The sequence below is a fragment of the Rhodovastum atsumiense genome (assembly GCF_937425535.1).
In the GTDB taxonomy this organism is placed as follows: Bacteria; Pseudomonadota; Alphaproteobacteria; order Acetobacterales; family Acetobacteraceae; genus Rhodovastum; species Rhodovastum atsumiense.
Genome location: NZ_OW485601.1, coordinates 3,156,483 through 3,209,974, shown reverse-complemented (window position 1 = coordinate 3,209,974; position 53,492 = coordinate 3,156,483). Strand labels below are relative to the sequence as shown.

61 protein-coding genes (2 of these 61 cut by a window edge) are annotated in these 53,492 nt (G+C 69.0%); 12 read left to right on the top strand and 49 right to left on the bottom strand.

Features of this window, described 5'->3' with window-relative positions; all coding sequences use genetic code 11:
* A protein-coding gene (locus tag NBY65_RS14630; protein ID WP_150044024.1) for an ABC transporter substrate-binding protein crosses the window boundary here: on the bottom strand, window positions 1–662 show its 5' portion. 379 nt of this gene lie to the left of the window's left edge; 662 of the gene's 1,041 nt are visible here — the first part of the coding sequence; it begins with the start codon at window positions 660–662; its stop codon lies off the left edge, out of view.
* Window positions 663–872: 210 nt separating this feature from the next.
* On the opposite strand from NBY65_RS14630, the gene NBY65_RS14625 reads away from it, so the two are divergent.
* Complete coding sequence (locus NBY65_RS14625) at window positions 873–1,613, top strand: glutathione S-transferase family protein (protein ID WP_239003057.1); 741 nt, start codon at window positions 873–875, stop codon at window positions 1,611–1,613.
* A gap of 40 nt (window positions 1,614–1,653) precedes the next feature.
* On the opposite strand, the gene murA is transcribed toward NBY65_RS14625, so the two are convergent.
* Window positions 1,654–2,988, bottom strand: a complete 1,335-nt coding sequence (gene murA, locus NBY65_RS14620; protein WP_150044022.1) for a UDP-N-acetylglucosamine 1-carboxyvinyltransferase — start codon at window positions 2,986–2,988, stop codon at window positions 1,654–1,656.
* Between the two features lie 198 nt (window positions 2,989–3,186).
* On the opposite strand from murA, the gene NBY65_RS14615 reads away from it, so the two are divergent.
* Window positions 3,187–3,966: a TOBE domain-containing protein gene (locus NBY65_RS14615; RefSeq protein WP_162530808.1), complete on the top strand. Its 780-nt coding sequence runs from the start codon at window positions 3,187–3,189 to the stop codon at window positions 3,964–3,966.
* A 13-nt stretch (window positions 3,967–3,979) separates the two neighbouring features.
* Here the strand turns inward: NBY65_RS14615 and NBY65_RS14610 are convergent, their stop codons facing one another.
* The gene (locus NBY65_RS14610) at window positions 3,980–4,444 is read right to left on the bottom strand and encodes a MarR family winged helix-turn-helix transcriptional regulator (RefSeq protein WP_150044018.1); all 465 of its coding nucleotides are present in this window, start codon (window positions 4,442–4,444) and stop codon (window positions 3,980–3,982) included.
* Window positions 4,445–4,494: 50 nt separating this feature from the next.
* On the opposite strand from NBY65_RS14610, the gene NBY65_RS14605 reads away from it, so the two are divergent.
* The gene (locus NBY65_RS14605; protein ID WP_162530807.1) at window positions 4,495–5,616 is read left to right on the top strand and encodes an FUSC family protein; all 1,122 of its coding nucleotides are present in this window, start codon (window positions 4,495–4,497) and stop codon (window positions 5,614–5,616) included.
* Between the two features lie 96 nt (window positions 5,617–5,712).
* Window positions 5,713–6,192 (top strand): hypothetical protein, encoded by a 480-nt coding sequence (locus NBY65_RS14600; protein ID WP_150044014.1) that lies wholly within the window; start codon window positions 5,713–5,715, stop codon window positions 6,190–6,192.
* Window positions 6,193–6,279: 87 nt separating this feature from the next.
* Here the strand turns inward: NBY65_RS14600 and NBY65_RS14595 are convergent, their stop codons facing one another.
* Window positions 6,280–6,435: a hypothetical protein gene (locus NBY65_RS14595; RefSeq protein ID WP_162530806.1), complete on the bottom strand. Its 156-nt coding sequence runs from the start codon at window positions 6,433–6,435 to the stop codon at window positions 6,280–6,282.
* 760 nt (window positions 6,436–7,195) lie between these two features.
* Here NBY65_RS14595 and NBY65_RS14590 point away from each other — a divergent pair.
* Window positions 7,196–7,618: a CopG family transcriptional regulator gene (locus NBY65_RS14590; RefSeq protein WP_150044012.1), complete on the top strand. Its 423-nt coding sequence runs from the start codon at window positions 7,196–7,198 to the stop codon at window positions 7,616–7,618.
* A gap of 94 nt (window positions 7,619–7,712) precedes the next feature.
* Window positions 7,713–8,963: an extracellular catalytic domain type 1 short-chain-length polyhydroxyalkanoate depolymerase gene (locus NBY65_RS14585; RefSeq protein ID WP_150044010.1), complete on the top strand. Its 1,251-nt coding sequence runs from the start codon at window positions 7,713–7,715 to the stop codon at window positions 8,961–8,963.
* 21 nt (window positions 8,964–8,984) lie between these two features.
* Here the strand turns inward: NBY65_RS14585 and NBY65_RS14580 are convergent, their stop codons facing one another.
* From NBY65_RS14580 to NBY65_RS14565, 4 genes are all read right to left on the bottom strand, one after another.
* Window positions 8,985–9,692, bottom strand: a complete 708-nt coding sequence (locus NBY65_RS14580) for an amino acid ABC transporter permease (RefSeq protein WP_150044009.1) — start codon at window positions 9,690–9,692, stop codon at window positions 8,985–8,987.
* 21 nt (window positions 9,693–9,713) lie between these two features.
* On the bottom strand, window positions 9,714–10,541 hold the full coding sequence (locus NBY65_RS14575) for an ABC transporter substrate-binding protein (protein WP_150044007.1): 828 nt from the start codon (window positions 10,539–10,541) through the stop codon (window positions 9,714–9,716).
* Between the two features lie 73 nt (window positions 10,542–10,614).
* Complete coding sequence (locus NBY65_RS14570) at window positions 10,615–10,920, bottom strand: hypothetical protein (RefSeq protein WP_150044005.1); 306 nt, start codon at window positions 10,918–10,920, stop codon at window positions 10,615–10,617.
* 217 nt (window positions 10,921–11,137) lie between these two features.
* Complete coding sequence (locus tag NBY65_RS14565; RefSeq protein ID WP_150044003.1) at window positions 11,138–12,532, bottom strand: amidase; 1,395 nt, start codon at window positions 12,530–12,532, stop codon at window positions 11,138–11,140.
* Window positions 12,533–12,675: 143 nt separating this feature from the next.
* Between NBY65_RS14565 and NBY65_RS14560 the strand changes: the two genes are divergently transcribed.
* Window positions 12,676–12,924, top strand: a complete 249-nt coding sequence (locus NBY65_RS14560) for a hypothetical protein (RefSeq protein ID WP_150044001.1) — start codon at window positions 12,676–12,678, stop codon at window positions 12,922–12,924.
* A gap of 23 nt (window positions 12,925–12,947) precedes the next feature.
* Here NBY65_RS14560 and NBY65_RS14555 read toward each other — a convergent pair whose 3' ends face one another.
* Window positions 12,948–13,706, bottom strand: coding sequence for a response regulator transcription factor (locus NBY65_RS14555; protein WP_162530805.1), 759 nt, complete (start codon window positions 13,704–13,706; stop codon window positions 12,948–12,950).
* Between the two features lie 525 nt (window positions 13,707–14,231).
* Between NBY65_RS14555 and NBY65_RS14550 the strand changes: the two genes are divergently transcribed.
* Window positions 14,232–17,912, top strand: coding sequence for a PAS domain S-box protein (locus tag NBY65_RS14550; RefSeq protein WP_150043998.1), 3,681 nt, complete (start codon window positions 14,232–14,234; stop codon window positions 17,910–17,912).
* A gap of 370 nt (window positions 17,913–18,282) precedes the next feature.
* Here NBY65_RS14550 and NBY65_RS14545 read toward each other — a convergent pair whose 3' ends face one another.
* Window positions 18,283–18,498 carry a hypothetical protein gene (locus NBY65_RS14545; protein WP_150043996.1) on the bottom strand — a complete coding sequence of 72 codons (216 nt, stop codon included), beginning with the start codon at window positions 18,496–18,498 and terminating at the stop codon, window positions 18,283–18,285.
* A 206-nt stretch (window positions 18,499–18,704) separates the two neighbouring features.
* Between NBY65_RS14545 and NBY65_RS14540 the strand changes: the two genes are divergently transcribed.
* Window positions 18,705–20,063, top strand: a complete 1,359-nt coding sequence (locus NBY65_RS14540; RefSeq protein ID WP_150043994.1) for a replication protein RepA — start codon at window positions 18,705–18,707, stop codon at window positions 20,061–20,063.
* On the opposite strand, the gene NBY65_RS14535 is transcribed toward NBY65_RS14540, so the two are convergent.
* Entirely contained in the window at window positions 20,060–20,407 is a 348-nt protein-coding gene (locus tag NBY65_RS14535) for a rhodanese-like domain-containing protein (RefSeq protein ID WP_150043992.1), read from the bottom strand. The two genes, NBY65_RS14540 and NBY65_RS14535, sit on opposite strands and share 4 nt — an antisense overlap.
* Window positions 20,408–20,515: 108 nt before the next feature.
* Between NBY65_RS14535 and NBY65_RS14530 the strand changes: the two genes are divergently transcribed.
* Window positions 20,516–21,118, top strand: coding sequence for a Tll0287-like domain-containing protein (locus NBY65_RS14530; protein ID WP_150043990.1), 603 nt, complete (start codon window positions 20,516–20,518; stop codon window positions 21,116–21,118).
* A gap of 19 nt (window positions 21,119–21,137) precedes the next feature.
* Here the strand turns inward: NBY65_RS14530 and NBY65_RS14525 are convergent, their stop codons facing one another.
* Complete coding sequence (locus NBY65_RS14525) at window positions 21,138–21,749, bottom strand: PadR family transcriptional regulator (RefSeq protein WP_203330664.1); 612 nt, start codon at window positions 21,747–21,749, stop codon at window positions 21,138–21,140.
* 343 nt (window positions 21,750–22,092) lie between these two features.
* On the opposite strand from NBY65_RS14525, the gene NBY65_RS14520 reads away from it, so the two are divergent.
* Complete coding sequence (locus tag NBY65_RS14520) at window positions 22,093–22,488, top strand: rhodanese-like domain-containing protein (RefSeq protein ID WP_162530804.1); 396 nt, start codon at window positions 22,093–22,095, stop codon at window positions 22,486–22,488.
* Window positions 22,489–22,507: 19 nt separating this feature from the next.
* Here the strand turns inward: NBY65_RS14520 and NBY65_RS14515 are convergent, their stop codons facing one another.
* Complete coding sequence (locus tag NBY65_RS14515) at window positions 22,508–23,404, bottom strand: LysR family transcriptional regulator (RefSeq protein ID WP_239003055.1); 897 nt, start codon at window positions 23,402–23,404, stop codon at window positions 22,508–22,510.
* A gap of 96 nt (window positions 23,405–23,500) precedes the next feature.
* Here NBY65_RS14515 and NBY65_RS14510 point away from each other — a divergent pair, with 96 nt between their 5' ends.
* Complete coding sequence (locus tag NBY65_RS14510; RefSeq protein WP_150043984.1) at window positions 23,501–24,529, top strand: aldo/keto reductase; 1,029 nt, start codon at window positions 23,501–23,503, stop codon at window positions 24,527–24,529.
* A gap of 81 nt (window positions 24,530–24,610) precedes the next feature.
* Here the strand turns inward: NBY65_RS14510 and NBY65_RS14505 are convergent, their stop codons facing one another.
* From NBY65_RS14505 to rplL, 36 genes are all read right to left on the bottom strand, one after another.
* Window positions 24,611–25,399, bottom strand: coding sequence for an RNA methyltransferase (locus NBY65_RS14505; RefSeq protein ID WP_150040723.1), 789 nt, complete (start codon window positions 25,397–25,399; stop codon window positions 24,611–24,613).
* 23 nt (window positions 25,400–25,422) lie between these two features.
* Entirely contained in the window at window positions 25,423–25,833 is a 411-nt protein-coding gene (gene copM, locus NBY65_RS14500) for a CopM family metallochaperone (protein WP_150040722.1), read from the bottom strand.
* Between the two features lie 17 nt (window positions 25,834–25,850).
* The gene (cysS, locus tag NBY65_RS14495; protein ID WP_150040721.1) at window positions 25,851–27,194 is read right to left on the bottom strand and encodes a cysteine--tRNA ligase; all 1,344 of its coding nucleotides are present in this window, start codon (window positions 27,192–27,194) and stop codon (window positions 25,851–25,853) included.
* Between the two features lie 387 nt (window positions 27,195–27,581).
* Window positions 27,582–28,013, bottom strand: a complete 432-nt coding sequence (gene rplQ, locus NBY65_RS14490) for a 50S ribosomal protein L17 (RefSeq protein ID WP_150040720.1) — start codon at window positions 28,011–28,013, stop codon at window positions 27,582–27,584.
* 22 nt (window positions 28,014–28,035) lie between these two features.
* Window positions 28,036–29,055, bottom strand: coding sequence for a DNA-directed RNA polymerase subunit alpha (locus NBY65_RS14485; RefSeq protein ID WP_150040719.1), 1,020 nt, complete (start codon window positions 29,053–29,055; stop codon window positions 28,036–28,038).
* A 79-nt stretch (window positions 29,056–29,134) separates the two neighbouring features.
* Window positions 29,135–29,533, bottom strand: a complete 399-nt coding sequence (gene rpsK, locus NBY65_RS14480; RefSeq protein ID WP_150040718.1) for a 30S ribosomal protein S11 — start codon at window positions 29,531–29,533, stop codon at window positions 29,135–29,137.
* 105 nt (window positions 29,534–29,638) lie between these two features.
* Window positions 29,639–30,016, bottom strand: a complete 378-nt coding sequence (gene rpsM, locus NBY65_RS14475) for a 30S ribosomal protein S13 (protein ID WP_150040717.1) — start codon at window positions 30,014–30,016, stop codon at window positions 29,639–29,641.
* Window positions 30,017–30,249: 233 nt separating this feature from the next.
* The gene (locus tag NBY65_RS14470; RefSeq protein WP_150040716.1) at window positions 30,250–30,903 is read right to left on the bottom strand and encodes an adenylate kinase; all 654 of its coding nucleotides are present in this window, start codon (window positions 30,901–30,903) and stop codon (window positions 30,250–30,252) included.
* Window positions 30,900–32,246, bottom strand: coding sequence for a preprotein translocase subunit SecY (secY, locus tag NBY65_RS14465; protein ID WP_150040715.1), 1,347 nt, complete (start codon window positions 32,244–32,246; stop codon window positions 30,900–30,902). Before secY ends, NBY65_RS14470 begins: the two co-directional genes overlap by 4 nt.
* Window positions 32,247–32,345: 99 nt before the next feature.
* Window positions 32,346–32,834 carry a 50S ribosomal protein L15 gene (rplO, locus tag NBY65_RS14460; RefSeq protein WP_150040714.1) on the bottom strand — a complete coding sequence of 163 codons (489 nt, stop codon included), beginning with the start codon at window positions 32,832–32,834 and terminating at the stop codon, window positions 32,346–32,348.
* Window positions 32,835–32,868: 34 nt separating this feature from the next.
* Window positions 32,869–33,063, bottom strand: coding sequence for a 50S ribosomal protein L30 (gene rpmD / locus NBY65_RS14455; protein WP_150040713.1), 195 nt, complete (start codon window positions 33,061–33,063; stop codon window positions 32,869–32,871).
* Window positions 33,056–33,667 (bottom strand): 30S ribosomal protein S5, encoded by a 612-nt coding sequence (gene rpsE / locus NBY65_RS14450; protein WP_150040712.1) that lies wholly within the window; start codon window positions 33,665–33,667, stop codon window positions 33,056–33,058. Before rpsE ends, rpmD begins: the two co-directional genes overlap by 8 nt.
* An 11-nt stretch (window positions 33,668–33,678) precedes the next feature.
* Window positions 33,679–34,041, bottom strand: a complete 363-nt coding sequence (rplR, locus tag NBY65_RS14445) for a 50S ribosomal protein L18 (RefSeq protein WP_150040711.1) — start codon at window positions 34,039–34,041, stop codon at window positions 33,679–33,681.
* Between the two features lies 1 nt (window position 34,042).
* Window positions 34,043–34,576, bottom strand: coding sequence for a 50S ribosomal protein L6 (rplF, locus tag NBY65_RS14440; RefSeq protein ID WP_150040710.1), 534 nt, complete (start codon window positions 34,574–34,576; stop codon window positions 34,043–34,045).
* 10 nt (window positions 34,577–34,586) lie between these two features.
* The gene (gene rpsH / locus NBY65_RS14435) at window positions 34,587–34,985 is read right to left on the bottom strand and encodes a 30S ribosomal protein S8 (RefSeq protein ID WP_150040709.1); all 399 of its coding nucleotides are present in this window, start codon (window positions 34,983–34,985) and stop codon (window positions 34,587–34,589) included.
* Window positions 34,986–35,000: 15 nt separating this feature from the next.
* Entirely contained in the window at window positions 35,001–35,306 is a 306-nt protein-coding gene (rpsN, locus tag NBY65_RS14430; RefSeq protein WP_150040708.1) for a 30S ribosomal protein S14, read from the bottom strand.
* Between the two features lie 70 nt (window positions 35,307–35,376).
* Window positions 35,377–35,916, bottom strand: a complete 540-nt coding sequence (rplE, locus tag NBY65_RS14425) for a 50S ribosomal protein L5 (protein WP_150040729.1) — start codon at window positions 35,914–35,916, stop codon at window positions 35,377–35,379.
* 181 nt (window positions 35,917–36,097) lie between these two features.
* Complete coding sequence (rplX, locus tag NBY65_RS14420) at window positions 36,098–36,418, bottom strand: 50S ribosomal protein L24 (RefSeq protein WP_150040707.1); 321 nt, start codon at window positions 36,416–36,418, stop codon at window positions 36,098–36,100.
* Window positions 36,418–36,786 carry a 50S ribosomal protein L14 gene (gene rplN, locus NBY65_RS14415; protein WP_150040706.1) on the bottom strand — a complete coding sequence of 123 codons (369 nt, stop codon included), beginning with the start codon at window positions 36,784–36,786 and terminating at the stop codon, window positions 36,418–36,420. The genes rplX and rplN overlap by 1 nt, the downstream gene beginning before the upstream one ends.
* Window positions 36,787–36,797: 11 nt before the next feature.
* On the bottom strand, window positions 36,798–37,073 hold the full coding sequence (rpsQ, locus tag NBY65_RS14410; protein ID WP_150040705.1) for a 30S ribosomal protein S17: 276 nt from the start codon (window positions 37,071–37,073) through the stop codon (window positions 36,798–36,800).
* 10 nt (window positions 37,074–37,083) lie between these two features.
* Window positions 37,084–37,299: a 50S ribosomal protein L29 gene (gene rpmC, locus NBY65_RS14405; RefSeq protein ID WP_150040704.1), complete on the bottom strand. Its 216-nt coding sequence runs from the start codon at window positions 37,297–37,299 to the stop codon at window positions 37,084–37,086.
* 4 nt (window positions 37,300–37,303) lie between these two features.
* A complete protein-coding gene (rplP, locus tag NBY65_RS14400; protein ID WP_150040703.1) occupies window positions 37,304–37,720 on the bottom strand; it encodes a 50S ribosomal protein L16 in 417 nt (138 codons plus the stop codon).
* 12 nt (window positions 37,721–37,732) lie between these two features.
* Complete coding sequence (gene rpsC / locus NBY65_RS14395; RefSeq protein WP_150040702.1) at window positions 37,733–38,410, bottom strand: 30S ribosomal protein S3; 678 nt, start codon at window positions 38,408–38,410, stop codon at window positions 37,733–37,735.
* Window positions 38,410–38,820, bottom strand: coding sequence for a 50S ribosomal protein L22 (rplV, locus tag NBY65_RS14390; protein ID WP_150040701.1), 411 nt, complete (start codon window positions 38,818–38,820; stop codon window positions 38,410–38,412). Before rplV ends, rpsC begins: the two co-directional genes overlap by 1 nt.
* Window position 38,821: 1 nt before the next feature.
* Window positions 38,822–39,100, bottom strand: coding sequence for a 30S ribosomal protein S19 (gene rpsS, locus NBY65_RS14385; RefSeq protein ID WP_150040700.1), 279 nt, complete (start codon window positions 39,098–39,100; stop codon window positions 38,822–38,824).
* A gap of 3 nt (window positions 39,101–39,103) precedes the next feature.
* A complete protein-coding gene (rplB, locus tag NBY65_RS14380) occupies window positions 39,104–39,937 on the bottom strand; it encodes a 50S ribosomal protein L2 (protein ID WP_150040699.1) in 834 nt (277 codons plus the stop codon).
* A 14-nt stretch (window positions 39,938–39,951) separates the two neighbouring features.
* Window positions 39,952–40,248: a 50S ribosomal protein L23 gene (locus NBY65_RS14375; RefSeq protein WP_150040728.1), complete on the bottom strand. Its 297-nt coding sequence runs from the start codon at window positions 40,246–40,248 to the stop codon at window positions 39,952–39,954.
* 32 nt (window positions 40,249–40,280) lie between these two features.
* Window positions 40,281–40,928, bottom strand: a complete 648-nt coding sequence (gene rplD, locus NBY65_RS14370) for a 50S ribosomal protein L4 (protein ID WP_150040698.1) — start codon at window positions 40,926–40,928, stop codon at window positions 40,281–40,283.
* An 11-nt stretch (window positions 40,929–40,939) separates the two neighbouring features.
* Window positions 40,940–41,623, bottom strand: coding sequence for a 50S ribosomal protein L3 (gene rplC, locus NBY65_RS14365; RefSeq protein ID WP_150040697.1), 684 nt, complete (start codon window positions 41,621–41,623; stop codon window positions 40,940–40,942).
* A gap of 58 nt (window positions 41,624–41,681) precedes the next feature.
* A complete protein-coding gene (gene rpsJ, locus NBY65_RS14360) occupies window positions 41,682–41,990 on the bottom strand; it encodes a 30S ribosomal protein S10 (RefSeq protein WP_048860021.1) in 309 nt (102 codons plus the stop codon).
* Window positions 41,991–42,026: 36 nt separating this feature from the next.
* Complete coding sequence (tuf, locus tag NBY65_RS14355) at window positions 42,027–43,214, bottom strand: elongation factor Tu (protein WP_150040696.1); 1,188 nt, start codon at window positions 43,212–43,214, stop codon at window positions 42,027–42,029.
* Between the two features lie 63 nt (window positions 43,215–43,277).
* Complete coding sequence (gene rpsG / locus NBY65_RS14350; protein ID WP_150040695.1) at window positions 43,278–43,754, bottom strand: 30S ribosomal protein S7; 477 nt, start codon at window positions 43,752–43,754, stop codon at window positions 43,278–43,280.
* Between the two features lie 54 nt (window positions 43,755–43,808).
* On the bottom strand, window positions 43,809–44,180 hold the full coding sequence (gene rpsL, locus NBY65_RS14345; RefSeq protein WP_150040694.1) for a 30S ribosomal protein S12: 372 nt from the start codon (window positions 44,178–44,180) through the stop codon (window positions 43,809–43,811).
* A 463-nt stretch (window positions 44,181–44,643) separates the two neighbouring features.
* Window positions 44,644–48,825, bottom strand: a complete 4,182-nt coding sequence (rpoC, locus tag NBY65_RS14340; RefSeq protein WP_150040693.1) for a DNA-directed RNA polymerase subunit beta' — start codon at window positions 48,823–48,825, stop codon at window positions 44,644–44,646.
* A gap of 73 nt (window positions 48,826–48,898) precedes the next feature.
* Window positions 48,899–53,074 (bottom strand): DNA-directed RNA polymerase subunit beta, encoded by a 4,176-nt coding sequence (rpoB, locus tag NBY65_RS14335; protein ID WP_150040692.1) that lies wholly within the window; start codon window positions 53,072–53,074, stop codon window positions 48,899–48,901.
* Between the two features lie 266 nt (window positions 53,075–53,340).
* On the bottom strand, window positions 53,341–53,492 hold the final stretch of the coding sequence (gene rplL, locus NBY65_RS14330; RefSeq protein WP_150040691.1) for a 50S ribosomal protein L7/L12. The gene runs 232 nt beyond the window's last position; 152 of the gene's 384 nt are visible here — the last part of the coding sequence; its start codon lies off the right edge, out of view; its stop codon occupies window positions 53,341–53,343.

Sequence of the window (53,492 nt, the reverse complement as noted above, 5' to 3'; positions counted from 1 at the left end):
AGCTCGAACAGCCTGCCGTTGCTGCGCTTCAGCGCGTAGTACGAGTTGGGATGGACATCGACGAAGGCCTCGATCTCGCCCTTCTCGACGGCGATCGGGAAGACGTCGGCCGGGTAGACCCGCCAGGTAACGTCGGTGTCGGGATTGATGCCGTTCTTCTGCAGATAGATCGCGTAGTTGAACTTGCTCGGGCCGGTCAGGTCGGACACGCCGATGCGCTTGCCCCGCAGGTCCTGCAGGGTCCTGATGCCGGCCTCGCGCGAGGCGATCAGGTAGGAGCAGCCGGCATGCACGCCGGCGGTGAGCCGGACGTCGAAGCCGGCTTCCAGCGGCTTCATCAGGCGCATCAGGAAGGTCGAGGTGGCATCGGCCTTGCCGATCGACAGCGCCTCGAGGATGGCGGCGGTGTCGGTGCCCACGAACAGGGTCTCCACATCCAGGCCATGTTTGGTGAAGATCCCCTGGTCCTTCGCCACGCCGACGACGATGTTGCACAATGCCGCCGGATTCCAGATGAACCGCACCTTGCTCAGCGGCTTCGCCGCCGGGACCGGCTCGGCGGGGGCCGCCGCCGCCACGCCGCCGGGCGGCGCGGCCAGCATCGCCGCGCCGCCGGCCCGCAACAGCGCCCGGCGATGCAGCAAGCGGGGAGAGAGCAACATGGCGGAAGCTCCTTCGGGAAACGGTGGCTGGCCACCCCGGCACACGCCCCGGATCGGGCGGCATGGTGGAAATATTAAAATACGAAAGAAACCAGTGGTCAATTAGAATAAACTGTAACAATACGTTGAATTTCATTTCCCAGGGCATCGCCCTCCCGGCCGCATGGGGGCCCATGCCGGAATGACGACCGGCAACATCCGCAAGGCTGCATGGCCTGGACAGCGGTGGCCGAGTTCCCCGGCGGCTGGCAGCGTCATTGCGTCGCGCAGGGTGCGCCCCCCCCTCCCACCCGCGTCCTGGGCGGGACGGAACGACATGCGGGAAAGGAACAGGCGTTGCGACTGATCGGCATGCTGGATTCGCCTTATGTCCGTCGCGTCGGGATTTCCCTGGCGATGATGGAAATTCCCTTCACCCACGAACCACTTTCGGTATTCGCGGATTACGCGGCCTTTGGCGAGATCAACCCCGTGGTCAAGGCGCCGACCTTCGTCACCGACGACGGCACGGTGCTGATGGATTCGACGCTCATCCTCGATCACCTGGAACGGCTGGTGCCGCCGCTGCGCCGGCTGACGCCCGAGGATCCGAAGGCGCATGCGCGCTGCCAGCGCCTGGTGGGCCTGGCCCTGGCCGCCTGCGAGAAGACCGTCCAGATCGTCTACGAGCACAAGCTGCGCCCGGCGGAAAAACGCCACCAGCCCTGGATCGACCGCATCGAGGCGCAGCTTGCCGCCGCCTACGCCCAACTGGAGGCCGAAACCGCGGCGGATGCGCCCTGGCTGATCGGGGAGCGGCCGGGCCAGGCGGACATCTCGGTCGCCGTCGCCTGGACCTTCACCCGCAGCATGACCGCCGAGCTGCTGTCCCCGGAGCAGCATCCCCGCCTGGCAGCGCTGGCCGCGCGCGCGGAAGCCCTGCCGGCCTTCATCGCCTGTCCGCGAAGCTGAACGGCGGCGGGGGCCATTCGCCCGGCTCCCGGCCGTGCCGTCAGGCCGTCTCCGCCGCGCGCACGATGTCGGCGCCGCAGCCGACCAGCTTTTCCGCCATGCCGTCATGGCCGCGGTCGAGATGATCGAGCCCGTCGAGGCAGGTTTCACCCCGGGCCGCCAGCCCGGCCAGGACCAGCGCCGCCGCCGCGCGCACATCGGTGCCGGTCACCCGCGCCCCGGCCAGCCGCGGCACGCCGCGGATCCAGGCGGTGCGGCCATGCACCGCGATGCTCGCCCCCATCTTCCGCAGTTCGCCGACATGGTGGAAGCGTTGCTCGAAGATGGTCTCGGTGATGGCGCTCGCGCCGCGCGCCAGCGTCAGCATCGCCATCACCGGCGCCTGCAGGTCGGTGGCGAAGCCCGGAAAGGGACCGGTCTGCAGGTCGATCCCCTGCAGCCCCGCAGCCGCACGACGGGCAAGCAGCCCGGCCGGGACCTCTCGCAACTCCACCCCGGTGGCGGCGAGCGCCGGTGCCGCCGCGCCCAGCAGGTCGGCCCGCGCATGCTCCAGCAGGATCTCGCCGTCGGTGAGGGCGGCGGCACAGGCGATGGTGCCGGTCTCGATGCGGTCGGGCATCACCGCGTGGATGGCCCCCCCCAGCGGATGGCCGCCCTCGATGGCGAGCACGTCGCCGCCCGCCCCGCTGATCCGGGCCCCCATGGCCCCGAGGCATTGCGCCAGATCGACGATCTCGGGCTCGCGCGCGGCATTGCGGATCAGGGTGCGGCCGCTGGCCAGCACCGCCGCGAGCATCAGGTTCTCGGTAGCACCGACCGAGGGCTGTGGCAGGTCGATCTCGGCCCCCCGCAAGCCGCCCCGCGCCTCGGCATGGACCATGCCACCGGCAAGCTCGATCCCGGCCCCCATCGCGCGCAGCCCGGCGAGGTGGAAATCGATCCCGCGCAGGCCGATGGCATCGCCGCCCGGCAAGGGCAGGCTGACCTCGCCGCAGCGCGCCAGCAGCGCGCCCAGCAGCAGCACCGAGGCCCGCATCCGCCCGACCAGCTCCCGATCGATCCGGGTCGGCCGCACCTGGTCGGCGCAGCAGGTCAACGACAGGCCCGCCCGCGTCCGCGACCAGCCGATCGCCACCCCCAGGCGGTGCAGCAGGTTGGACAGCACCGCGACGTCCAGGCTCGCCGGCACGTTGTGCAGGGTGACGAGGTGCGGGGTCAGCAGCGTCGCGGCCATCAGCGGCAGCACCGCATTCTTGGCGCCGCTGATCGGGTAGGTCCCCTGCAACCGGCGGCCTCCCTGGATGCGCAGCGTCGCTCCGGGATGCGGGCGCCACCAGGGCGAGGCGGACAACAAGGGATCGGCGGCGGGACTCATCAGGCGCGGGACTCCGGAATTCCACCGGGGGTTTAGCAAAGCGAAAGCACCCTGGCACCCGGCGCGCGGCCGGTCTGGCCTGGTGTTTTCTGGCCCGGGGTTTGCTGTGTCGGTCCGCAGACCAGGGCGAACACCGACAATGGCGCTATTCCCGACCAAACATGTCGCATGCAAAGACCATCCGCCAGGAGGGATGTCATGAACCCGACACAGCCGACAGATGACGGATCCGGGATGGGCCTGTGCGGTCTCGACCTGATGGCGGACCAGCACCGGCTGGCCTGGCTGTTCCGCGCGGTCTCGGCCGGCGAATTCCTGGCGGTGACGGCGGCCGACGCCCCCGCGGCCCGGCGCTCGGTCCTGGAGAGCAACAACCTGGCGCACGAGACCCTGGCGGAGTGGATCGAGCAGGGGGATCGCCGCGGCATCCGCCTGACCCCGCGCGGCCGCCGCCTCTGCGTCGCCCTGGTGGCGCTGCGGGCCGAGCACGCGCGCCTGCTGTCGCATCTGGGCGTGGCCTTCGCCGAGGATGTGCGCCTGCTCGACCGCGTCGCGGTGCGCACCAGCGCGCGCAATGAATTCGTCGCCCGCGTCGCCTCCACCATGAAAGGCACGCTGCGCGAGGACGTGCTGCTGGAAGTCGCCGGACGGCGCTTCATCAAGGCGGCGATCACCCAGGCGAGCGTGGCCGCGCTGGGCCTCCGGCCGGGCATCGAGGTCTTCGCCCTGATCAAGGCATCCTCGGTGTTCCTGCTGCCCACCGGCGAGGAGGAAGCCCATGCCAGCCACAACACGCTGGCCGGCACGGTCAGCCACATCCAGCGGGACGGCGACACCACGGAGGTGACGGTCGACCTCGGCAGCGGCCTGACCGCGGTGGCCACGGGCAAGGCGGCGCTGGCCGCGCATCTCTCCGTCGGCGAACCCTGCGTGGCGGCGTTCCGCCCCAGCGCGGTCATCCTCGGCCGCGTCGCGTAGGCTGCCGCGCAGGCTATGGCGGCCCCAGGGGATCGGTGTCCCCGGCCGCCTGATGGCGTGCCAGCCGGAGCATCGCCGCCGCCGCCTGCAACAGCGTCTCCCGCTCGGCCCCGGTCAGCGCCTCGGCCATCGCCCGTTCCAGCCAGCGCTGCCGCCCGCGCATGTCCTCGGCCAGCACCTCGCGGCCGCGCGGCGTGAGCATGACCACGATCTCGCGCCGGTCGGTCTCGCTGCGCCGGCGCTCGATGCATCCCATCCGCTCCAGCCCGGAGATCAGGCGCGTCAGCGACTGCGCCTGCAGCCCCTCCTGTTTGGCCAGGCGCGCGGCCGGCATCGGCCCCTGGGCATGCAGGGTGCTGAGCAGGCCGATCCCGGACAGCGACACCCCTCCGCGCGGCCGTTCGGCGCGCAGGCGCCGTCCCAGCGACAACACCCCGCGCAGCAGCACGGCGGCATCGTCATTGTCACGCGCGGACATATGATACGTACTGCGTAGGAGTTGGCCGGGCCATATGCTACGCATAGCGTATGGATTCGCCATCGACCAGGGAGGGCGGCGACGGCGCGATGCGCCGGGCGCCGCTCGCGGGGGCGTTCGCCTGGACGCCCCGGGACGGGGTGGACGGACCGGCCATCCTGGCCGCCGGCTTCGGCATGGGCGTGCCCGTGTTGCTGGCCACCCTGCTGGGGCAGACGGCGCTCGGACTAGCCGCCGCGGTGGGCGGCCTGTTGGTGGCCGGCGCTGCGACCGGGCACGGCTTCGGCGAACAGGTCCGCCAGCTCGCCGGCACGCTCGCCGCGGCGGGCGGGGCGTCCGTCCTGGCCGTGCTGGTGGCCGGCCAGGGTCCGTGGACGGATGCGGCGCTGGCCGTCCTGGCCGGCATGGCGGCGCTGGTCGGCGGCTATAGCCGTCCGCTGGCCCTGGGCACCGGACGTGGCATCGTCTTCCTGGCGATCCTGCTGGGCATCGGCGATCTTTCCCGCGATCCGGCGAGGGTGCTGGCGCTCATGGCCGCCGGCGCGCTCTGGACCGCCTGTCTTGCCCTGGCGTTCGGCAGCCTGTTCCGGGCGCTGGCCGGCCGCCCCGCCGCAGCCACGCCGGCCACTCCGACCGCCTCGGCGCTGCAGAAATTCCGGCGCTGGCGGCGGATGCTGCGCCAGCCCGAGGGCTGGCAATACACGCTGCGGCTGACCGGCTGCCTCGCCGTTGCCGCCCTGCTGCGCACGACCTGGCCGGACCACCATTTCGGCTGGATCGCCGTGACCGTCGCGATCCTGTGCCAACGCCAGCCGGAGGCCCTGCCCCTGCGGGTGACGCAACGAGCGGTCGGGGCCGCGCTGGGCGTCGGCCTGGCCGGGCTGGTCGCCCTGCCTACCCTGCCCGGCTGGCTGCCGGCCGGCCTGATCGCCCTGCTCGGGGGACTTGGACCATGGCTGCGGGGCCGCAACTACCTTGCCTACACCGCGAGCATGACGCCGCTGATCATCCTGCTGTTCAGTGGCGGCCGGCCGGCCGGAACCGGCCCGCTGGTCGATCGCCTGCTGGCGACGGCCATCGGCGCGGCGCTGGTGGTGGGCGCCAATGCCCTGCTGCTGCGGGCGGCTCCGGTCCCCCCGCCCAACAACTTGGCGTCACGGCGGCAGGGATAACGCGAATTCGAGAAGCCCCGGGGCCACCGGCATGGATCTGCTGCGGGCCGCGCCGCCATCCCGTGCAGCGGCTTCCGCCCGCCAAGGAGAAGACCCATGAAAGTGACATGCGCGCTCGCCATGCTGGGCCTGTCGTGTGGCATGGCCCTGGCCGACGAGGATGCGGCCTTCGTCTCCGGCACCTGGACCGGGACCGGGGTCCTGCAGATGGAAGACAGGATCGACGCCTGCAGCGAGGTGCAGATGCGCTTCGCCGGCACCGCGACGAGCTACCGCTTCCTGGGCGCGTCACTCACCTGCGGAGGCAAGCATCAGGACATCCCGGACGCGGGCAGCTACGAGATCCGGCCAGGCGGGCAGATCCATTTCCGCGACGTGAAGGTCGGTCTCGTGGGAAACGGCCGCATCCACATCGACAATCCCGTGGCGGTCGCCAATGGGATGAGCGATGACTATACCGTCATCCGCCGGGGAGACGTGCTGATCTTCGCCGAAACCATGGCCCGGCCTGCCACAACCCCCTGGTTCAGCTTCGTGAGCATCATGAAGAAGGATCCGGGACCGGCGGGCCGCTGATCCAGATCCGGTGTTCCGGTGCGGGTGCCACCGTCGCCCGCACCGGAACACCCCGGTAAGCCCTCGCGCCGCGGCGCGACGATGCCCTCAGCTGGCGAGCCGGGCCGCCATGCGCTCGGCCATGGAGATGGCGGCGCGGGCGTCGCTCGCGCTCGCCGATGCCAGCACCTCGTCGGGATGCAGGTCATTGGGGCTCCGGGTCACCACCACCCGGAAACTCGCGCCCACGGGTTCCACCAGCATCCGGACCAATCCGATCTTGGAGGTAAGACAACCACTCGGTTCGGTTTTCCAAAGCTGGTTCAGAGCCACTGTAAAGATCCTTCCATTGCTTGCCGCTCAGGTTTGGCGGCGCCACAGAAACGATATGCCCGCCATCAATCCATCCCCAGAAGGATATTGCGGGAAATGGCATCTCTCTCGCGATGATGCGATCCAATTTTATCGTTACGCAGCGCGTTCAACTGCGGACCATCCCGGCCAATATGCTGCAGCCCGCGCCACGATCCGATTTCGAGCCATCCCCGCGACGGCGTGGACCGGAAAATCTCACAGAAATTCCCTTGGGATCATCAAAAAATCTTTGGTTTCACGTGATCGTAAGCCGGCAATGCATTACCACACTTCACACCAATCCTGAACAATCCAGGAATCCGAGCGTAATTCGACAGTTGCAGATTGACCCGGAAGACCCGGATTAAGAAGCACCATGAAGTCGAAAACGAAGTCATGTCCCGAAAATATTTATACACGACCATGTTCACGAGAGAATTGCGCCCGCTGACACCGGATCAGATTGTCCCGCCTCCGGGCGCCATCGCGGCGACAAAGCAGGCGCATACCGCAATGCAACAAAGAAATTCGAACTTATTGCATGCGCGTCCGGGTCATTCCCGCAGCCCATTCACAGAAACGAGAACCACTGCCGTTTGGTTATTACTTGAATCAACCTGCTGCCGGGCCAAGATAACCATCCACCGGGATGGTGCATGGATGGCAGCCCATGACGAACAACGTGCATGAAATCCGCCCCAGGGGCGGTGGCGACACCGAGAAGATCACCATCAACCTTGGCTATGTCGATCTCGGTCATATCGACCTGTTGGTTCATGACGGTTTCTATTCTAACAGAAGCGATTTCATCCGCACCGCGATCCGCAACCAGATCGAGCGCCACGCCGAGGCCACGCGGCAATCCGTCACCCGCAAAAGCCTGGATCTCGGCTTGCGGCACTTCAGCCGCGCGGACCTGGAAGCGGTGCGCGCGGCCGGGCAACGCCTCGACATCCGGGTGCTGGGCCTGGCCAGCATCGCCGATGACGTCTCCCCCGAGCTCGCCCGCGCCACCATCGCCTCGATCTCGGTGCTCGGGGCGTTGCAGGCCAGCCCGGCGGTGAAGGCCGCCCTGGCCGACCGCACCGGCTGACCCGGATCACGCCCCTCCCCGCCTGCCGTCAGGCGATGCGTCCTCTCACCCGGAGGAAGCACGCCTCCGTCCGCTTTCCTGAAAGAGTCCCGACATGAAACTGCGCCTGCATCCCGACATCATCGAGGCCACCCGCCTGACGCGCGAAGGGCGGATCGCCGAAGCCACGGCGCTGCTGCAGCGCGTGGCCGGCAGCCACGCCCCGGCGGAGACCACCCCCACACCGCCGCATGATGCCGCCCACGCACCATCCGGACGCGCGTCGCGCCTCTTCGACGTGGCGCCCGACACCGGCCAGGCGACGCCGCGCGAGCCCCCCAGGTCGACCGGCGGGACCGGCGGGACGGACAGGTTCGCCCGGCGGGGTGGCGGCACGCCCCCTCCCGGCGCGCGGGTCTCCCTGCACGATCTCGTCGCACGGCTCAGGGAACTCCACGGGCAACGGCACGCACCGGTGCGGGACGACCAAGCGCTGCCGGATGGCGCACGCTTCCTGACCGGATCCTTCAGCGGCGAAGCCGGGCGGCGCGCCTACAGGCTCTACATCCCGGGCAGCCATCGCGGCGGCCCGGCGCCGCTGCTGGTCATGCTGCATGGCTGCACCCAGTCCCCCGAGGACTTCGCCGCCGGCACCCGCATGAACAGTCTTGCCGAGGAACATGGCTGGCTGGTCGCCTATCCGGCGCAGCCGCACTCGGCCAATCCGCAGAAATGCTGGAACTGGTTCAACCCGGAGGACCAGCTTCGCGACCGTGGCGAGCCGTCGCTGGTCGCCGGCATCACGCGCCAGGTCATGCGCGAGCAGGACGTCGATCCCCGGCGTGTCTATGTCGCCGGCCTCTCCGCCGGCGGGGCCGCCGCTGCCATCATGGCGGCGACCCATCCCGACCTCTATGCCGCGGCCGGCGTGCATTCCGGCATGCCCTGCGGGGCGGCGAAGGACCTGCCCTCCGCCCTCACCGCCATGCGCCAGGGGGCTGCCTTGCCGCCCCGCCCGAACCAGCCGATGGTCCCAACCATCGTGTTCCATGGCGACGAGGATCGCATGGTGCATCCTCGCAATGGCGAGGCCGTCATCGCCCAATCGGCGGCGCGCGCCGGCGCGGACCTGCGCACCGAGCGGCTGCGGGGCCAGGTGCCCGGTGGTCACACCTTCAGCCGCGTCCTGCACAGCAAGGGCGACGGACAGACGATGCTCGAGCACTGGGTCGTGCATGGCGGCGGCCATGCCTGGTTCGGCGGCAGCGACGCCGGCTCCTACACCGACCCGCGCGGCCCCGATGCCTCGGGGGAGATGCTCCGCTTCTTCCGCCAACACGTCGGCGCCCCGGGCCAGCCGTCATAGGGGGGCGCCGGCCGGGGCGGGTCAGTGCGCCTTCGCCTGCCCGCCCGGCCGCGGCTCGCCCACCGCGAGGCGCCGCTCCAGCCGTGCCTGCCCCAGCGTCAGCAGCGAGACGATGGCCAGGTAGTACACCAGCGCCACCGCATAGAACTCGGTGTAGCGGAAGGAAGCGCTGGTCGCCCGCGTCGTCGTCGCCAGCAATTCCTGCAGCGAGATCACCGAAGCCAGCGAGGTGGTCTTCAGCAGCGTGATGAATTCGTTCACCGTCGGCGGCACCGCCACGCGCAGGCATTGCGGCAGCACCACCAGCAGGAAGGCCTGCAGCCGCGTCAGCCCCAGCGCCGCCGCCGCGGCGCGCTGCCCGTCATCCACCGCCAGCAGGGCCGCCCGGTTGATCTCGCTCTGATAGGCCGTCTCGTTCAGGCTCAGCGCCAGCCAGGCCGCGAGGAAGGGCGTGAACCAGTCCTCGCGGAACGCCGGCACGACCTGCGGCAGCGCGTTCCACACGAACAGCAGCAGCAACAGCACCGGCGTGCCGCGGAAGAACCACACATAGGCGGCGGCCAGCCCGCGCACCGGCCGCCGCGGAGAGGTGCCCATCAGCGCCACGCCCAGCCCCAGCACGATCCCCACGCCATGCGAGGCGAGGCTGAGCGCCACCGTCAGCAGCGCGCCGTGCAGGAAGGGCCAGGACAGCAGCGCGTCCAGGAACAACCCGGTATCGAAATCCATCGAAGGGAACGTCCGCGCCGGCTATTCCGGCCAGTGCAGGGGGGCCGCCGCGTCGCTTTCCGGCAGATGCCAGGTCGCGGCCAGCCGCGCGATCGTCCCGTCCGCCCGCAGCGCCTCGATATCGGCCTTGATCCGCGCGTAATCCGCCGGGTTCTTTGAGAAAAAGATGCCGAACTCGTCGGTGGCAGGCCAGGAATACGCCACCGCGAACTGTCCCTTCTGCGCCACCGCCCGGTACGCCGCCTCGGTATCCTGGGTGATCGTCGCCGCGGCCCGCCCGGTGGTGAGCTGCTGCACCGCATCCGATCCGCCCGGATAGGCCTGGATGGTGATGCCCGGCCGGCCCGCCGCCCGGAACGCCTCGTCCAGCGCGTGCAGCCGCTTCTCGTACACCGTGCCCGCCTGCACGCTGACCACCTTGCCGGCCAGGTCATCGGGGGCGGCGACGCCGCTGCTGCCCGCGCGCACCAGGATCACCTGCGCCGAGGCGATGTAGGGCACCCCGTTGAAGCGCGACAGCCGTTCGGGCGTGACGAAGGTGCCGCTCATGACGAAGTCGCATCGCTTGGCGTCGAGCCCCGGCAGCAGGCCGGTGAAATCCATCGTCAGGATGCGCAGGCTGACGCCCCAGCGCTGCGCCAGCGCCCGCGCGAGGTCGATGTCGAAGCCGACCGGCTGGCGTTCGCCCGGCCGTTCGAAGAACTCCATCGGCGCATAGGTCGGATCGGTGCACAGCGTGACGGCCCCGCCGCGCACGAAGGACGGCGCCGCGGCGTGTGCCGCCCCCGCGTCCCAGGCCAGCACGGCCGCGGCAAAGGCCAGGGCGGGAACAAGACGGCGTCGGCGCATCGGGCATCTCCTGCTGGGCACGAAGTCACCAGCATGGCCGAAGCCGGACAGACGCGGAAGAGGTCGATGGGGGTTATTCGCCGATCAGGTCACCCACCGGGGCCGGCCGCTTGGACAGGCGGATATATCGCTCCCAGACCTGGCACTGGGGCAGTTCGCCGCGCCGCCCGGCCACGGCCAGGTCCTTCTTCATCTGTTCCTGGACACCGGCATAGGCATCCGGATTGTTCGTGCGCCAGCCGATCATGGCCTGGTTGTAGCGGGCCCGCGTGGTGGTGCGCGCATCCGGCGTGTCGCAGGCGGCCCATGCCCCCGCGGCCGGCACCGCCATCGCCGCCGCCATCGCCAGCACCAGCAGCCCCCGCCCGTGATCACTCATTGCGTGTTCCTCAACCGATCCGGACTGCCGGAATAAGGCGGAACACCATTACGGGCGCATCACAAGCCTGCGCGCCAGTCAAAATGAAATATTGAATTGATGGAATAACAAAAGCCGCGCAACGCTGTAGGGCGGACGCAGTCCACCATCGCAAGCCAGCCACCTCGTGGCGCGTTGCGATGGCGGATTGCGCTGCGCTGATCCGCCCTACCTGCGCTCAGCCGAGCTCAGGCATGGCAAAAGGCTGCGCGACCTCCAGCGTGCGCGCCGCCCGCAGCACCAGGTCGTCGCGGTACTGTGCCGCCGCCAGTTGCACCGACCGTGGCAGGCCGTTACCCGACAATCCCATCGGCACCGTGATCGCAGGCTGGCGCGTCAGGCTGAACGGGAAGGTCCAGGGCGCCCAGGCGTTCCAGACCGCCTCCATCGGGTCGCCCAGCGGCGCGTCGACCAGCGGCGACATCCCCGGCACGGTCGGGCACAGCACCAGGTCGTAGCGCTGATGCAGCCGCGCCATCGCATGCGCGGCGGTGATGCGCAGTTCCTCCATCTCCATCAGCGCCGTCGCCGGCACGCCGTCATTGGCGGCCGCCACCGCGAGCAGCCCCGCATCCAGCATGTGCCGCCGCGTCTCCGGGAAGGACTGCACCAGCCGCGTCAGGGCCACGCCCCAGACGCGGCAGAACACCGCGCGCGTGTCCGGCAGGCCGGGATCGACCTCTTCCACCTCGGCGCCGGCCTCGCTGAGCAGTTGCGCCGCCTGTTCGACCGCGGCGATGCCTTCCCAGTCGACGGGTGCCTCGAAGCCCGGCCGGCGCAGCACCGCGATGCGCAGCTCGGCCACGCCTTCCTCGATGCCGTTGCGCCAGTCGCGCGGTTCCTCGGGCAGGCAGAACGGGTCGCGCAGGTCATGGCGCGCCATCACCGAGAGCATCAGCGCGGCGTCGCGCACCGTGCGGGCCAGCGGCCCGGCCACCGCGAGGTTGGCGAAGGCGCCGAGCGGCCATTGCGGCACCCGTCCGAAGCTTGGCTTCAGCCCGACCACGCCGCACCAGGCGGCGGGGATGCGCACCGAGCCACCCCCGTCGGTGCCAACGTGCAACGGCCCGAACGCCGCAGCCGCAGCCGCCGCCGCGCCCGAGGACGAACCGCCCGGCGTATGCAGCTTGTTCCAGGGATTGCGGGTGATGCCGTGCAGCGGGCAATCGCCGGGCGACTTCCAGCCGAACTCGGTGGTGGTGGTCTTGCCGACGATGACCGCGCCGTGTTCCTTCAGCGACAGCGCCACCGGCGCGTCGTCGGCCACCGGCGCGGGGTCGGTCAGGCGGGAGCCGCGCCGCGTCGGGAAGCCGGCGAGGTCGATCACGTCCTTCACCGTCACCGGCACGCCGTCGAGCAGGCCGCGCGGGCGGCCGGCGCGCCAGCGCGCCTCGCTTTCGCCGGCCTGCTTCAGCGAATGCGGGCTCATCACCGCGAACGCGTTGATCTCCGGGTTGTACCGGGCGATGCGCTCGGTCACTGCCTTCAGCACCTCCACGGGGCTGAGCGCGTGACGGGCATAATGGCCGAGCAACTCCTCGGCGGACATCAAGGCGGGATCGGTAGCGGACATGCTCTCTTCCAGGACCCGGGAATCGCGCGCAGCATAGGCAGCCGCACGCCGGAGAAAACCCCTGCCTGTCCATAAGAGCCTGATGCCCGCAATGACAGCCCCGATTCCGCAGCCTCCTGCCGTACAACAGCCGTGTCCACGCCATGGCGCCGCCTGATCCCCTGTACGCCTGGCTGCGGGCCAATCCCCTGGCCGGACGGCTGGTGCTGCGCCTCGGCACGGCGCTGCCGCTTGGCCTCGCCACCGGGCTACTGCTGTCGGCGGCCTGCGAGGCGGCCGGAATTTCGCAGAATTTCGCAGCGGTCGGCGCGGCGGTGGCGGCGCTGCTGGCCGGCACCCGACTCGCCGACGCCCTGGCTGCCCGCCTTGGCATCCCCCCTACCGACCCCTGAACGGTCCCGCCCGAACCGCGATCTCAGCCTTTCGCCGGCAGCCCCCCGGCCATGGCGAGCCCGCGTAACGTCGGCGCCGTGGCGATGCGGGCCGGCTCGCGCCCGGCGGCGGGGAAGCCGGTGAACACGTAACCGACGCCGCGAATCGAGCGGATGCAGTTGCGTTGCCCGGTGGCCGCGCCGAGCTTCAGCCGGATGCGTGACACCAGCCCGTCCACGGCGCGGTCGTCAGGCCGGAAGCCGCGCCGCAGCACCGCCCGGAACAGGTCCTCGCGCGCCACCGTCTCGCCGGCCCGTTCGTGCAGGTAGGCCAGGGTATCGAACTCCATCGAGGTCAGCGGCACCAGGCAATGGTCCGGCCCGATCAGTTCGCGCGTGGTCCGGCTGAGCACCCAGCCCGTCGGGGGGGACGCCACCGCCTCTGCGCGGCGCAGCACGGCGCGCAGCCGGGCGACGATCTCGCGGCGGGGAACCAGCTTGCTGACGAAATCGTCCGCGCCGCTTTCCAGCGCCAGCACCGGATCGATCGCGTCGGTGCCAGGGGTCAGCAGCAGGATGCCGGCCTGGGTGCGCCGGCGCAGCAGGCCGATGCGCGGCACCGCGTTCTCGCCATCCAGGAACTGGTCGAGGATGACGAGATCCGGCTCGGCCCGCTCGAGCGCCGCGCTCAGCCCGGCGAACGAGCCGTGGCGTTCGGTGCGGAATCCATAGGTTTCCAGATAATCGGCCAGATCCTCGCGATAGGCGGGGTCGTCATCGACGACCAGGATCCGGTGGGTCATGGCATGGGTCTCCGAGTCAGGGCGGGTCGGATCCCGCTCGGCATGGTTGCGGGAACATTTCGCAAAGGCCGGACCAGCACTTAAGCACCGAACCGCCTGCACGCAACGGTTCATGATCGCTGCCGGGAATGCAACCCGCCCCGGCGATTTCGCCAGGACTGAAAAACACGTTTACAGTCGAAATTTCGGGAACCCGATCGCAAAACCGTAACATATGATACGGTCTGGTATTTCCAGGGACGTAATATAACGGGTTGCAGAATGCAATGCGACGCCGTTTAGCTCGCTTCCGGCAACGCCGTGCTCGCAAGGTGTAATGCATCAGGCAACAGACCATCCTTCGATGCTGGTCCCGCCCCTTGGAGCCGGACCTCCGATTGCCGGGGAGACCGAATTGCACGCGACCCGCCTTCCCAGCGAACCGGGCGTCGCCTTCCCCCGCACCGATGCCGGGCCTGGGATGGTCCCATTCCCGCACTGGAACGGACGCCGGGACATCGGCGCAATCCCGCCCGGGGGAGCGTCATGAGCGACCAGCCCCCAACGGCAAGCCGGCCACACGGCAGATCCATTCTGCTGTTGGCATGCGTCGCCATCCTGGCGGCGGGGCTGCTGGCCGCGGCCTGGCGGCTCGCCGCCGGAATCGAGGCCCAGGCCGTGCAGGCCGGGCTGCAACAGGCGCGCCTGCTGGCCCGCTTCCTCGACCGGGACTGGACCGCCCTGCTGGCCCGGACGGAACGGCTGAACGAGCTGGCCGGCCGGATCACCCTCGCCATGCAGGCCGGCGACACCGTCCTGGCCGAGGCGCTGCGGGCCGAGCTGGCGCGCCAGATCGCGCCGGTCGGCGACAGCATCATTCAGGTGGGCGCGACCGACACACAGGGCCAGCTGCTATGGACCACCCTTGGCATGCCGCCACGGCCGGTCCCGCACGCCGACCGCGAGCACATCAGCGCGATCCTCGCGCGCGGGGCCGAGAGTTTCATCGGCCAACCGGTGGAAGGACGCGTCTCCGGGCTGCGGACCATCCAGCTGAGCCATGCGGTGCGCGATGCGAACGGAAGGCTGGCCGGGGTGGCGGTGGTGTCGCAGGCGGTCTCGGCCATCGACGCCTTCACGCGCCAGCTTGAACTGGACCCCGCGGACAGCCTGATGGTCGCGCGCGAGGACGGGCTGGTGCTGACGCGCACCGGCGGGTCCGAGCATCTGCCCTCGGCGGCGACGCTGCGGGTGCAGCTGCGTGCGCTCGGCGGCGGCGAGGCGACCGGACGGGACGAAGGCGGGGTGGACGGCCGGCTGCGGCTGTTAGCGGCCCGGCGGCTTGCCATGGCCCCGGTGGTGGTCACCGCGGCGGTCGACGCCGGCAAGTGGCTGCAGCCCGCGGCGCAGGAGGCGAGCTGGCTGCGCCACGGGGCGGCGGCCCTGGCGGCGGGCATGCTGGCGACGGCCGGGCTCGCCGTGGTGCTGCAGGAGCGGCGGCGGCGGCGGCAATCCGATCAGGACCTGCTGAACGGCATGCGCTGCGGCGAGGCGCTGCTGCGCCAGTTGGCCGGGCAGCTCAGCATGCTGGTCTGCCTGCACGATGCCGACGGGCGCTACCTGACCGTCGGCGATGCCGCCCCCGCCCTGCTCGGCATCACCCCCGAGGACCTGGTCGGCAGCATGCCCGGCAGCCTCACGCTGCCGCAGGACCACGTTATTCTCGCCCAGGCGTGGCACCGGTTGCAGTACGACGGCACCCCCCAGTGCCTGGAGATCCGCATCCGCCGCCCCGACGGCGGCATCCGCTGGGTGGAGAACGAGATCCTCCGGCTCGCGGCTCCCGGGATGGAGATCCCGGGCATGCCGGTGTTCCTCAGCGTGACCCGTGACGTGACCGCGCGGCGCTCGGCCGAAGCGGCGTCGCGCGCCGCGCAGCGGGAATTGCAGGCGGTGGTCTCGACGATGCCGGGCTTCCTGGCGCGCTCGCGCGTCCTGCATGGCGGGCTGCGCCAGGTCGGCTTCGTCTCCCCCTCGGTCGAGATGATGCTCGGCTACACCCCCGAGCAGGCCAAGGCGCCCGGCTTCTGGGACGGCAAGCTGGACCCCGAGGTGGCCGCCCGCCGTCGCGCCCGCATCGCCGCGGCCCGCGATGGGGAAAAGCTGGACCTGACCTTCCCGATGCGCCGCGCCGACGGCGCCCGGGTGTGGCTGCACGAGACCGCCACCGTCCGGCTGCGCCCGGAAGGCTGGCGCGAGATCGTCGGCTTCTTCGTCGACGTCACCGATCGCCAGGAGGCCGAGGCGGCGCTGACGCGCGCGCGCGCCGATCTCGACGACATCGTGCGCAACGGGCCGGGCGTGCTGTTCCGGCGCGTGCGCGACGAGCACGGGCGCTGGCGGATGACCTATGTCTCGGCCAACGTGCAGCGGGTGACCGGCTACACCGTCGCCGAGATAATGCGTCCCGGCTTCCTGGAAACGGTCGCCGATCTCGACGACCCCGGGGAAGACGGCACACGGCAGCAATCTGGCGAGCCATCGCGGGGACAGGAAACCTCCACCTGGGAATGCCGCTTCCGCGACCCCTCCGGCGGCACGCGCTGGCTGCGCTGCACCACGCGGCTGAAACGGCTGGAGGACGGCCAGGCCGAGATCGTGGGGGTGATGCTTGACATCACCGCCGAACGCGAGGCAGCCGAGGCGCTGGCCGGCGCCCGGCGGGAGCTCGACACCATCGCCGGGCTCGGGCCGGCGGTGCTGCTGCGGGCCATGTACGACAGGGCCGGCGAGCATATCGTCTATATCTCCGGCAATGCCGGGCAGGCCCTGGGCTACACCGCCGCCGAGCTGATGCAGCCCGGCTTCGCCTTCGGCCTGCTGCATCCGGACGACCTGAAGCCGGTCGGGGAGTTCCTGGCCCTGCTGCGTACGCGCGGCCTGCTGACCAGCGAGAAGCGCTACCGCTCCCGCGACGGCAGTTGGCGCTGGATGCGGCGCACCATCCGCGTGGTGGCCGATGACGGTACCCGGATCGAGGCGCTGGGCATCCTGATGGACATCACCCGCGAACGCGAAGCCGAGGCAGCGCGCGACCAGGCCCGCGCCGAGCTCGCCGCCATCGTCGCGGCGGGGCCGGGGGCGCTCTACCGGATCCGCATCGACGCCGATCACCGGCGCCAGGTGAACTACATGAGCGAGGCGTTCGAGCGCATCACCGGCCATCCGGTCGAGGTCATGACGGCGAACAAGATGCCCGAGCACCTGTTCGACCCGGCCACCTTCCCTCCGGGGCCGGTGCGCACCGCCGACCTGCTGCAGCGCGGCAACTTCACCCGCGAGTACCGCTTCCGCCATGCCGACGGCCACTGGATCTGGCTGCGCGACAACGTGGCCCTGGTGGCCAGCCACCCCGACGGCACCCACGACACCATCGGCTACCTGACCGACATCACCCGCGAGCGCGAAACCGCCGAGCGGGTGGCGCAGGCCGGCCGGATGGCCCTGCTCGGCGAGCTGGCGAACGGGATCGCCCACGAGCTGGAGCGCCCCCTCGCCACCGCCCGCACCGCCGCCGAACTCACCCTGGCGGGGCTGGCGACACCGCAGCCGCATATCCCGACGGCGCGGCACGGGCTGGAGCAGGTGGTCGAACTGACCCGCCGCGCCACCGCCGTGGTCGCGCACATGCGGGCGTTCGGATGCGAGGATTCCGGCCCGGTGATGCCGGTCGAGATCGCCGATGCGATCGCCGCGTCGCTGCTGATCCTGCGGGGGCGGCTGCGCCTGTCGGGGGTCGCGGTGCAGCGCGACATCCCCCCCGACCTGCCGCCGGTGCTGGCCCGCCTGATGCCGCTGGAACAGGTGCTGGTGAACCTGATCGCCAATGCCTGCGACGCCTACGAGAACGTGGCGGCGATCGACCGGGTGGTGCGCATCTCGGCGCGGGAGGTGGGCGGGCACGTGGTGCTGCGCGTGGCCGACGACGCGGGCGGGGTGTCGGACACGGTGATCGGGCGCGTGTTCGAACCGTTCTTCACCACCCGCGACGGCGCGACGGCGACCGGGCTCGGGCTGTCGATCAGCCAGGACATCGTGGCCGATTTCGGCGGCCGGCTGTCGGTCTGCAACGCCACAGACGGCGCGGTGTTCGAGATCGAGCTGCCAACCGCCGCGCTGCCGATGGAAGCCGCCGGCCTGGGGGCGAGCGGCATGGCCGCGGACTAGACGAAAGGGCAAGGGGGCGGGAAACGCGGCAGGAGAAGGCCCAGGCCCGGGCTGCGTCGCCTCGATGCCCACGTCCCGCTGCCGGAACAGGGCCGTTACCTGCTGGTGATGCGCCGCTTCGGCGAGGACGGCCCCGGCGGGTTCGCGGAGGCGCTGCGACTCGCCGGCATGCATGCCGGGCGCGAAGGATACGAGATGATCTGTGCGGGCGATCACGCGGCGAACAACGCCACGCCGCAGGATAGCGCCCCGAGGCTGGCGGGCGGGGCAACGGCCGGCCGCGCGATGCCGGCACGCACCTCACGCCGAAACGATGAGCCCGCCGATGGCGGATCGCGGCAACGATCCGCCGCGGGCGGGGCGGCAGGCGTCAGCGCCGCAGGGCGGGGGCAGGCAGGCGGGCGAAGCCGAAGTCCCGCACTTCAAGTTCCGCGAGATGCTCGACCCCGGAAATGACCGCCATCGCCGCCAGCACCAGGCCGCAGCCGGCCCAGAAATTCCCAGCCGAGAACACGAAGATCGCGATCAGGGTGAGCGCGAACGCGATCACATAGCCGCCGCGCCGGAGTCCGTCCTCTGCCTGCATGGCCCAAAGCTCCTTGCTTCGGTCTGCAGGATGACGGGACGTTCGGGCACCAATTGGTCGGGATCGTGGCGGGAGTTTGGCAGGCTTGATCTTGCCAGGCGGTGCGCCTATCACCACTGACACATGTCCAGGGAAGTGTCCGAGGGGACAACCCGCGACAAATCCTCAATTTTGCGTTCGCTCCGCTGTCATCCGGTTCCCTGCGCATGAATGCCTCTGCTGACCTGCTCTCGCCGCTGGCGAGCGGGTCGCCCCCGGCGACGACCGATCCGATTCTCTGGCACCACGCCTCCTTGTGCCAGTTCGCGCTGCCCCTGCGTGCCTCCGCCAAGACCAGTTGGCGGCGGGAATGGGACGGCGCGTTCCTCGCCATCGAGGCGGCCGAGGGCGTCACCCTGCCGACGGGCCGCTTCGCGCGCCTGTTGTTGATGTACCTGTGCGACAGCGTGCACCGCTCCGGCGGCACCGTCGTGGAACTGGGCGAGAACATCGCCGCGGTGGCGCGCGCGCTCGGGGCCGAGGTCAAGGGCGCCCGGCTGCGGGAGATGGAGGAACAGCTCGCCCGGCTGTTGTCCACGCGCATCACCCTCGCCGGCGACGGCGCCGCCGCGCTGGCCCTGTTCGACGCGCGCGCACGCAGCCGCGGCGCCCCGGGATGGCGCTCCACCGCGCGGCTGAATGCGCGCTTCGTCGCCAGCCTGGCGGAATCAGCGGTGGCGCTGCAGCGGCATATCGTGCTGGCACTGCTCGATTCGCCGCTCGCCATGGACCTGTATGCGTTCATCGCGGCGGCGCAGTTGCGGGCCCAGGCGGCAACACCGGTCACGGCCGGATGGGACGAGCTGCGCGAACGCTTCGGCACGGCATCGCAATCCATTCCGGAGCTGCGCAGCACGGTCGAGCCGGCCCTGGACCTGATTCGCCAGCTCTGGCCGGAGCTCCCGGTCGAGATCGGCAAGAACGGGATCGTGGTGCAGGTGGGCGCGGCGCCGGCGCGGCCGGCCGTCCAGGCCGCATCGCCGGAACCGGCCGCCGAGACCGAGGAAGCGGCCGCGCCACCGGTCATGACCCCGGAGCCGGCCCCCGAACCGGATCCGGAACCGGACCCGGAACCGGTCGTGGTCACAGCCGTGGAGGCCGAGGCCCCTCCCCCGCCTCCATCGCCCGCCGCCCCCCTCACCGACCAGCCTTTCGAAGACCGGCTCTCTCGCAGGCAACCGCCCGAGGATCCCTCGCGCCGCCAGTCGCGCCAGACCGTCAGCCTGAAATCCCACCTGACCGGCCTGCCGCAGGTGATCTGGCTGCAGCGCTCCAACGGGCGCGATACGCCGGTCATCGAGGTCACGCCAGGCGGACGCTACGATCCGGAAACGCGCACGGTGATCGCGCTGGAGCCGGTGACGCTGCAGATCGCCGGTGGGCTCTACGCCCGTGACTTCGAGCGGGTGGCCGCCTGGGCGGCCGCCAACCGCGACCTGATCGACGACTGGTGGGACAGCCGGATCGACGGGTTCGAGGAAGTATCGGGCCGCGTGCGGAAAGTGCCGGCACCGACCTGGCGTTAGGGATGTGCCGCCGGCGCGGCGGCACCGGACAGCGTGGGCAGGGCCGCCTGCTTCCAGGCGGCAAGCCCGCCCTGCAGATGTGCGGTCACCGCCACCCCGGCCGCCGCGCACCTGGCGAGCGCCAGCGCCGAACGCTTGCCGATGCCGCAATGCAGGACCACCTCGCGCCCGCCGCCCACCGGCAGCGCCGCCGGGTCGAAGCTGGACAAGGGGAACAGCAGCGCGCCGGGAATCCGCTCGTCCCGGTATTCATCCGGCTCGCGCACATCCACCAGAACGATGCTGTGGCGCTGCAACGCCTCCTGCAGCTCCACCGGGGTCATCTCATGCGGCACGGGGGACATCCCGACTCCTTTCGCAATGATCCGAAGGCGGATGTAAGCTTAATTTCCTTCTTGCACAATTAATAAAATTCCCCCATTCCAGGCGACTGACGCAGGAACGGCGGAACCATGGAACGGATGCGTGGCATCGCGGCAGCGATGGTGATGGGGGCGGCCATGCTGGCAACCCCGGCAGGTGCGCAGGCGCCGGCGCCCGGCGGCGGAACGTCGGCGGACCTGGCCAAAGGCCGTGCGGTGGCGATGGAATTCCAGGACAGGCTGAAGCAGCAATTGCTCGGTGCCCTGAACAGCGGCGGGCCGACTCTTGCAATCGGCGTGTGCAAGGAAGCGGCCCCGACGATCGCGCGGGAGATCGGCGCGCGCACCGGCACCACGGTCTGGCGCGTCAGCCTGAAGGCGCGCAACCCGAAGGGCCGGCCGGATGCGTGGGAAGCGGCGACGCTCGAACATTTCGCAACGCAGCGCGCGGCCGGGGCCGATCCCGCCGGGCTGGAAGCGGTGACGGCGACCGATGGCCCCCAGGGCCGCAGCGTGCGGATGCTGAAGGCGATCCCGATGGCGGAGATGTGCACGCAATGCCACGGCCGGACCATTGCGCCGGAGGTGGCGGCGCGAATCGCCGAAGCCTATCCACAGGACACCGCCACCGGCTATGCGCCGGGCGAGATCCGCGGCGCCGTCTCGGTCAGTTGGACCGAGACGCGGCCCTGACGCCGGCCGCAGTCCCGATTCAGAGATCCTCGATGGCACGTGCCGCCGCATCGATCGCGGCGGCGACGGCCTCGATCCCGGCGGCATCCAGCGGACGCGCCTGCACGCGCGCCCGCACGCTGCCGGCAAGCGCCTCCATCGCGCGCAACACCTGCGGCGGGATGCCGCGATGCGCCGGACCGGCGGCCAGGCGCGAGAGGATCGCCTCCACCGCCGGTCGATTCGGCTCCAGATCGGCCGCCCCGGCCTCGGTGAGGGCATAGAGCCGGCGGCCGGCCCGCTCCTCGGTCACCGAGGCGTGGCCGAGTTCCTCAAGCAGGGTCAGCGTCGGATAGATCACGCCGGGGCTCGGGCTGTAGCCCTGGCCGACGCACTGCTCCAGCGCCTTGATGATCTCGTAGCCATGGCGCGGCTTCTCGGCGAGCAGCGCCATGATCAGCAGGCGCAGGTCACCGTTGTCGAACACCCGGCCGCGGCGCCGGCCGATCCCGAGGCCCAGCCCGCACCCGCCCCCGCCGCGCTGGCGGGCCACCCCGGGCGCACATCCCATGCCGGCCCAGCCGGGACCGAACGGACATTCCTGTCCGGTCGGCGGGGCGGAGCTGGACGGGAGATTATCTGAGTGGGCCATGGGGTCACTCCCGGGGAAGGCGGCACGTGATGATCCTTGTGACGGGCGCGGGACATCCTGTCGAGGGATAGCGGCCCCGTCCCTTCCCGGACTTCCCCTGCTTGACCACGCCCGCGTGACTTGCGAGCTTGCCTCCGTCGTGCTCCAGGCTTGGAAAGGCCGTGTCCCGCAACGACGCCCCGTGGCGGATCGTGGGATCATCGGCGCCGGTGCCGTTCGGGTGAGATCCCGGACTCCTGTTGGCAGGACCGGCGGGTGTGCCCTGCCCCGTCGTGCTCCCGTATCCCCTGCAATCCCGGCCGCCTTCCTGCGCCGGACCGATCTCGTGGCCGGAGAAATCGTGATGTTCGCGATGCTGAGGAAAAAAGTGCTGGGCGACACGGCGGCAACGCGGATCGAACGGCTCGAGCCGACCGAACTGCATCGACGCCTCGTGGACGCCGATCCCGCCCTGGTACTGGACGTACGGGAACCCGACGAGTTCGCCGCCTGGCACATTCCGGGCGCGCGCAACCTGCCGCTGCGCCGGGTGCGCGACCGGGCGCATGCAGTGGCACGCACTGAACGGAAAGTCGTGCTGGTGTGCTTCTCCGGCGCGCGCGCCACGCGGGCAGCAGAGTTGCTGCAGGTGGCGGGACTGCGCGACCTCGCGGTGCTGCATGGCGGCACCGCGGCGTGGCGGCACAGCCACCTGCCGCTGGAGGGCGGCCTCTCGGCGGAAGACGAGTTCGCCGGATAAAAGCGCGACGTCCGGATCGCTAGGCCGGCACGGCATCGAGCAGGGCCAGGAAGTGCCGCGCGGCGCCCTCCTGCGCACCTGATCCCTCGACCGAGGTCGCCACCACCAGTTCCCAGCAGATCTCCGGCCCGGCCAAGCGGGCAATGCCGAGCGAGGACCGCCGCACCTCCGCCACCGCCTCCGGCACCAGCGCGATGCCCAGCCCGCGGGCCACCAGCGCGAGCTGGGTGTCGAGGTCGCTGATCTCGAAGGCGATGCGCCGCTCGAGGCCGGCCGCGAGGAAGGCCCGGTCGGTCAACTGCCGTGTGCCCCAGGCCGGCTCGAACTCGACGAAGGCTTCCGCCCGCAACGCCGCCAGGGCCACCCCCTCCCGCCCCGCGAGGGGATGGGCGGGGGCACAGGCCACCACCAGTTCCTCGCAGGCGATCAACCGGGTGGCGATCCCGGCGGAGGCATCGCAGAGCGGCAGGAAGGCCAGATCAAGTCGCCCGTTGCGGACCTTCTCCAGCAGATGCGCCGGACTGCCCTGGCACAGCCGCACCTCGATGCCGGGATGCCGCGCATGGAAACGGGCAAGCAACGCCGGAAGATCGAGGAACGCCGGCAGGCTCTGCACGGTGCCGATGCCCAGCGTGCCGCGCTGCAGCCCCTTGACCGCCGCAACGGCCAGCCGTGCCTGCTCCACTGCCTCCAGCGCCACCCGCGCCTGCTCCAGAAACGCCTGGCCGGCCGGGGTGAGGCGGACGCTGCGGGTGCTGCGGACGAACAGCTTCGCGTCCAGTTCCTGTTCCAGTGCCCGGATCGAGGCCGACAGCGCTGACTGCACGATGTTCACCCGCTGCGCGGCGCGGGTGAAATGCTGAGCCTCGGCCACCGCCAGGAAATGCTGCAACTGCCTCAGTTCCACCGGACTCACGCCCATTCAGCAATGGCACAGCTTAATGTCATCTTTCCAATCTATTTGAAAGCCGAATGCCGGCGCACGACGTTGGCTGCCAGACAGGAGGCCTGCATGGACAGCAGCACGACGACACCGCTTCCCACCCGCCGCTTCGGCCGCACCGACATGGCGATCACCCGCGTCGGCTTCGGCGCCTGGGCGATCGGCGGCCCGGACTGGGCAGTCGGCTGGGGCAGCCAGGACGACCGCGACTCGGTTGCCGCCATCCGCCACGCCGTCAGCCGCGGCATCAACTGGATCGACACCGCCGCTGTGTACGGGCTGGGCCATTCGGAGGAAGTCGTCGGGGAAGCGCTCGCCGGCATCCCGGCCTCCGAGCGCCCCTATGTCTTCACCAAGGGCGGCCTGGTCTGGGACGAGGCCGACCGTCAGGCCATGCCGCGCCGCGTTGGCGCCGCGGCGAGCCTGCGCCGCGAGGTGGACGCATCGCTGCGGCGGCTCGGCGTGGAGCGCATCGATCTCTACCAGATGCATTGGCCGGCCAATGACGGCACAGCGCTGGAAGATTACTGGGGCACGCTGCTGGCACTGAAACAGGAAGGCAAGCTGCGCGCGGTCGGCCTGTCCAACCACGATGCCGCCCAACTGGAAGCGGCGGAACGGGTGGGACACGTGGACACGCTGCAGCCGCCCTTCTCGGCGATCCGCCGCGACGTCGCCGCGGCCGAACTGCCCTGGTGCGAGGCCCATGGGACCGGCGTGATCGTGTACAGCCCGATGCAGGCCGGGCTGCTCACCGGCCGCTTCTCGGCCGCGCGGGCACAGGCGCTGCCGGCCGATGACTGGCGCTCCCGCAGCCCGGAATTCTTGGGTGAGAAACTGACGCGCAACCTGGCACTGGCCGAGGCGCTGCGGCCGATCGCACAGCGGCACGGCGCCACCGTGCCTGCTGTCGCAGTCGCCTGGACCCTGGCCTGGCCCGCCGTCAGCGGCGCCATCGTCGGCGCGCGCAGCGCCGCCCAGGTGGATGGCTGGATCGGGGCCGCGACCCTGACACTGACCCGGCAGGACCTGGAAGAGATCAGCGCCGCCATCACGGCCACCGGCGCCGGAAGTGGGCCGAGCCTGCCGAACACCTGAAAGCTCATGTAGGGCGGACGCAGTCCGCCAACGCAAGCCGGCAACCTTGCGATGGCGGACTGCGTCCGCCCTACACGTGCCTTACGCGGTCTCGTCCCGTCCGCGCTGCCGCCGCCCCAGCGCCAGTTCCGTCACCACGCCGTGCAGCGTGCGCAGCTCCTGCTCGGTGACTTCGCCGCGCTGGAAGAAATGCCGGATGTTGCGCACCATCCCCGGGCGCTTCGGCGCGTTGCGCAGGAAGCCGCATTCATCCAGCTCGGCGACCAGGTGGGTCAGGAAATTCTCCAGCTCCGCCTTGGTGGCGATGCGGGTTTCGTTGGTCATCAACTGGCGCGGCACGGTCGGCTCGTCGGCGCACCACCACTCATAGGCCATGACCATGACCGCCTGCGCGAGATTGAGCGACATGAAGGCGGGGTTGAGCGGATAGCGCACCAGCGCGTCCGCATGCGCCATGTCGTCGTTGTCCAACCCGGCACGCTCAGGGCCGAACAGCAGCCCCACGCGCAGGTCGCGGGCAGTGATGGCGCGCAGCTCCGCCGCGGCGCCGCGCGCGGTCATCACCGGCTTGACGATGTGGCGCGGCCGCGGGCAGGTGGCGAAGACATGGTGCAGGTCGGCGACCGCGTCGGCGACGCTCTCGTGCACCGTCAGCGCATCCAGGATGCGGTCCGCGCCGGAGGCGTTGCGCCAGGCCTTCTCCTGCGGCCAGCCGTCGCGCGGGGCGACCAGGCGCAAATGGAACAGGCCGCCATTGGCCATGGCGCGGGCGACCGCGCCGATATTGTCGGCAAGCTGCGGGCGCACCAGCACCACCACCGGGCTGTTGCCAATTGGGTGCAGGTCCGCCCCGCCATCACGTCCGGTCACGTCGTTTTCCGTTTCTGCTTCCGTCACTTCGGGTGAGCCGCCAGCCAGGCGCGCATCATCGCGATCTCCGCCTGCTGCGTCCTGATGACATCCTCGGCGAGCTTGCGGATCTGCGGGTCGCTGCCGTGCTGCAGCAGCACCTGCGCCATGTCCACGGCGCCCTGGTGATGCGGGATCATCGCCAGCACGAAGTCGCGGTCCGCGTTGCCCGACCAGGGCACGTTCATCTGCTCGTGCATCCGGCGCATCGCCGCCTCGTAGCCGGCGATCGCCGCGGCATCGGCCGGCGCCGGCGGGATGTCGACCCGCGCCGCCGCCTCGCTGGCCGCCCCCCCATGGTGATGCGGCAGCGCCTGCGCCCCGGCGGGGCCACGCGGCACCAGGATCATCGCCCCGCACAGCAGCAGGGCGGCCAACGGCAGCATCACGCGCATCGCGTCCTTCTCCCTGATCAGGCCCGCCGCCACGTCGTCCCCTTCGGCCCGTCCTCCAGCACCACCCCCTCGGCCTCCAGCGCGCGGCGGATCGCGTCGGCCCGGGCGAAATCACGCGCCTTGCGGGCAGCGGTCCGCTCGGCGATGCGCGCCTCGATGGCGCCACCGTCCAGCCCGCCGCGGAACCAGTCCCCCGGATCCTGCTGCAGCACCCCCAGCAGCGATCCCGCGGCGCGCAATCCCGTCGCCGCCGCCACATCCCCGGCCAGCGCCGCATCGGCCAGACCATGCATGGCGGAGATCGCCAGCGGCGTGTTGAGGTCGTCGCACAGCGCGTCCAGCACCGCTTCCGGCACATCCCCGCCCGCTTCCCCCGGCGTGCGCTCCAGCGCGCGATACCAGCGGTCGAGCTCGCCGCGTGTCTCCGCCAGGCCCGCATCGGAGAAATCGAGCACGGCCCGATACTGCGCCCGCAGCAACAGCAGCCGGATCGCCTCGCCCGGTGCCTTGGCCAGCACCTCGCGCACGGTGAAGAAGTTGCCGAGGCTCTTCGACATCTTCTCGCCGTTCACCAACAGCATGCCGTTATGCACCCAGACCCGGGCGAAGCGGCTGCCGGGGAAGGCGCAGACCGACTGCGCCAGTTCGTTCTCGTGGTGCGGGAAGATCAGGTCGGTGCCGCCGCCATGGATATCGAAGGTCTCGCCCAGATAGCGCCAGGACATGGCGCTGCACTCGATGTGCCAGCCCGGGCGGCCCCGCCCCCACGGGCTGTCCCAGCCCGGCAGCTCCGGCGTCGAGGGCTTCCACAGCACGAAATCACCGGCATCGCGCTTGTACGGCGCGACATCGACCCGCGCCCCCGCCTGCAACTCGTCGGGGCTGCGCCCGGACAGCCGGCCGTACCCCGGGAAGCTGCCGACGGCGAACAGCACATGGCCCTCGGCCACATAGGCATGGCCATTGGCGACAAGGCGCTCGATCAGCGCGATCATCTCGGCGATGTGCGCGGTGGCCCGCGGTTCCACATCGGGCGGCGAGGCCCCAAGGGCCACCATGTCGGCATGGTAGTCGGCGGTGGTGCGGGCGGTGATGGCGCCGATTGGCTCGCCGCTCTGCTGCGCGCGCGCGTTGATCTTGTCGTCCACGTCGGTGATGTTGCGGACATAGGTGACGCGCGGATACAGGCGCCGCAGCAGTCGCGCCAGCACGTCGAACACCACCACCGGCCGCGCATTGCCCAGATGCGCCAGGTCATAAACGGTCGGCCCACACACGTACAAGCGCACATGACCAGGATCGAGCGGCTCGAACCGCTCTTTCTGACGGGTCAGGCTGTTGTGCAGGCGCAACTCGGGCATCTTGGCCAGTCTCCGCAGGCTTGGACCAGCTTTGTCGGCCAGCCCGCTCGCCAAATCAATCGTCTGCGCGGGGCGTTGCCCCGCACCCTACCAGGAGGCTTCGCCTCCTGGACCTCCACGTCGTGCGAATGCGCGCCGTCGCGCGACGGGCCGTAGGCCCTTGGATCCCGATTCGGTTCCTGGGAGGGGGGCCGACCTCGCCGGTGACGGGCCGTGCCGGTTCCGCCCCCCTCCCAGGAACCGAATAATGGGGTGCAGGGGTCTTCGACCCCTGCCGGAGTCCAGAGGCGAAGCCTCCTGGCGGGGGCGGGGCAGCGCCCCGCGCAGACAGCAAAAGACCGGCCGAAGGGCCGGTCCGATGCCGTGGGCGCGGAGGGAGGGAGCGACTTACTCGGTCGCGCCTTCGCTGGTTTCCTCCGCGGCTTCCGGAGCCTGCCCGCTGTCGCGGCCCTTCGCCGACGGGTCACGGTCGACCAGCTCGATCACGGCCATGCTGGCGGCGTCACCGTAGCGGGTGCCCGCCTTCAGGACGCGGGTATAGCCACCCTTACGTTCCTTGTAGCGGTCGGCCAGCGTGGTGAAGAGCTTGTCGACGATCACGTCGTCGCGCAGTTGGGCATAGGCCTGCCGGCGGGCGTGCAGGCCGCCGCGCTTGCCCAGGGTGATCAGCTTCTCCGCGACCGGCCGCAGTTCCTTGGCCTTGGGCAGGGTCGTGGTGATCTGCTCGTGCTTGATGAGCGCATGAGCCATGTTGCGGAACATGGCAAAGCGGTGGCTGGTCGTGACGCCGAGCTTCCGCCCGGCAACTCCGTGACGCATCGTCCTACTCCGTTCGCGCCGTTCAGAACGGCTCTTCCAGCCGCTTGGCGAGTTCTTCCACGTTCTCGGGCGGCCAGCCGGCCACCGTCATGCCGAGGCTGAGGCCCATGGAGGCGAGTACCTCCTTGATCTCGTTCAGCGACTTCCGTCCGAAATTCGGCGTGCGCAGCATTTCCTGCTCGGACTTCTGCACCAGGTCGCCGATATAGACGATGTTGTCGTTCTTCAGGCAGTTGGCGCTGCGCACCGACAATTCCAGCTCGTCCACCTTGCGCAGCAGGTTCCGGTTGAACGGCAGGTCGTCCTGCGGCTCCTCGTGCCGGACCGCCTGGGGCTCTTCGAAGTTGATGAAGAGCTGCAGCTGGTCCTGCAGGATGCGGGCCGCGAGTGCCACCGCGTCCTCGGGCGTGACCGCGCCGTTGGTCTCCACCGTCAGCAGCAGCTTGTCGTAGTCGGTGACCTGGCCGACGCGGGTCGGCTCCACCTTGTACGACACGCGGCGCACCGGCGAGTAGATCGCATCGACCGGGATCAGGCCGATCGGCGCGTCTTCCGGGCGGTTGGCGGCGGCGGGCACGTAGCCCTTGTTGACGTTGACCGTGAACTCCATGCCGAGCTTCACGCCTTCGTCCAGCGTGCACAGCACCAGCTCGGGGTTCATCACCTCGATGTCGTGGCCGGTCTGGATCTGGCCGGCGCGCACTTCGCCGGGGCCGGTCGCGGTCAGGCTCATGCGCTTGGGCCCGTCACCGTGCATGCGCAACGCCAGTTGCTTGACGTTGAGCACGATGTCGGTGACGTCCTCGCGCACGCCGGGGATGCTGCTGAATTCGTGCAGCACGCCGTCGATCTGCAGGGCGGTCACCGCCGCGCCTTGCAGCGAGGACAGCAGCACACGGCGCAGCGCGTTGCCCAGGGTCATGCCGAAGCCGCGCTCGAGAGGCTCGGCGATGATGGTCGCGACGCGCGACGGATCGCCGCCCGGCTCGACCTCCATCTTTTCGGGCTTGATCAGGGACTGCCAGTTCTTCTGCAATGCCACACTCGGCCTCATGGGAACGGGGTGGGCGGCACGCGCCGAGCCGGCGCGGGCCAGGGCGTCTGTACTCAGGCTTGTCGCCTCAGACGCGCCGGCGCTTGCGCGGACGGCAGCCGTTGTGCGGGATCGGGGTCATGTCGCGGATCGCGGTGATCGCGAAGCCGACGGCCTGCAGCGCACGCAGCGCGCTCTCGCGACCCGAGCCGGGACCGCTCACCTCGATCTCCAGCGTCTCCATGCCGTGCTCGCGGGCCTTCTTGCCGGCATCCTCGGCGGCGACCTGGGCAGCATAGGGCGTGGACTTCCGGCTGCCCTTGAAGCCCTGGCTGCCGGACGACGACCAGGCGATGGCGTTGCCCTGCGCGTCGGTGATGGTGATCATGGTGTTGTTGAACGTCGCGGCCACGTGGGCCACGCCGGAGGTGATGTTCTTGCGCTCCTTCTTGCGGGGGCGCGACGATGCGGCGGCGGGCTTCGCCATGTCGGTCTGTATCCTGTCCAATCCTGGGCGGCCCTTGCCGGCCGTGGGGCGGCCGGCAAGGGCGGCGGAAATGCGGGAGCGACGTCGGTACGGGCGGCGAGGCCCTTACTTCGTCACCTTCTTCTTGCCGGCGATCGCCACCGCCTTGCCCTTGCGGGTGCGGGCGTTGGTGTGGGTGCGCTGGCCGCGCACCGGCAGGCCACGGCGATGCCGCAGGCCGCGGTAGCAGCCCAGGTCCATCAGCCGCTTGATGTTCATCGCAACTTCACGCCGCAGGTCGCCTTCGACGCGATACTCGCGGTCGATCAGTTCGCGGATCTTCAGCACCTCCTCGTCGGAGAGCTGGTTGACCCGCCGCTCCTCGGTGATGCCGAGCCGGTCGCAGATCTCCTGCGCCTTGGCCGGACCGATGCCATAGATATAGCGGAGGCTGATCGTCACCCGCTTGTTGGTCGGGATATTCACGCCGGCAATACGCGCCACGCCCACTCACTCCTTCAATGCGGGGATGCCCCCGCAGGCCCGACGCATGCGGCGCCCGGCGGCTGCTGCCTCGCCGAACGCGCGGCCCATCGAGGCTTGGGTAAAAAACGCAGGAACGGCCCTCACCCAGGTGGGGCCGCCAAGGGCGCGCACTATAGCGGCGGGGAAAAACGAGTCAACGCAATGCGATCAACTTATCGTGATCGCAAACCTCCCCCGCCACCGTGCGCCTTTTACGCTGCCTTGTCGAGAATCGCGGTCAGTTGCTGCGTGACCTCGTCGATCTCGGCCATGCCGTCGACGTCCTGCAGCTTCCCCTGGGCCGCATAGTGCGGCAGGATCGGCGCAGTCTGCCGATGATAGGCTTCCAGCCGGGCGGCGACGGTCTCGCGATTGTCGTCGGCGCGCCGGGTGAACCCGGTCGAGCCGCAACTGTCGCAGACGCCCGCGACCTTCGGCTTCTGGAAATGGTCGTGATAGCCGGCGCCGCATTTGGCGCAGGTGTACCGGCCGGCGATACGCTCCACCAGGGCGGCGTCATCGACCTTGAGCTGGATCACCGCGTCGAGCTTCAGCCCCTTCTCCGCCAGCATGCCGTCCAGCGCCTCGGCCTGCGGCACGGTGCGGGGGAAGCCGTCGAGAATGAAGCCCTTGGCCGCATCGGGCCGGGCGATCCGGCTGCCGAGCATGCGAATAAGGATGTCGTCGGAGACGAGCTTGCCCGCCTCCATGACCGCCTTGGCCTCGCGGCCGATGTCGCTGCCGGCCGCGACTTCCGCGCGCAGCATGTCACCAGTGGAAATCTGCACGATGCCGTAGCGATCCTGCAGCCGCTTCGCCTGGGTGCCCTTGCCCGCCCCCGGGGGGCCGAGAAGAATGAGGTTCACCGTCCACGTCCCTTTACGCGCGCCTTCTTGATCAGTCCCTCATACTGGTGCGCAAGCAGGTGGGACTGGATCTGGGTGACCGTATCCATGGTCACCGAAACAATGATCAAGAGCGAAGTACCACCAAAATAGAACGGAACGCCATAATTGCTGATCAGGAATTCCGGCAGCAGGCAGACCGCGCACAGGTAGATGGCACCGATCGTGGTCAGGCGGGTGAGGATGTGGTCGAAATAATCCGAGGTGGCCTGGCCCGGACGGATGCCGGGAATGAAGCCGCCATACTTCTTCAGGTTGTCCGCGGTCTCGGTCGGGTTGAACACCACGGCGGTGTAGAAGTAGCTGAAGAAGATGATCAGCGCTGCGTAGGTCAGCATGTACAGCAGCGTGCCGTGGGCGAAGAACCCGGCGATCCACTCCACCCAGCCCGACTGGCCGCTCGCGCCCGCGAAGCCGGAGAGGGTCGCCGGCACCAGCAGGATCGAGCTCGCGAAGATCGGCGGGATCACGCCCGAGGTGTTCACCTTCAGCGGCATGTGCGTCGAGTCGCCGCCGAACATGCGGTTGCCGACCTGCCGCTTCGGGTACTGCACGATGATGCGGCGCTGCGCGCGTTCGATGTACACCACGAAGGCGACCACCGCGACCGCGACCGCCATGAACACCAGGATGAACGCGGCGCTCAGCGCACCGGTGCGGCCGAGTTCGAGCAGGTTGGCCAGGGCATGCGGCACGTTGGCGACGATGCCGGCCATGATGATCAGGCTGGTGCCGTTGCCGATGCCGCGCGCGGTGATCTGCTCACCGAGCCACATCAGGAACATGGTGCCGCCGACCAGGCTGATCACGCAGGACAGGCGGAAGAACAGGCCGGGATCGATCACCGCCGCGCCGAAGCTGCCATGCATGCTCTCGAGCCCGACGGCGATGCCGTAGGACTGGAACATGGCGATCAGCACCGTCAGGTAGCGCGTGTACTGGTTGAGCTTCTTGCGCCCGGATTCGCCTTCCTTCTTCAGCGCCTCCAGCGAAGGGACGGCGCTGCCCATCAACTGCACGATGATGCTGGCCGAGATGTAGGGCATGATGTTCAGTGCGAACACGGTCATGCGCCCGAGCGCACCGCCGCTGAACATGTCGAACATGCCAAGGATGCCGCCGCCATGCTGCTGCAGCATCTCGCCCATCACGGACGCGTCGACGCCCGGGACGGGAATGTAGGTGCCGATCCGATAGACCAGCAGCGCCCCCAGGGTGAACCAGATGCGCTTCTTCAGTTCGGTGGCCTTGGACAGCACACCGAGGTTGAGGTTTGCCGCGAGCTGCTCGGCTGCCGACGCCATGGCGGTCCCCGATCAAGACGACGGCGCCGCACGGGGGGTCCCGAGGGCGCCGCCTGGTTGTTTCATCTTGCCGCGCGCAAGCGCCACGGCGCAAGCGCCTCAGGCGGCCGGAGCCGCTTCGGCCTTGGCCACCGTGGTGGTCACGCTGCCGCCGGCGGCCTGCACCGCCGCGACCGCCGCCGCCGAAGCGCCGGAGACCGTGATGGTGACCGCGCGGCCGATCTCGCCGCTGGCCAGCAGGCGCACGCCGTCGACCTTGCCGCCGCGCACCAGGCCCGCCGCACGCAGCGTGTCCTCGGTGATCGGCTGGGCGGCGTCGATGCGGCCGGCCTCGATCGCCTTGGCCACCGCGCCGAGGTTCACCGCCGCGTATTCCTTGCGGAACAGGTTGGTGAACCCGCGCTTCGGCAGCCGGCGATAGATCGGGAGCTGGCCACCCTCGAAGCCATTGAGCGCCACGCCTTCGCGCGCCTTCTGGCCCTTCACGCCCTTGCCCGAAGTCTTGCCCTTGCCGGAGCCGATGCCGCGGCCGAGGCGCTTCGACTTCAGGCGCGCCCCCGCGTTGTCACGCAGTTGGTTCAGCTTCATCGCTTTTCCCTTCCGTCCCGGTCCGCGGCGCGGATCAGGACAGCTCCTCCACCTTCACCAGGTGGGCAACCTTGCGGATCATGCCGCGCACCGAGGGGGTGTCCTCGAGCTCGCGCGTGCGGCGGATCTTGTTCAGGCCGAGACCGATCAGCGTCTCCTTCTGGCCGGGCTTGCGCCCGGCCACGGAGGCGACCTGCGTCACCCGGACCTTCTTGTCGGACTCAGCCATGGGCCGGGGCCTCCTCGGTCGGGGTCGCCGCCGGCGCGTGCTGGTCGCGGCGGCCGAGCAGGTCGGAGACCTTCTTGCCGCGGCGGCTGGCGACGCTGCGCGGGCTGGCGCAACGGGTCAGCGCGGCGAAGGTGGCCTTGACCATGTTGTGCGGGTTGCGGCTGCCGAGCGACTTGGCGACGACGTCGCCGATGCCCAGCGTCTCAAACACCGCGCGCATCGGGCCACCGGCGATGATGCCCGTGCCGGCCGAAGCCGAGCGCAGCACCACCTCACCGGCGCCGAAGCTGCCGCGCACGTCATGGTGCAGCGTGCGGCCTTCCTTCATCGGAACGCGGATCATGCTGCGCTTGGCGCGCTCGGTGGCCTTGCGGATCGCCTCCGGCACCTCGCGGGCCTTGCCCGCGCCGTAGCCGACGCGGCCCTTCTGGTCACCGACCACCACCAGGGCGGCGAAGGCGAAGCGACGGCCGCCCTTCACCACCTTGGCCACGCGGTTGATGGTGACCAGCTTGTCGATCAGCTCGTCGCCGGCCTCGCGGTCATGCGAACGGTCGCGATCCCGCCCGCGTCCGCCGCCGCCTTCCCTCGGTTCACGTGCCATCGTCATTCCCCTCAGAAGGACAGCCCGCCCTCGCGGGCGGCGTCGGCCAGCGCCTTGACGCGGCCGTGGTACAGGTAGGAGCCGCGGTCGAACACGACTTCCTTCACACCGGCCGCGAGCGCGCGCTCGGCGACCAGCTTGCCGACCGCCGCCGCGGCGGCCTTGTCGGCGCCGGTGCGCAGCCCCTCACGCAGCGTCTTGTCGAGCGTGGAGGCGGCCGCGAGCGTGCGGCCCACGGAATCGTCGATCACCTGCGCGTAGATGTTCTTGCCGGAGCGGAACACCGACAGGCGCGGCCGTCCACCGGCCTTGCGGCGAAGCTGGAAACGCAGCCGCTCCCGACGGCGCGCCGCCAAATCCTGGTTCGCGCTCATGTTACTTCTTCTTGCCTTCCTTGCGCAGGATCTGCTCGCCCTCGAACTTCATGCCCTTGCCCTTGTAGGGCTCGGGCGGACGCCAGGTGCGAAGCTCGGCGCAGACCTGCCCGACCAGCCGCTTGTCCACGCCCTCGACCTTGATCGAGGTCGGCTTCTCGCAGGTCACCTTGATGCCCTGCGGGATCGGGTAGACCACGTCATGCGAGAAGCCCAGGTTCATCACCAGCTTGTCGCCCTGCACCGCGGCACGGTAGCCGGTGCCGGTGATCTCCATGGTCTTGGAGTAGCCCTGGCTGACGCCGCGCACCATGCTCGCGACCAGCGCGCGCGTGGTGCCCCACATCATGCGGGACGGGGTGGTCGCGTCGCGCGGCGACACGGTCACCTTGCTGCCTTCGACCTTGGTGTCCACCAGCTCGGTAAGCTCGAGCTTCAGCTCGCCGAGCTTGCCCTTGGCGGTAAGGGTGCGGCCCGCGATCGCGACCTGCACGCCCGCGGGAATCTCGACCGGATGTTTTCCGACGCGTGACATCGCCTGCCCCTCAGAACACGCGGCAGAGGACCTCGCCGCCGACATTGGCGGCGCGGGCCTCGGCATCGCTCAGCACCCCGCGAGGGGTGGACAGGATGGAAATGCCAAGGCCGGCATAGACCTTCGGCAGCTCCCGGATCTTCGAATACACGCGACGACCGGGCTTGGAGATGCGGGTGATCTCCTTGATGACCGGCTCGCCGTCGTTGTACTTCAGCTCGATGCGGATCTGCGACACGCCCGGACGCAGGTCCTCGGTGCTGAAGCCACGGATGTAGCCTTCACGCCGCAGCACATCGAGCACGTTCTGGCGCAGGCGGGAATTGGGGGACAGGCACATGGCATGCCGCGAACGCTGCGCGTTGCGGATGCGGGCCAGCATGTCGCCCAGGGGATCGGATAGAGCCATCTTCCCAGGTCTTCCTTACCAGCTCGCCTTCACCATGCCGGGGATCTGGCCGGAACTGGCCAGCTCGCGCAGCATGTTTCGCGACAGCTTGAACTTGCGGTAGTTGCCGCGCGGGCGGCCGGTCAGGGCGCAACGCAGGCGCACCCGCACCTTCGCCCCGTTGCGCGGCAGCTGCGCCAGCTTCAACGTCGCATCGAACCGGTCCTCGACCGGGCTCGAACGGTCCATCACGATGGCCTTCAGCGCGGCGCGCTTCGTCCGATCGCGTTCCGCCATCCGCTCGCGCCGCGCATTGCGGTTCACCGCAGAGGTCTTCGCCATGGCTCTTTACCCTCCGGAACCTGCCGGCACGTGGCCGGCGGTTTTCCCAAACAGCTTCACGTCCACCCGCTCAGTTCTGGAACGGGATGTCGAACTTCTTCAGCAGTGCCTTCGCCTCGGCATCGGTGCTCGCGGTGGTCACGAACTGGATGTCCATGCCGCGGATCGCATCCACCCGGTCGTAGATGATCTCGGGGAACACGATCTGCTCCTTCAGGCCCATGGCGAAGTTGCCGCGCCCGTCGAAGCCCTTGCCGCCGATGCCGCGGAAGTCGCGCACACGCGGCAGCGCGATGCTCACCAGACGGTCGAGGAATTCGTACATGCGCGCCTTGCGCAGCGTCACCTTGCAGCCGATCGGCAGACCCTTGCGGATCTTGAAGCCGGCGATGGCCTTCTTCGCCAGCGTCTTGACCGGCTTCTGCCCGGAGATCAGCGCGAGTTCCGCCACCGCCGCGTCCAGCTTCTTCTGGTCGCCCGCGGCCTCGCCCACGCCCATGTTGATGACGATCTTCTCGAGCTTGGGCACCTGCATGGGGTTCTTGTAATCGAACTCCTTGGTCAGGGCCGCCCGGATCTCCTCGACATAGCGCTTCTGCATGCGCGGCATTTCGCCGGCACCGGCGGAAACCGCGCCCTCGGCCAGCGTCACCTGCTGCAGCGAGGCGGGACCGCCGCCGGCCTCGGCCTTCTTGCTGGAGGCCGCAGCCTGCTTGCCCTTCGCCGGCGCGCCCTTGGCGGGCGACTTACCGCCCTTCTGACCGCCCTTCGATCCGCTCACGGCAGCCTCCTCAGCTCTCGATCACGTTGCCGGTGGCCTTGGCAACGCGCACCTTGCGGCCGTCCTCCAGGATCCGGAAGCCCACGCGGGTGGGCTTGTCGGTCTTGGGATCGACCAGCTTCAGGTTTGACAGATGGATGGAGGCCTCGGCCTCCACGATGCCGCCAGGCTGCGCCATGCTACGCGGCTTGATGTGGCGCTTGGCCACGGCCACGCCGCGCACCACGGCGCGGTCGAGCTTCGGCAGCACCTGCAGCACTTCGCCACGGCGGCCCTTGTCGGCGCCGCTGATGACCTCGACGGTGTCGCCCTTGCGGATGCGCGCAGCCATCACAGCACCTCCGGCGCGAGCGAAATGATCTTCATGAACTTGCGGGCACGCAGTTCGCGCACCACCGGCCCGAAGATACGGGTGCCGATCGGCTCCTGCTGCTTGTTGATCAGCACCGCCGCGTTGCGGTCGAAGCGGATCGCGCTGCCATCGGCGCGGCGCACCGGGAAGGCGGTGCGGACGATCACCGCCTGGTGCACGTCGCCCTTCTTCACCTTGCCACGCGGGATCGCGTCCTTGACCGACACGACGATGACATCGCCGACCGAGGCGGTCTTCCGCTTGGACCCGCCCAGCACCTTGATGCACTGCACCCGACGCGCGCCCGAGTTATCGGCGACGTCCAGGTTGGTCTCGACAGAGATCATCTACGCCTCCCTCAGGCCTGCGCCGGCGCCGCTTCGGGTGCCCCGAGCGGCTGGCCGTTGCGCTCGACGACCATCCAGGTCTTGCGCTTGCTGATCGGCCGGCATTCCTCGATGCGGACCACGTCGCCGATCTTGCACAAATTGTGCTCGTCGTGCGCGGCGTAGTTCTTCGAACGCCGGATGAACTTCTTATAGAGCGGATGCATGACACGGCGATCGACAAGCACCGTAACGGTCTTGTCCATCTTGTCGCTGGTCACCCGCCCGGTCAGGACGCGCCTTGGCATCGCCCGCTCCTCAGGCCGTGGCGGCGGAGCGTTTCTTCTCCGCCAGAATGGTCTTCACACGCGCGATGTCGCGGCGCACCTGGCGCACGCGGCCCACACCCTCGAACTGCCCGGTGGCCCGCTGGAAGCGCAGGTTGAACTGCTCCTTCCGCAGGTCCAGCAGCAGGGCGGACAGTTCGTCCGCCGTCTTGGCCCGGATATCAGCGGGCTTGGTTTCTTTCGCCATGGCCTCACGCGTCCCCGATGCGGGTGACGAACTTCGTCTTGATCGGCAGCTTGGCAGCCCCCAGGGTCAGCGCCTCGCGGGCGAGTTCATGCGCCACGCCGTCGATCTCGAACATGATCCGGCCGGGCTTGACCCGGCACACCCAGAATTCCGGCGAGCCCTTGCCCGAGCCCATGCGGACTTCGGCGGGCTTGGCGCTGACCGGCACGTCCGGGAAGATGCGGATCCACACACGCCCGGTGCGCTTCATGGCACGCGTGATCGCGCGGCGGGCCGCCTCGATCTGGCGCGCGGTGATGCGCTCCGGCTCCATCGCCTTCAGCCCGAACGAGCCGAAGGTCAGGGAGGTGTTGCCCTTGGCGGCGCCCTTGATGCGCCCCTTATGGGCCTTGCGGTAGTTGGTGCGCTTCGGTTGCAGCATCGTCCTGGGTCCTTACCGCTGCGGCGCCTGCTCGGCGGCGCGACGGTCCTGCGCCAGCGGGTCGTGGGCCAGGATCTCACCCTTGAAGATCCAGACCTTCACGCCGCAGGTGCCGTAGGTCGTCTTGGCCGTGGCGATGCCGAAGTCGATGTCCGCGCGCAGCGTGTGCAGCGGCACGCGACCTTCGCGGTACCACTCCACCCGGGCGATTTCGGCGCCGCCGAGACGGCCGCCGCAATTGATCCGGATGCCCTGCGCGCCCAGCCGCATCGCCGACTGCACCGCGCGCTTCATGGCGCGGCGGAACGCCACGCGGCGCTCCAGCTGCTGGGCGATGTTCTCGGCGACCAGGGTCGCGTCGATCTCCGGCTTGCGGATCTCGACGATGTTCAGCGCGACCTCGGCGCGGGCCATGCGGGCGAGGTCCTTGCGCAGAACCTCGATGTCCTGGCCCTTCTTGCCGATGACGACACCCGGGCGCGCCGCGTAGATGGTCACGCGCGGCTTCTTGGCCGGGCGCTCGATCACCACGCGGGAGACGCCGGCGCCCGACAGCTTCTTGCGCAGGTGGCTGCGCAGCTTCAGGTCGTCGTGCAGCAGGCGGGAATAGTCGGCGCCGGCGAACCAGCGCGAATCCCAGGTGCGGTTGATGCCAAGCCGCAGCCCGACCGGATTGACCTTGTGACCCATCAGGCGGCTCCCTGCTCGGCGGCCGGCTCGGGCTGCTCTTGCGCCCGTTCGGCAACCACGATCTTCAGATGGCTGAACCACTTCTCGACGCGCGAGGCGCGGCCGCGGCCACGGGCGTGGAAGCGCCGCATGACGATCGAGCGCCCCACCTCGGCGCGGGTGACGACCAGGCGGTCGACATCGAGCTGGTGGTTGTTCTCGGCGTTCGCGATCGCGCTCTCCAGCACCTTCTTCACCTGCTGGGCGATGCGGCGCTTGGAAAAGGTCAGCGTCGCCACCGCGTCCTGGGCGGAGCGGTTGCGGATCAGACCGGCCACCAGGTTCAGCTTGCGCGGGCTGACGCGAACATTGCTCAGGATCGCCTGCGCTTCGGTGTCGGCGAGCCTGCGTGCCTGCTTCGGCTTGCTCATCTCAGCCCCGCTTCGCCTTCTTGTCCGCCGAGTGGCCATGGAAGGTGCGCGTCGGCGAGAACTCGCCGAACTTGTGGCCCACCATGTTCTCGGTCACCTGCACGGGCAGGAACTTGTGGCCGTTATAGACCCCGAAGGTGAGGCCGACGAACTGCGGCAGGATGGTCGAGCGACGCGACCAGATCTTGATGATCTCGTTGCGGCCCGACGCCCGCGAGGCCTCGGCCTTGTTGAGCAGGTACCCGTCGACGAACGGGCCCTTCCAGACGGAACGCGCCATGGATCAGCCCTTCCCCTTGTTCCGGCGGCGGATGATCAGGCGATCGGTCCGCTTGTTCACGCGAGTCTTGTACCCCTTGGTCGGCTTGCCCCACGGGGTGACCGGATGGCGGCCACCCGAGGTGCGGCCTTCGCCGCCGCCATGCGGATGGTCGACCGGGTTCATCACCACGCCGCGGTTATGCGGGCGGCGACCGAGCCAGCGGCTGCGACCGGCCTTGCCGATCTGCTGGTTGGAATTGTCGGGGTTGGAGACCGCGCCGACGGTGGCGATGCACTCGCCGCGCACCAGGCGCAGCTCGCCGCTCATCAGCTTGATCTGCGCATAGCCGGCGTCCTTGCCGACGAGCTGCGCATACTGCCCGGCGGCGCGCGCCAGCTTGCCGCCCGCGCCCGGCTTCAGCTCGACATTGTGGACGATGGTGCCGACGGGGATCGCCGCCAGCGGCATCGCGTTGCCCGGCTTGATGTCGCAGCGCGCACCGGCCACCACCGTGTCGCCGGCCTTCAGCCGCTGCGGCGCCAGGATATAGGCGAGCTCGCCGTCCTGGTACTTGATCAGGGCGATGAAGGCGGTGCGGTTCGGGTCGTATTCCAGCCGCTCCACCGTCGCCGGGACGTCGAACTTGCGCCGGCGGAAATCGATGACGCGGTAGGACCGCTTGTGCCCGCCGCCACGGAAGCGGCTGGTGATGCGGCCATGGTTGTTGCGTCCGCCCGAGGAGCTCTTGCCGACGGTCAGGCCCTTGACAGGCTTGCCCTTCCACAGCTCCGAACGGTCCACCAGCACCGTGCCGCGCAGGCTCGGCGTGACGGGGTTAAAGTTCTTCAATGCCATCTCTCAGCCCCTGCTCACGCGAGACCGGTGGTCAGGTCGATCGTCTGACCCGCGGCCAGCCGCACATAGGCCTTCTTCACATCCGAGCGCTGGCCCGGCCGGCCCTTGAAGCGCTTGGCCTTGCCCTTCTGCACCAGCGTGTTCACCGCCAGGACCTTGACGCCGAACAGGCCCTCGATCGCTTCGCGGATCTGGGGCTTGGTGGCGGTCAGGGCCACGCGGAACACCATCTGGCCGCTCTCGCCCAGGCCCGTCGCCTTTTCGGTGACGAGCGGGCTGCGAATGACCTGGTACATCGCCTCGCGCGACATCGGACGGCCGCGCGGCGCCTTCGCCGTCTCGCTCATGCCACGTTCTCCTGGGCGGCCGCCGGCGCACCGGTCAGGCGGGCCTTCAGACCCTCGACGCCGGCGGTGGTGACCACCAGCACGTCGTGGTTGAGGATGTCGTAGACGTTCGCGCCCACCGTCGGCAGCACGTCCAGCCCGATGATGTTGCGGCTCGCCCGCAGGAAGCCCTCGTCCACCGTGCCGTCGACGATCAGCGCCGAGGCCCAGCCCAGCAGCTTCACCTTCGCGGCGAGCTCCTTGGTCTTGGTGGTGCCGGCGGCGGCATCCAGCACGATCAGCTTGCCGTCCCGCGCCTTCTGCGACAGCGCGGAAATCAGGCCGAGGCGGCGCACCTTCTTGTTGAGCGAGTAGCCGTGGTCGCGCACCACCGGACCGTGGACGACGCCACCGGTGCGGTACTGCGGCGCCCGCAGGCTGCCCTGGCGGGCATTGCCGGTGCCCTTCTGGCGATAGGGCTTCTTGGTGGTGCCCTGCACCTCGCCCATGCCCTTCACCTTGTGGGTGCCGGCCCGGCGCTTCGCAAGCTGCCAGTGCACGACGCGGGCCATGATGTCGGCCCGCGGCTCGGCGCCGAAGATCTCGTCGGGCAGATCGGCGGTGCCGGCGCTGCCGTTGTCGAGGGTCTTGATCTCGATCTGCATGTCTCTGTGCCTCAGGCCGCCGCCGCGGCAAGCGCCGCCGGATACGGCGCATCGCCCGGACGCGCCTTCTTCACCGCGTCGCGCACGAGCACGAAGCCGCCCTTCGCACCGGGCACCGCCCCCTTGATCATGAGCAGGCCGCGCTCGATATCGACCGCCGCCACTTCCAGGTTCAGGGTGGTCACCCGCTCCTGCCCGAGATGGCCGGCCATCTTCTTGTTCTTGAAGGTCTTGCCCGGATCCTGGCGGTTACCGGTCGAACCGTGCGAGCGGTGGCTGATGGACACGCCGTGGCTGGCTTCCAGGCCGCTGAAGTTCCAGCGCTTCATCGCGCCGGCGAAGCCCTTGCCCTTGGTGGTGCCGGTCACGTCGACCTTCTGCCCGACCAGGAAATGCGCGGCCGTGAGCGTGGCGCCGGGCTCGAGTACGGCATCGGCCGCCACCCGGAATTCCACCAGCTTCGCCTTGGGCTCCACCTTCGCCTTGGCGAAATGGCCCTTGTTCGGCTTCGACACGTTCTTCACCTTGGCCTGGCCCCAGCCGAGCTGGACCGCGGTATAACCGTCGGTCTCCTCGGTGCGGGCGGCCACCACCTGCACCTGATCCAGGTGCAGAACGGTGACGGGGACGTGCGTGCCGTCCTCCTTGAAAAGCCGGGTCATGCCCAGCTTCTTCGCGAGCAATCCAGTGCGCATTATGTACTTTCCCAGAGGGACCCGGGGGATCGCCCCGGGTCCTTAGGCCAATGACCGGTCAGATTTTGATTTCGACGTCCACACCGGCGGCGAGATCGAGCTTCATCAGCGCGTCCACCGTCTGCGGCGTCGGTTCCACGATGTCGAGCAACCGCCGGTGCGTGCGGATCTCGAACTGCTCGCGGCTCTTCTTGTCCACGTGCGGCGAGCGGTTGACCGTGAACCGCTCGATGTGGGTGGGCAGCGGGATCGGTCCGCGGACCCGCGCGCCCGTGCGCTTGGCTGTGTTCACGATCTCCTTCGTGCTGTTGTCCAGCACGCGGTGATCGTACGCCTTCAGGCGGATGCGGATGTTCTGGTTATCCATTTCGCTCGTCCAGTTCGCGAACCGACCCCTGCAGTTTTACTTCGAGATCTGCGCGACCACGCCGGCGCCGACGGTGCGGCCACCTTCGCGGATGGCGAAGCGCAGCCCCTCGTCCATGGCGATGGGCGCGATCAGCTCGACATCCATCGACACGTTGTCGCCGGGCATGACCATCTCCGTGCCTTCCGGCAGCTTGACGATGCCGGTCACGTCGGTGGTGCGGAAGTAGAACTGCGGGCGGTAGTTGGTGAAGAACGGAGTGTGCCGGCCGCCCTCTTCCTTCGTCAGGATGTAGGCTTCGGCCTTGAACACGGTGTGCGGCGTGATGCTGCCGGGCTTGGCCAGAACCTGGCCGCGCTCGACTTCCTCACGCTTGGTGCCGCGCAGCAGCGCGCCGATGTTGTCGCCGGCCTGGCCCTGGTCGAGCAGCTTGCGGAACATCTCGACGCCGGTGACGGTGGTCTTGATGGTGGCACGCAGGCCCACGACCTCGACTTCGTCGCCGACCTTGATGATGCCACGCTCGACGCGGCCGGTCACCACGGTGCCGCGGCCGGAGATCGAGAACACGTCTTCAACCGGCATCAGGAACGGCTTGTCGACGGCGCGCTCCGGCTGCGGGATGTAGGCGTCCACGGCTTCCATCAGCTTCAGGATGGCCTGCTTGCCGATCTCCGGCTCGCGGTCCTCCAGCGCGCAGACGGCGCTGCCCTTGATGATGGGGATGTCGTCGCCGGGGAACTGGTAGCTGCTCAGCAGCTCACGGACTTCCAGTTCGACCAGCTCGAGCAGGTCGGGGTCGGCGATGTCGACCTTGTTGAGGAACACCACCAGCGCCGGCACGCCGACCTGACGGGCGAGCAGGATGTGCTCGCGGGTCTGCGGCATCGGGCCGTCGGCGGCGGAGACCACCAGGATGGCGCCGTCCATCTGCGCCGCGCCGGTGATCATGTTCTTCACATAGTCGGCGTGGCCAGGGCAGTCGACGTGGGCGTAGTGGCGCTGCTTCGTCTCGTACTCGACGTGGGCGGTCGAGATCGTGATGCCGCGGGCGCGCTCTTCCGGCGCCTTGTCGATCTGGTCATACGCGGTGAAGGTGGCGCCGCCGGTTTCCGCCAGCACCTTCGTGATCGCAGCGGTCAGCGACGTCTTGCCATGGTCCACATGGCCGATCGTGCCGATGTTGCAGTGCGGCTTGTTCCGCTCGAATTTCGCCTTGGCCATCGTCGTCTTCTCCGTGCCCGCTTTACGATCCGAAGGGATGGATCCGGGGTTGTGGGATATCAGTTACCAGCGGTAGTGGCTGAAGGCCTTGTTGGCTTCGGCCATCCGGTGAGTGTCTTCACGCTTCTTCACTGCCGAGCCACGGTTGTTCACCGCATCGAGCAGTTCGTTGGACAACCGGTCTTCCGCGGTGTGCTCGCCCCGCTTGCGGGCGGCGTCGATAATCCAACGGATCGCCAGCGCCTGGCGACGCTCGGCGCGGACTTCGACAGGCACCTGATACGTGGCGCCGCCGACCCGGCGCGAACGCACCTCGACGGCCGGCTTCACGTTGTCCAGCGCCTCGTGGAACATGCGCACGGGATCGGCCTGCGGGCCACCGCGCTTCTTCAGCACGTCCAGGGCACCATAGACGATCGTCTCGGCAACCGACTTCTTGCCGTCGTACATCAGCGCATTCATGAAACGGCTGATCACGACGTCACCGAACTTGGCGTCCGGCAGGATCTCGCGCTTGATGGCGCGGCGGCGGCGGCTCATCGCGGCCCTCCTAAGCGGCGGCGCGGCAAAGCCGCGCGCGAGCAATAAACATGGTCACTTCGGCCGCTTGGCGCCGTACAGCGACCGGCGCTGGCGACGCTTGGCAATGCCCTGGGTATCCAGCACACCACGCAGGATATGATAGCGCACGCCCGGAAGGTCCTTCACGCGCCCGCCACGGATCAGCACGACGCTGTGCTCCTGGAGGTTGTGGCCCTCACCGGGGATGTAGCTCACCACCTCGTAGCCGTTCGTCAGGCGCACCTTCGCAACCTTGCGGAGCGCCGAGTTCGGCTTCTTCGGCGTGGTCGTGTAGACGCGGGTGCAGACGCCGCGCTTCTGCGGACAGCCCTGCAGCGCCGGGACCTTGTTGCGAGCGCTCTGAGGCTCGCGCCCCTTGGCGATCAGCTGGTTGATGGTCGGCATAGACCCTCTTTCACACCCTAATCCTGTCCGCGACCCCTATGCATCGCCGGACGCCTTCCACAGACAAGACCCGCAGACGGTGGAGCCCACCCTGCGGGTTCGACGCTGCCTACGGCCTGAGCCCCCCGAAAACCCGGGACGCGGCACCGCACGCTCGTGCCTGCAAACAACGACCAGCCGACATGCCATCAGGGGGTCGGCCGAGGGCGCGGAACCTACGGGCCAGACACCCACGAGTCAAGCACCGCACGCCATGCACGGGGCGCGGGACGTGGCTGCAGGGGAAGAAAGACAAAAGACCCCGTCCCTGGCCCCCCATTCGCCTCGACTCGGGGCATGACAAAGGGGGCTAAAGCACCGGTTCCGCCGGCACCTTAGCCCCCTTCGTCAGCCTCAGCCGCTAAACAGAACGGGATCCAGGGGGCAAGGCCCCCTGGCCCTAGGTACTCTTACCCTGCCGCGATTACTCTGCCGCGATGCCCCGCCCGGCGATTGCCGGCGTCTCCTGCTGGCGCAGGGTGCGCTGGTCGCGGCCGGCGGCGATGGCGCGCATGCGGTTCATCACGCTGCCCGTGCCCGCCGGGATCAGCCGCCCGACGATCACGTTCTCCTTGAGCCCGGTCAGGTTGTCGACCTTGCCGGCGGTCGCCGCCTCGGTCAGTACCCGGGTCGTCTCCTGGAACGACGCGGCGCTGATGAAGCTGTGCGTCTGCAGGCTGGCCTTGGTGATGCCTTGCAGCACCGGCATCGCCACCGCCGGGCGGTCGTCGCGGCCGAGCTTGGACAATTCGCGCTCGAAGTCGAAGCGATCGACCTGCTCCCCCGCCAGGAAGGTGGTGTCGCCCGGGTCGAGGATCTCGACCTTCTGCAGCATCTGCCGGACGATGACCTCGATGTGCTTGTCGTTGATCTTCACGCCCTGCAGCCGGTACACGTCCTGGATTTCGTTCACTAGGTAGTCCGACAGGGCCTCGACCCCCAGCACCTTCAGGATGTCGTGCGGCACGCGCGGGCCGTCCACCAGCGGGTCGCCGCGGCGGACGAAGTCGCCTTCCTGCACCGAGACGTGCTTGCCCTTCGGGATCAGGTACTCGGTTTCCTCGCCGGTCTCGTCGTTCTTCACGATGACGCGGCGCTTGGCCTTGTAGTCCTTCCCGAATTCGACCCGCCCGTCGATCTCGGCGATGATGGCGTGGTCCTTCGGCCGGCGCGCCTCGAACAGCTCGGCCACGCGCGGCAGACCGCCGGTGATGTCGCGGGTCTTGCTGCCCTCGCGCGGGATGCGGGCCAGCACGTCACCGGCATGCACCTCGGCGCCGTTCTCCACCGACAGGATCGAGTCGGGGCTGAGGAAGTAGCGGGCGTCGGTGCCGTTGGGCAGGCGCACCACCCCGCCATGGTCGTCCTTCAGCTGCAGCCGGGGCCGCAGATCGACGCCACGGGCGTTCTGCTTGTAGTCGACTACCACCTTCGACGACAGGCCGGTCACCTCGTCCATGCGCTCGACCAGGGTGACGCCCTCGATCAGGTCGAGGTACTCCACCCTGCCCGCCCGCTCTGTGATGATCGGCAGGGTGTACGGATCCCACTCGGCCAGCTTCTGGCCACGCGCGACCTGGGCCCCTTCGTCCGCCAGCAGCCGCGCACCGTAGGGCACGCGGAAGCGGGCGCGCTCGCGGCCCTTGTCGTCGGCGAGCACGATCTCGCAGTTGCGGCTCATGACGACCGGCACGTTCTGGCTGTTCATGACGACGCTGCGGTTCTTCACCGACGCCACGCCGTCGTGGCTCGCCTCCACGCTCGACTGCTCGGCGCCGCGCTGGGCGGCGCCGCCGATGTGGAAGGTGCGCATGGTCAGCTGCGTGCCCGGCTCGCCGATCGACTGCGCCGCGATCACGCCGACCGCCTCGCCCACGTTCACCGGCGTGCCGCGCGCGAGGTCACGCCCGTAGCAATGGGCGCAGACGCCGATCTTCGCCTCGCAGGTCAGCACCGAGCGGATCTTCAGCGTCTCGACGCCCGCCTTCTCGATGCGCTCGGCGTGCTCTTCCTCGATCAGCACGTTGTTCGCCACCAGCACCGCGCCCGAGACCGGGTCCAGCACGTCCTCGGCCGTGGTGCGGCCCAGGATGCGCTCGGACAGCGAGGAGACCACCTCGCCGCCATCCATCACCGGGCGCACGGTCAGGCCGCGCTCGGTGCCGCAATCGTCCTCGACGATGATGCAGTCCTGGGCGACGTCGACCAGGCGGCGGGTCAGGTAGCCCGAGTTCGCCGTCTTCAGCGCGGTGTCGGCCAGGCCCTTGCGGGCGCCGTGGGTGGAGTTGAAGTACTCCAGCACCGACAGGCCTTCCTTGAAGTTGGCGATGATCGGCTGCTCGATGATCTCGCCCGACGGCTTGGCCATCAGACCGCGCATGCCGGCCAGCTGGCGCATCTGGGCGGGCGAGCCACGGGCACCGGAGTGGCTCATCATCCACACCGCGTTGGTGGGCGTGCCCTGCTCCTGCTTGGAGATCTCGCGCATCATCGCGGTGGCGACCTCGTCGGTGCAGCGCGACCAGGCGTCGACCACCTTGTTGTAGCGCTCGCCGGCGGTGATCAGGCCGTCCTGGTACTGCTGCTCGAACTCTTTCACCTCGGCCTGGGTCTTGCCGATCAGCGCCTGCTTCTCGGCCGGGATGATCAGGTCGTCCTTGCCGAAGGAGATGCCCGCCTTGGCGGCCTGGCGGAAGCCGAGCCCCATCAGCCGGTCGGCGAAGATCACGCACTCCTTCTGGCCGCAATGGCGGTAGACCGCGTCGATCACGTCCGAGACGTTCTTCTTGGTCAACTGCCGGTTGATCAGGCTGAAGGGCACGTTCGGGTGCTTGGGCAGCACCTGCGCGATCAGGGTACGGCCCGGGGTGGTGACCACGCGGGTCAACCGCCGCCCGGTGGCCGGGTCGGTTTCCTCGGGCAGGTGCACCAGGCGGCGCGGCACCTGGATCTTGTCATGCAGCTTCAGCGCGCCAGCGTTCAGCCCGTGCTCGATATCGGCCAGCGAGGCGAAGGCGGGGGCCTTGGCATCCTCGACGGCGCGGTACTCGGGCGTCTCCAGGCTCAGGTAGTAGATGCCGAGCACGATGTCCTGGCTCGGCACGATGATCGGCTTGCCGTTGGCGGGGCTGAGGATGTTGTTGGTCGACATCATCAGCACGCGCGCTTCGAGCTGCGCTTCCAGCGACAGCGGCACGTGCACCGCCATCTGGTCACCGTCGAAGTCGGCGTTGAAGGCCGTGCAGACCAGCGGGTGCAGCTGGATCGCCTTGCCCTCGATCAGCACCGGCTCGAAGGCCTGGATGCCCAGGCGGTGCAGCGTCGGCGCCCGGTTCAGCATCACCGGGTGCTCGCGGATCACCTCTTCGAGGATGTCCCAGACCTCGGGGCGTTCCTTCTCCACCATCCGCTTGGCGGCCTTGATGGTGGTGGCGTGGCCGTATTTCTCCAGCTTGGCGTAGATGAAGGGCTTGAACAGCTCCAGCGCCATCTTCTTGGGCAGGCCGCACTGGTGCAGCTTCAGCTCCGGCCCGACCACGATCACCGAACGGCCGGAATAGTCGACGCGCTTGCCCAACAGGTTCTGGCGGAACCGCCCCTGCTTGCCCTTCAGCATGTCGGAGAGCGACTTCAGCGGCCGCTTGTTGGCGCCGGTGATGGCACGGCCGCGGCGGCCATTGTCGAACAGCGCGTCCACCGCCTCCTGCAGCATGCGCTTTTCATTGCGCACGATGATGTCAGGGGCGCGCAGCTCGATCAGCCGCTTCAGGCGGTTGTTGCGGTTGATCACGCGGCGATAGAGGTCGTTCAGGTCGGACGTGGCGAAGCGCCCGCCATCCAGCGGCACCAGCGGGCGCAGCTCCGGCGGGATGACCGGGATCACGTCCAGGATCATCCATTCCGGCCGCGCGCCGGATTCGGAGAAGGCCTCGATCAGCTTCAGGCGCTTGACCAGCTTCTTGCGCTTGGCCTCGCTGGTGGTTTCCTTCAGCTCGGCGCGCAGCTTCACCTTCTCGGCGTCGCAATCGATGCCGTTCAGCACGCCCTTGACCGCCTCGGCGCCGATGCCGGCGCGGAAGGCGTCCTCGCCGAACTCGTCCTGCTTGGCCATCAGCTGATCTTCGGTCAGCAGCTGATGCAGCTTCATGTCGGTCAGACCCGGCTCGAGAACCACGTAGCTCTCGAAATACAGGATCTTCTCCAGCTCCTTCAGGGTCAGGTCGACCATCAGCCCGATGCGGCTGGGCAACGACTTCAGGAACCAGATATGCGCGACGGGGCTCGCCAGCTCGATATGGCCCATGCGCTCGCGGCGCACCTTGGCCAGCGTGACCTCGACGCCGCACTTCTCGCAGATGATCCCGCGGAACTTCATCCGCTTGTACTTGCCGCACAGGCATTCGTAGTCCTTGATCGGACCGAAGATGCGCGCGCAGAACAGGCCGTCACGCTCGGGCTTGAACGTGCGGTAGTTGATGGTCTCGGGCTTCTTGATCTCGCCGTACGACCAGGAGCGGATCTGCTCCGGCGAGGCCATCTGGATGCGGATCTGATCGAAGGTCATCGACTGGCCGGTCTGGCCAAGGATCTTCATCAGCTCGTTCATGCTCTCACCCCGCGCGCCGGGCCCGCAGGCCCGGCGTCTCGATAAAACCCCAGTCGGTGAACCGGACCGCCAATCAGGCCGTCCGCATGTCCAGATCGACGTTCAGGCCGAGTGACTTCAGTTCCTTGACCAGCACGTTGAAGCTCTCGGGAATGCCGGCCTCGAAGGTGTCCTGCTCGCGCACGATCGCCTCGTAGACCTTGGTGCGGCCCGACACGTCGTCGGACTTCACCGTCAGCATCTCCTGCAACGTGTAGGCCGCGCCGTAGGCTTCCAGCGCCCAGACCTCCATCTCGCCGAAGCGCTGGCCGCCGAACTGCGCCTTGCCACCCAGCGGCTGCTGGGTGACCAGGCTGTACGGCCCGATGGAGCGGGCATGGATCTTGTCATCGACCAGGTGGTGCAGCTTCAGCATGTAGATGTAGCCGACCGTGACCTTGCGCTCGAACGGCTCGCCGGTGCGCCCGTCGGTCAGGGTGACCTGACCGGAGGTGTTCAGCCCCGCCCGCCTCAGCATGCCCTCGATGTCGCCCATGCGGGCGCCGTCGAACACCGGGGTCGCGATCGGGATGCCCTTGCGCAGGTTCGTGCACAGCTCGACCAGCTGCTCGTCGCTCATCGGCGCGATCTCATCGGCGAAGACGCGCTCGCCGTAGATGTCCTTGAGCGCATCCAGCAGCTCCTGCCGGGCGGCGCCGGTGCGGCGGTAGTCCTCGACCAGCTCGGAGACCTGCCGCCCCAGCGTGGCGCAGGCCCAGCCGAGATGGGTCTCGAGGATCTGCCCCACGTTCATGCGGCTCGGCACGCCCAGGGGGTTCAGCACCAGATCGACCGAGGTGCCGTCCTCCAGGAAGGGCATGTCCTCCACCGGCACGACGCGCGAGACCACACCCTTGTTGCCGTGACGACCGGCCATCTTGTCGCCGGGCTGCAGCTTGCGCTTCACCGCGACGAACACCTTGACCATCTTCATCACGCCGGGCGGCAGCTCGTCGCCGCGCTGCAGCTTCTCGACCTTGCTCTCGAAGCGGGCCTGCAGCCGGGCCACGGCGGCGTCGAACTCGCGCTTGAGCGTCTCGATCTCCGCCATCACGGCGTCGTCCTGCACGCCGATGTTGCGCCAGGCGCCGCGCGGGAACTCGGCCAGCAGTTCCTCGGTGACCGGGGTGCCGGCCTTGATGCCCTTGAACCCGCCGGACGCCTTGCGGCCGAGCAGCTTCTCGCGCAACCGGTTGAGGAAGCTGCGTTCCTGGATCGCGCGCTCGTCGTCGCGGTCCTTGGCGAGCCGCTCGATCTCGGCGCGCTCGATCGCCATGGCGCGCTCGTCCTTGTCGACGCCGCGGCGGCTGAACACGCGCACGTCGACGATCGTGCCGGTGACGCCGGGCGGCAACTTCAACGAGGTGTCACGCACATCGGACGCCTTCTCGCCGAAGATGGCGCGGAGCAGCTTTTCCTCCGGCGTCATCGGGCTTTCGCCCTTCGGCGTGACCTTGCCGACCAGGATATCGCCCGGGTTCACCTCGGCGCCGATATAGACGATGCCGGCCTCGTCGAGGTTCTTCAGCGCCTCCTCGCCCACGTTCGGGATGTCGCGGGTGATTTCTTCCTGACCGAGCTTGGTGTCACGCGCCATCACCTCGAATTCCTCGATGTGGATGGAGGTGAACACGTCGTCGCGGGCGATCCGCTCGGAAATCAGGATCGAGTCTTCGAAGTTGTACCCGTTCCACGGCATGAAGGCGCAGAGCACGTTGCGCCCGAGCGCCAGCTCGCCGAGTTCGGTCGAGGGACCGTCGGCGATGATGTCGCCCTCCGCCACCCGGTCGCCCACGCGCACCAGCGGACGCTGGTTGATGCAGGTCGACTGGTTGGAGCGCATGAACTTGCGCAGCCGGTAGATGTCGACGCCCTTGGTGGTGCCGTCCTCGGCGGTGGCGCGCACCACGATGCGGGCGCCGTCGATCTGGTCGACCACGCCGGCGCGGCGGGCGACGATGGTGGCCCCCGAGTCGCGGGCGACCGCGGCTTCCATGCCGGTGCCCACCAGCGGGGCATCGGCGCGGATCAGCGGCACCGCCTGACGCTGCATGTTGCTGCCCATCAGCGCGCGGTTGGCGTCGTCGTTCTCCAGGAACGGGATCAGCGCCGCGGCCACGGAAACCAGCTGCTTGGGCGAGACGTCGACCGCGGTCACTTCCTCCGGCCGGGCGAGACGGAAATCGCCCTGCTTGCGCACGGAGATCAGTTCTTCCTGGAAGCGGCCGGTTTCATCGGTGGGCGCGTCGGCCTGCGCCACCACCAGCCGTTCCTCTTCCATGGCGGAGAGGTATTTCCAGCCTTCCTGCACCACCCCGTCCTTCACCAGGCGGTACGGCGTCTCGATGAAGCCGTACTTGTTCACCTTGGCGAAGGTGGCGAGCGAGTTGATCAGGCCGATGTTCGGGCCTTCCGGCGTCTCGATCGGGCAGATGCGGCCGTAATGCGTCGGGTGCACGTCGCGCACCTCGAAGCCGGCGCGCTCGCGGGTCAGGCCGCCCGGGCCGAGGGCCGAGAGGCGGCGCTTATGCGTCACCTCCGAGAGCGGGTTGGTCTGGTCCATGAACTGCGAGAGCTGCGAGGAGCCGAAGAACTCGCGCACCGCCGCCGCCGCCGGCTTGGCGTTGATCAGGTCGTGCGGCATCACGGTGTCGATGTCGACCGAGCCCATGCGCTCGCGGATGGCGCGCTCCATGCGCAGCAGGCCGACGCGGTACTGGTTCTCCATCAGCTCGCCGACCGAGCGCACCCGGCGGTTGCCGAGGTTGTCGATGTCGTCGATCTGGCCGCGGCCGTCCTTCAGCTCGCACAGGATCTTGACCGTGCGCAGGATGTCGTCCTTGCGCAGCACCCGCACGGTGTCGGGCACGTCGGTGGAGCCCAGCCGCATGTTCATCTTCACCCGGCCGACCGCGGAGAGGTCATAGCGGTCGGGGTCGAAGAACAGGCCGCGGAACAGCGCCTCGGCGGTTTCCGGGGTCGGCGGCTCGCCCGGGCGCATCACCCGGTAGATGTCGATCAGCGCGTCCTCGCGGTTGGCGTTCTTGTCCACCGCGAGCGTGTTGCGCAGCCACGGGCCGTTCTGCTGGTCCACCGCGAGGGTGGGCAGACGGTCGATGCCCAGGTTCTCCAGCGCCGCGAGCCGGGCCTCGGCCAGTTCCTCGCCGGCCTCGGCGTAGATCTCGCCGGTGTCCTCGTTGACCAGGTCCTCGGCGACGAAGCGGCCGAGCAGGTCGCCGCGGCCGACCAGCACCTCGCGGGTCTTCTCGGCGATGCGCTTGACCGAACGGGCGTTCAGCTTGGTGTCGGCCTCGGCCACCACCTCGCCGCTATCGGCGTCGACCAGCGGCTCCAGCAGCTTCATGCCGCGGAACGCCTCGGGATCGAACGGGCGCGCCCAGCCCTTCGGGGTACGGGTGAACACCACCTGGCCGTAGAAGGTGGAGAGGATTTCCTCGGCATCCATGCCGCGGATCTCGGAGGGGTCGATCGTCTCGCCCTGCGCCTCGCGGGCCGCGCGCAATTGCTCGGCGTAGCGGCCCTCCAGCGCGTAGAACAGCGTGGTGACCGGCAGCTTCCGCTTGCGGTCGATCCGGACGTACACAAGATCCTTGCTATCGAACTCGAAATCGAGCCAGGATCCCCGGTAAGGAATGACCCGCGCCGCGAAGAGATACTTGCCGGAGGAGTGAGTCTTGCCCTTGTCGTGATCGAAGAAAACACCCGGCGAGCGGTGCATCTGGCTGACGATGACTCGCTCGGTGCCGTTGATGATGAAGGTGCCGTTATCCGTCATCAGGGGCATGTCGCCCATGTAGACGGGTTGTTCCTTGATGTCGCGGATCGAACGGGACCCGGTGTCCTCGTCCACGTCCCAGACGATCAGGCGCAGGATGACCTTCAGCGGCGCGGCATAGGTCATGCCCCGCTGGATGCATTCCTCGACGTCATATTTCGGTTCCTCGAGCTCGTAGTAGACGAACTCGAGTCGGCCGCGCCCGGCGAAGTCGTCGATCGGGAAGACGGATTTGAAAACTTCCTGCAACCCGGTGTTCGTGCGGTTGTCGTGCGGCACGTTCATCTGCAGGAACGCCTCGTAGCTGGCGCGCTGCACGTCGATCAGGTTGGGCATCGGCGCCACTTCGGGGATGCGCCCGAAGTTCTTGCGGATGCGCTTGCGTCCGGTGAACGACTTCGTGATCGCGTTCATGCCTGTCCCTGCTGCCCCGTCCTGAAGTATCGCCGTTTTGGCCGGCTCGCGGTCCTGCAATCCCCCCGGCCCGCCCGGGATATCCCACTCGTTCATCTCACCTGCCGGGGCGCGAGCCCGGCGGCAGCCCGTTCCGGAACGACGAAACGGAAGCGCGGACGGCGACCCCCGGGCACCCTGCCCGGGAAGCCTCCGCCCGCTTCAGACCCTGTTCCCCCGGAGGTCGCCCGCGAGGGGCGTCCCACCGGAGGATGCGTTGTAGCTGCCTACTTGATCTCGACAGTGGCGCCCTGCTCTTCCAGCACCTTCTTGATCTTGCCGGCCTCTTCCTTGTTCACGCCTTCCTTCACCGTCTTCGGAGCGCCCTCGACCAGGTCCTTGGCTTCCTTCAGCCCGAGCCCGGTGATGGTGCGGATCT

Excerpts from the sequence above, each read along its gene's own strand:
- NBY65_RS14625 (WP_239003057.1), top strand. The coding sequence starts at position 873 with ATGGCCTGGACAGCGGTGGCCGAGTTCCCCGGCGGCTGGCAGCGTCAT.
- murA (WP_150044022.1), bottom strand. The coding sequence starts at position 2,988 with ATGAGTCCCGCCGCCGATCCCTTGTTGTCCGCCTCGCCCTGGTGGCGC.
- NBY65_RS14615 (WP_162530808.1), top strand. The coding sequence starts at position 3,187 with ATGAACCCGACACAGCCGACAGATGACGGATCCGGGATGGGCCTGTGC.
- NBY65_RS14610 (WP_150044018.1), bottom strand. The coding sequence starts at position 4,444 with ATGTCCGCGCGTGACAATGACGATGCCGCCGTGCTGCTGCGCGGGGTG.
- NBY65_RS14605 (WP_162530807.1), top strand. The coding sequence starts at position 4,495 with ATGGATTCGCCATCGACCAGGGAGGGCGGCGACGGCGCGATGCGCCGG.
- NBY65_RS14600 (WP_150044014.1), top strand. The coding sequence starts at position 5,713 with ATGAAAGTGACATGCGCGCTCGCCATGCTGGGCCTGTCGTGTGGCATG.
- NBY65_RS14595 (WP_162530806.1), bottom strand. The coding sequence starts at position 6,435 with ATGCTGGTGGAACCCGTGGGCGCGAGTTTCCGGGTGGTGGTGACCCGG.
- NBY65_RS14590 (WP_150044012.1), top strand. The coding sequence starts at position 7,196 with ATGACGAACAACGTGCATGAAATCCGCCCCAGGGGCGGTGGCGACACC.
- NBY65_RS14585 (WP_150044010.1), top strand. The coding sequence starts at position 7,713 with ATGAAACTGCGCCTGCATCCCGACATCATCGAGGCCACCCGCCTGACG.
- NBY65_RS14580 (WP_150044009.1), bottom strand. The coding sequence starts at position 9,692 with ATGGATTTCGATACCGGGTTGTTCCTGGACGCGCTGCTGTCCTGGCCC.
- NBY65_RS14575 (WP_150044007.1), bottom strand. The coding sequence starts at position 10,541 with ATGCGCCGACGCCGTCTTGTTCCCGCCCTGGCCTTTGCCGCGGCCGTG.
- NBY65_RS14570 (WP_150044005.1), bottom strand. The coding sequence starts at position 10,920 with ATGAGTGATCACGGGCGGGGGCTGCTGGTGCTGGCGATGGCGGCGGCG.
- NBY65_RS14565 (WP_150044003.1), bottom strand. The coding sequence starts at position 12,532 with ATGTCCGCTACCGATCCCGCCTTGATGTCCGCCGAGGAGTTGCTCGGC.
- NBY65_RS14560 (WP_150044001.1), top strand. The coding sequence starts at position 12,676 with ATGGCGCCGCCTGATCCCCTGTACGCCTGGCTGCGGGCCAATCCCCTG.
- NBY65_RS14555 (WP_162530805.1), bottom strand. The coding sequence starts at position 13,706 with ATGACCCACCGGATCCTGGTCGTCGATGACGACCCCGCCTATCGCGAG.
- NBY65_RS14550 (WP_150043998.1), top strand. The coding sequence starts at position 14,232 with ATGAGCGACCAGCCCCCAACGGCAAGCCGGCCACACGGCAGATCCATT.
- NBY65_RS14545 (WP_150043996.1), bottom strand. The coding sequence starts at position 18,498 with ATGCAGGCAGAGGACGGACTCCGGCGCGGCGGCTATGTGATCGCGTTC.
- NBY65_RS14540 (WP_150043994.1), top strand. The coding sequence starts at position 18,705 with ATGAATGCCTCTGCTGACCTGCTCTCGCCGCTGGCGAGCGGGTCGCCC.
- NBY65_RS14535 (WP_150043992.1), bottom strand. The coding sequence starts at position 20,407 with ATGTCCCCCGTGCCGCATGAGATGACCCCGGTGGAGCTGCAGGAGGCG.
- NBY65_RS14530 (WP_150043990.1), top strand. The coding sequence starts at position 20,516 with ATGGAACGGATGCGTGGCATCGCGGCAGCGATGGTGATGGGGGCGGCC.
- NBY65_RS14525 (WP_203330664.1), bottom strand. The coding sequence starts at position 21,749 with ATGGCCCACTCAGATAATCTCCCGTCCAGCTCCGCCCCGCCGACCGGA.
- NBY65_RS14520 (WP_162530804.1), top strand. The coding sequence starts at position 22,093 with ATGTTCGCGATGCTGAGGAAAAAAGTGCTGGGCGACACGGCGGCAACG.
- NBY65_RS14510 (WP_150043984.1), top strand. The coding sequence starts at position 23,501 with ATGGACAGCAGCACGACGACACCGCTTCCCACCCGCCGCTTCGGCCGC.
- copM (WP_150040722.1), bottom strand. The coding sequence starts at position 25,833 with ATGCGCGTGATGCTGCCGTTGGCCGCCCTGCTGCTGTGCGGGGCGATG.
- cysS (WP_150040721.1), bottom strand. The coding sequence starts at position 27,194 with ATGCCCGAGTTGCGCCTGCACAACAGCCTGACCCGTCAGAAAGAGCGG.
- rplQ (WP_150040720.1), bottom strand. The coding sequence starts at position 28,013 with ATGCGTCACGGAGTTGCCGGGCGGAAGCTCGGCGTCACGACCAGCCAC.
- rpsK (WP_150040718.1), bottom strand. The coding sequence starts at position 29,533 with ATGGCGAAGCCCGCCGCCGCATCGTCGCGCCCCCGCAAGAAGGAGCGC.
- secY (WP_150040715.1), bottom strand. The coding sequence starts at position 32,246 with ATGGCGTCGGCAGCCGAGCAGCTCGCGGCAAACCTCAACCTCGGTGTG.
- rplO (WP_150040714.1), bottom strand. The coding sequence starts at position 32,834 with ATGAAGCTGAACCAACTGCGTGACAACGCGGGGGCGCGCCTGAAGTCG.
- rpmD (WP_150040713.1), bottom strand. The coding sequence starts at position 33,063 with ATGGCTGAGTCCGACAAGAAGGTCCGGGTGACGCAGGTCGCCTCCGTG.
- rpsE (WP_150040712.1), bottom strand. The coding sequence starts at position 33,667 with ATGGCACGTGAACCGAGGGAAGGCGGCGGCGGACGCGGGCGGGATCGC.
- rplR (WP_150040711.1), bottom strand. The coding sequence starts at position 34,041 with ATGAGCGCGAACCAGGATTTGGCGGCGCGCCGTCGGGAGCGGCTGCGT.
- rplF (WP_150040710.1), bottom strand. The coding sequence starts at position 34,576 with ATGTCACGCGTCGGAAAACATCCGGTCGAGATTCCCGCGGGCGTGCAG.
- rpsH (WP_150040709.1), bottom strand. The coding sequence starts at position 34,985 with ATGGCTCTATCCGATCCCCTGGGCGACATGCTGGCCCGCATCCGCAAC.
- rpsN (WP_150040708.1), bottom strand. The coding sequence starts at position 35,306 with ATGGCGAAGACCTCTGCGGTGAACCGCAATGCGCGGCGCGAGCGGATG.
- rplE (WP_150040729.1), bottom strand. The coding sequence starts at position 35,916 with ATGCCGCGCATGCAGAAGCGCTATGTCGAGGAGATCCGGGCGGCCCTG.
- rplX (WP_150040707.1), bottom strand. The coding sequence starts at position 36,418 with ATGGCTGCGCGCATCCGCAAGGGCGACACCGTCGAGGTCATCAGCGGC.
- rplN (WP_150040706.1), bottom strand. The coding sequence starts at position 36,786 with ATGATCTCTGTCGAGACCAACCTGGACGTCGCCGATAACTCGGGCGCG.
- rpsQ (WP_150040705.1), bottom strand. The coding sequence starts at position 37,073 with ATGCCAAGGCGCGTCCTGACCGGGCGGGTGACCAGCGACAAGATGGAC.
- rpmC (WP_150040704.1), bottom strand. The coding sequence starts at position 37,299 with ATGGCGAAAGAAACCAAGCCCGCTGATATCCGGGCCAAGACGGCGGAC.
- rplP (WP_150040703.1), bottom strand. The coding sequence starts at position 37,720 with ATGCTGCAACCGAAGCGCACCAACTACCGCAAGGCCCATAAGGGGCGC.
- rpsC (WP_150040702.1), bottom strand. The coding sequence starts at position 38,410 with ATGGGTCACAAGGTCAATCCGGTCGGGCTGCGGCTTGGCATCAACCGC.
- rplV (WP_150040701.1), bottom strand. The coding sequence starts at position 38,820 with ATGAGCAAGCCGAAGCAGGCACGCAGGCTCGCCGACACCGAAGCGCAG.
- rpsS (WP_150040700.1), bottom strand. The coding sequence starts at position 39,100 with ATGGCGCGTTCCGTCTGGAAGGGCCCGTTCGTCGACGGGTACCTGCTC.
- rplB (WP_150040699.1), bottom strand. The coding sequence starts at position 39,937 with ATGGCATTGAAGAACTTTAACCCCGTCACGCCGAGCCTGCGCGGCACG.
- NBY65_RS14375 (WP_150040728.1), bottom strand. The coding sequence starts at position 40,248 with ATGTCGCGCGAGGCGATGTACCAGGTCATTCGCAGCCCGCTCGTCACC.
- rplD (WP_150040698.1), bottom strand. The coding sequence starts at position 40,928 with ATGCAGATCGAGATCAAGACCCTCGACAACGGCAGCGCCGGCACCGCC.
- rplC (WP_150040697.1), bottom strand. The coding sequence starts at position 41,623 with ATGCGCACTGGATTGCTCGCGAAGAAGCTGGGCATGACCCGGCTTTTC.
- rpsJ (WP_048860021.1), bottom strand. The coding sequence starts at position 41,990 with ATGGATAACCAGAACATCCGCATCCGCCTGAAGGCGTACGATCACCGC.
- tuf (WP_150040696.1), bottom strand. The coding sequence starts at position 43,214 with ATGGCCAAGGCGAAATTCGAGCGGAACAAGCCGCACTGCAACATCGGC.
- rpsG (WP_150040695.1), bottom strand. The coding sequence starts at position 43,754 with ATGAGCCGCCGCCGCCGCGCCATCAAGCGCGAGATCCTGCCGGACGCC.
- rpsL (WP_150040694.1), bottom strand. The coding sequence starts at position 44,180 with ATGCCGACCATCAACCAGCTGATCGCCAAGGGGCGCGAGCCTCAGAGC.
- rpoC (WP_150040693.1), bottom strand. The coding sequence starts at position 48,825 with ATGAACGAGCTGATGAAGATCCTTGGCCAGACCGGCCAGTCGATGACC.
- rpoB (WP_150040692.1), bottom strand. The coding sequence starts at position 53,074 with ATGAACGCGATCACGAAGTCGTTCACCGGACGCAAGCGCATCCGCAAG.